At 44.6% G+C, this 57,671-nt stretch carries 60 protein-coding genes (1 of these 60 running past the window's edge); 36 read left to right on the plus strand and 24 right to left on the minus strand.

The window, feature by feature from the left end; translation table 11 throughout:
- On the minus strand, positions 1-213 hold a 213-nt coding region (locus MHN81_RS23695; protein WP_239426923.1), incomplete at its 3' end, for a hypothetical protein.
- A complete protein-coding gene (locus MHN81_RS23700; protein ID WP_239426924.1) occupies positions 200-361 on the minus strand; it encodes a hypothetical protein in 162 nt (53 codons plus the stop codon). The genes MHN81_RS23695 and MHN81_RS23700, both read right to left, overlap by 14 nt.
- Before the next feature lie 118 nt (positions 362-479).
- Here MHN81_RS23700 and MHN81_RS23705 point away from each other — a divergent pair, with 118 nt between their 5' ends.
- From MHN81_RS23705 to MHN81_RS23750, 10 genes are all read left to right on the plus strand, one after another.
- Positions 480-1,112, plus strand: coding sequence for a glycoside hydrolase family 19 protein (locus MHN81_RS23705; RefSeq protein WP_239426925.1), 633 nt, complete (start codon positions 480-482; stop codon positions 1,110-1,112).
- A 10-nt stretch (positions 1,113-1,122) separates the two neighbouring features.
- The gene (locus MHN81_RS23710; RefSeq protein ID WP_239426926.1) at positions 1,123-1,947 is read left to right on the plus strand and encodes a lamin tail domain-containing protein; all 825 of its coding nucleotides are present in this window, start codon (positions 1,123-1,125) and stop codon (positions 1,945-1,947) included.
- 30 nt (positions 1,948-1,977) lie between these two features.
- A complete protein-coding gene (locus tag MHN81_RS23715) occupies positions 1,978-3,081 on the plus strand; it encodes a hypothetical protein (RefSeq protein WP_239426927.1) in 1,104 nt (367 codons plus the stop codon).
- A 123-nt stretch (positions 3,082-3,204) separates the two neighbouring features.
- A complete protein-coding gene (locus tag MHN81_RS23720) occupies positions 3,205-4,188 on the plus strand; it encodes a hypothetical protein (RefSeq protein ID WP_023401197.1) in 984 nt (327 codons plus the stop codon).
- A gap of 1 nt (position 4,189) precedes the next feature.
- A complete protein-coding gene (locus MHN81_RS23725; protein WP_023401198.1) occupies positions 4,190-4,630 on the plus strand; it encodes a hypothetical protein in 441 nt (146 codons plus the stop codon).
- Between the two features lie 10 nt (positions 4,631-4,640).
- Entirely contained in the window at positions 4,641-4,955 is a 315-nt protein-coding gene (locus MHN81_RS23730) for a hypothetical protein (protein ID WP_023401199.1), read from the plus strand.
- Between the two features lie 134 nt (positions 4,956-5,089).
- Positions 5,090-6,394, plus strand: coding sequence for a hypothetical protein (locus MHN81_RS23735; RefSeq protein WP_239426928.1), 1,305 nt, complete (start codon positions 5,090-5,092; stop codon positions 6,392-6,394).
- A gap of 71 nt (positions 6,395-6,465) precedes the next feature.
- Complete coding sequence (locus tag MHN81_RS23740) at positions 6,466-7,176, plus strand: hypothetical protein (RefSeq protein WP_023401201.1); 711 nt, start codon at positions 6,466-6,468, stop codon at positions 7,174-7,176.
- An 80-nt stretch (positions 7,177-7,256) separates the two neighbouring features.
- On the plus strand, positions 7,257-8,447 hold the full coding sequence (locus tag MHN81_RS23745) for a hypothetical protein (RefSeq protein WP_239426929.1): 1,191 nt from the start codon (positions 7,257-7,259) through the stop codon (positions 8,445-8,447).
- Positions 8,448-8,566: 119 nt separating this feature from the next.
- The gene (locus tag MHN81_RS23750; RefSeq protein ID WP_023401204.1) at positions 8,567-9,142 is read left to right on the plus strand and encodes a GNAT family N-acetyltransferase; all 576 of its coding nucleotides are present in this window, start codon (positions 8,567-8,569) and stop codon (positions 9,140-9,142) included.
- 10 nt (positions 9,143-9,152) lie between these two features.
- On the opposite strand, the gene MHN81_RS23755 is transcribed toward MHN81_RS23750, so the two are convergent.
- Positions 9,153-9,806 carry a S24 family peptidase gene (locus MHN81_RS23755; RefSeq protein ID WP_023401205.1) on the minus strand — a complete coding sequence of 218 codons (654 nt, stop codon included), beginning with the start codon at positions 9,804-9,806 and terminating at the stop codon, positions 9,153-9,155.
- A gap of 186 nt (positions 9,807-9,992) precedes the next feature.
- Positions 9,993-10,139 carry a hypothetical protein gene (locus tag MHN81_RS23760; RefSeq protein ID WP_023401206.1) on the minus strand — a complete coding sequence of 49 codons (147 nt, stop codon included), beginning with the start codon at positions 10,137-10,139 and terminating at the stop codon, positions 9,993-9,995.
- Positions 10,140-10,387: 248 nt separating this feature from the next.
- Here MHN81_RS23760 and MHN81_RS23765 point away from each other — a divergent pair, with 248 nt between their 5' ends.
- Together MHN81_RS23765 and MHN81_RS23770 are read left to right on the plus strand one after the other, a co-directional pair.
- A complete protein-coding gene (locus tag MHN81_RS23765) occupies positions 10,388-11,320 on the plus strand; it encodes a class I SAM-dependent methyltransferase (protein ID WP_239426930.1) in 933 nt (310 codons plus the stop codon).
- Positions 11,321-11,406: 86 nt separating this feature from the next.
- Positions 11,407-12,207, plus strand: a complete 801-nt coding sequence (locus tag MHN81_RS23770) for a transporter substrate-binding domain-containing protein (protein WP_239426931.1) — start codon at positions 11,407-11,409, stop codon at positions 12,205-12,207.
- Positions 12,208-12,231: 24 nt separating this feature from the next.
- On the opposite strand, the gene MHN81_RS23775 is transcribed toward MHN81_RS23770, so the two are convergent.
- Positions 12,232-12,699 (minus strand): hypothetical protein, encoded by a 468-nt coding sequence (locus MHN81_RS23775; protein WP_239426932.1) that lies wholly within the window; start codon positions 12,697-12,699, stop codon positions 12,232-12,234.
- 261 nt (positions 12,700-12,960) lie between these two features.
- On the opposite strand from MHN81_RS23775, the gene MHN81_RS23780 reads away from it, so the two are divergent.
- Positions 12,961-13,272, plus strand: a complete 312-nt coding sequence (locus MHN81_RS23780; RefSeq protein WP_239426933.1) for a hypothetical protein — start codon at positions 12,961-12,963, stop codon at positions 13,270-13,272.
- 289 nt (positions 13,273-13,561) lie between these two features.
- Positions 13,562-15,181 (plus strand): glycosyl hydrolase family 18 protein, encoded by a 1,620-nt coding sequence (locus tag MHN81_RS23785; protein ID WP_239426934.1) that lies wholly within the window; start codon positions 13,562-13,564, stop codon positions 15,179-15,181.
- A gap of 66 nt (positions 15,182-15,247) precedes the next feature.
- Here the strand turns inward: MHN81_RS23785 and MHN81_RS23790 are convergent, their stop codons facing one another.
- Positions 15,248-16,564 (minus strand): trypsin-like serine protease, encoded by a 1,317-nt coding sequence (locus MHN81_RS23790; protein WP_239426935.1) that lies wholly within the window; start codon positions 16,562-16,564, stop codon positions 15,248-15,250.
- Positions 16,565-16,988: 424 nt separating this feature from the next.
- Between MHN81_RS23790 and MHN81_RS23795 the strand changes: the two genes are divergently transcribed.
- Entirely contained in the window at positions 16,989-17,954 is a 966-nt protein-coding gene (locus MHN81_RS23795; protein ID WP_239426936.1) for a GlxA family transcriptional regulator, read from the plus strand.
- Positions 17,954-18,925: a DJ-1/PfpI family protein gene (locus MHN81_RS23800; protein WP_239426937.1), complete on the plus strand. Its 972-nt coding sequence runs from the start codon at positions 17,954-17,956 to the stop codon at positions 18,923-18,925. Before MHN81_RS23795 ends, MHN81_RS23800 begins: the two co-directional genes overlap by 1 nt.
- Here MHN81_RS23800 and MHN81_RS23805 read toward each other — a convergent pair.
- Positions 18,922-21,300, minus strand: a complete 2,379-nt coding sequence (locus MHN81_RS23805) for a family 20 glycosylhydrolase (protein ID WP_239426938.1) — start codon at positions 21,298-21,300, stop codon at positions 18,922-18,924. The genes MHN81_RS23800 and MHN81_RS23805 overlap by 4 nt on opposite strands.
- 210 nt (positions 21,301-21,510) lie before the next feature.
- On the opposite strand from MHN81_RS23805, the gene MHN81_RS23810 reads away from it, so the two are divergent.
- Positions 21,511-22,647, plus strand: coding sequence for a hypothetical protein (locus tag MHN81_RS23810; protein ID WP_155250804.1), 1,137 nt, complete (start codon positions 21,511-21,513; stop codon positions 22,645-22,647).
- A 9-nt stretch (positions 22,648-22,656) separates the two neighbouring features.
- On the opposite strand, the gene MHN81_RS23815 is transcribed toward MHN81_RS23810, so the two are convergent.
- Entirely contained in the window at positions 22,657-23,463 is an 807-nt protein-coding gene (locus tag MHN81_RS23815; protein WP_036977090.1) for a helix-turn-helix transcriptional regulator, read from the minus strand.
- A 74-nt stretch (positions 23,464-23,537) separates the two neighbouring features.
- On the opposite strand from MHN81_RS23815, the gene MHN81_RS23820 reads away from it, so the two are divergent.
- Entirely contained in the window at positions 23,538-24,716 is a 1,179-nt protein-coding gene (locus MHN81_RS23820; RefSeq protein ID WP_239426939.1) for an MFS transporter, read from the plus strand.
- A gap of 87 nt (positions 24,717-24,803) precedes the next feature.
- Entirely contained in the window at positions 24,804-25,241 is a 438-nt protein-coding gene (locus MHN81_RS23825; RefSeq protein ID WP_023401219.1) for a hypothetical protein, read from the plus strand.
- Here the strand turns inward: MHN81_RS23825 and MHN81_RS23830 are convergent.
- The 12 genes from MHN81_RS23830 to MHN81_RS23885 form a co-directional block, all read right to left on the minus strand.
- Complete coding sequence (locus MHN81_RS23830) at positions 25,221-25,493, minus strand: RebB family R body protein (protein ID WP_023401220.1); 273 nt, start codon at positions 25,491-25,493, stop codon at positions 25,221-25,223. The genes MHN81_RS23825 and MHN81_RS23830 overlap by 21 nt on opposite strands.
- Positions 25,494-25,499: 6 nt before the next feature.
- Positions 25,500-25,679 carry a RebB family R body protein gene (locus MHN81_RS23835; RefSeq protein ID WP_023401221.1) on the minus strand — a complete coding sequence of 60 codons (180 nt, stop codon included), beginning with the start codon at positions 25,677-25,679 and terminating at the stop codon, positions 25,500-25,502.
- A gap of 92 nt (positions 25,680-25,771) precedes the next feature.
- Positions 25,772-26,056, minus strand: coding sequence for a RebB family R body protein (locus MHN81_RS23840; protein ID WP_023401222.1), 285 nt, complete (start codon positions 26,054-26,056; stop codon positions 25,772-25,774).
- Between the two features lie 38 nt (positions 26,057-26,094).
- Entirely contained in the window at positions 26,095-26,337 is a 243-nt protein-coding gene (locus MHN81_RS23845) for a hypothetical protein (protein ID WP_023401223.1), read from the minus strand.
- A 5-nt stretch (positions 26,338-26,342) separates the two neighbouring features.
- Positions 26,343-26,723 (minus strand): RebB family R body protein, encoded by a 381-nt coding sequence (locus tag MHN81_RS23850; protein WP_239426940.1) that lies wholly within the window; start codon positions 26,721-26,723, stop codon positions 26,343-26,345.
- Between the two features lie 154 nt (positions 26,724-26,877).
- On the minus strand, positions 26,878-27,171 hold the full coding sequence (locus MHN81_RS23855; protein WP_023401225.1) for a hypothetical protein: 294 nt from the start codon (positions 27,169-27,171) through the stop codon (positions 26,878-26,880).
- 103 nt (positions 27,172-27,274) lie between these two features.
- On the minus strand, positions 27,275-27,544 hold the full coding sequence (locus tag MHN81_RS23860; RefSeq protein WP_023401226.1) for a RebB family R body protein: 270 nt from the start codon (positions 27,542-27,544) through the stop codon (positions 27,275-27,277).
- Positions 27,545-27,597: 53 nt separating this feature from the next.
- The gene (locus tag MHN81_RS23865; protein WP_023401227.1) at positions 27,598-27,864 is read right to left on the minus strand and encodes a RebB family R body protein; all 267 of its coding nucleotides are present in this window, start codon (positions 27,862-27,864) and stop codon (positions 27,598-27,600) included.
- 38 nt (positions 27,865-27,902) lie between these two features.
- Positions 27,903-28,187, minus strand: a complete 285-nt coding sequence (locus MHN81_RS23870) for a RebB family R body protein (protein ID WP_023401228.1) — start codon at positions 28,185-28,187, stop codon at positions 27,903-27,905.
- 74 nt (positions 28,188-28,261) lie between these two features.
- On the minus strand, positions 28,262-28,519 hold the full coding sequence (locus tag MHN81_RS23875) for a RebB family R body protein (RefSeq protein WP_023401229.1): 258 nt from the start codon (positions 28,517-28,519) through the stop codon (positions 28,262-28,264).
- Between the two features lie 55 nt (positions 28,520-28,574).
- Positions 28,575-30,062, minus strand: a complete 1,488-nt coding sequence (locus MHN81_RS23880) for an AraC family transcriptional regulator (RefSeq protein WP_023401230.1) — start codon at positions 30,060-30,062, stop codon at positions 28,575-28,577.
- Positions 30,063-30,379: 317 nt separating this feature from the next.
- Entirely contained in the window at positions 30,380-32,440 is a 2,061-nt protein-coding gene (locus MHN81_RS23885; RefSeq protein ID WP_239426941.1) for a glycoside hydrolase family 97 protein, read from the minus strand.
- A 164-nt stretch (positions 32,441-32,604) separates the two neighbouring features.
- Between MHN81_RS23885 and MHN81_RS23890 the strand changes: the two genes are divergently transcribed.
- On the plus strand, positions 32,605-33,297 hold the full coding sequence (locus MHN81_RS23890; RefSeq protein WP_023401232.1) for a hypothetical protein: 693 nt from the start codon (positions 32,605-32,607) through the stop codon (positions 33,295-33,297).
- Positions 33,290-34,549, plus strand: a complete 1,260-nt coding sequence (locus MHN81_RS23895; protein WP_239426942.1) for a hypothetical protein — start codon at positions 33,290-33,292, stop codon at positions 34,547-34,549. The genes MHN81_RS23890 and MHN81_RS23895 overlap by 8 nt, the downstream gene beginning before the upstream one ends.
- A gap of 37 nt (positions 34,550-34,586) precedes the next feature.
- Here the strand turns inward: MHN81_RS23895 and sthA are convergent, their stop codons facing one another.
- Positions 34,587-36,023 (minus strand): Si-specific NAD(P)(+) transhydrogenase, encoded by a 1,437-nt coding sequence (gene sthA, locus MHN81_RS23900; protein WP_023401234.1) that lies wholly within the window; start codon positions 36,021-36,023, stop codon positions 34,587-34,589.
- A gap of 42 nt (positions 36,024-36,065) precedes the next feature.
- On the minus strand, positions 36,066-37,199 hold the full coding sequence (locus MHN81_RS23905; RefSeq protein ID WP_023401235.1) for a fatty acid desaturase: 1,134 nt from the start codon (positions 37,197-37,199) through the stop codon (positions 36,066-36,068).
- Between the two features lie 110 nt (positions 37,200-37,309).
- Between MHN81_RS23905 and fabR the strand changes: the two genes are divergently transcribed.
- From fabR to MHN81_RS23970, 13 genes are all read left to right on the plus strand, one after another.
- Positions 37,310-37,921, plus strand: coding sequence for an HTH-type transcriptional repressor FabR (gene fabR / locus MHN81_RS23910; protein ID WP_023401236.1), 612 nt, complete (start codon positions 37,310-37,312; stop codon positions 37,919-37,921).
- Between the two features lie 456 nt (positions 37,922-38,377).
- Positions 38,378-41,704, plus strand: a complete 3,327-nt coding sequence (locus MHN81_RS23915) for a M4 family metallopeptidase (protein ID WP_023401237.1) — start codon at positions 38,378-38,380, stop codon at positions 41,702-41,704.
- 85 nt (positions 41,705-41,789) lie between these two features.
- Positions 41,790-43,814, plus strand: a complete 2,025-nt coding sequence (locus MHN81_RS23920; protein WP_023401238.1) for a Hint domain-containing protein — start codon at positions 41,790-41,792, stop codon at positions 43,812-43,814.
- A gap of 51 nt (positions 43,815-43,865) precedes the next feature.
- Positions 43,866-45,113 carry a hypothetical protein gene (locus MHN81_RS23925; RefSeq protein ID WP_023401239.1) on the plus strand — a complete coding sequence of 416 codons (1,248 nt, stop codon included), beginning with the start codon at positions 43,866-43,868 and terminating at the stop codon, positions 45,111-45,113.
- 10 nt (positions 45,114-45,123) lie between these two features.
- The gene (locus MHN81_RS23930) at positions 45,124-45,996 is read left to right on the plus strand and encodes a GEVED domain-containing protein (protein ID WP_239426943.1); all 873 of its coding nucleotides are present in this window, start codon (positions 45,124-45,126) and stop codon (positions 45,994-45,996) included.
- Between the two features lie 11 nt (positions 45,997-46,007).
- The gene (locus tag MHN81_RS23935; RefSeq protein WP_239426944.1) at positions 46,008-47,486 is read left to right on the plus strand and encodes an internalin; all 1,479 of its coding nucleotides are present in this window, start codon (positions 46,008-46,010) and stop codon (positions 47,484-47,486) included.
- Positions 47,487-47,543: 57 nt separating this feature from the next.
- Positions 47,544-48,611, plus strand: a complete 1,068-nt coding sequence (locus MHN81_RS23940; RefSeq protein WP_023401242.1) for a hypothetical protein — start codon at positions 47,544-47,546, stop codon at positions 48,609-48,611.
- A 273-nt stretch (positions 48,612-48,884) separates the two neighbouring features.
- A complete protein-coding gene (locus MHN81_RS23945) occupies positions 48,885-49,595 on the plus strand; it encodes a PKD domain-containing protein (protein ID WP_239426945.1) in 711 nt (236 codons plus the stop codon).
- Between the two features lie 402 nt (positions 49,596-49,997).
- Entirely contained in the window at positions 49,998-51,545 is a 1,548-nt protein-coding gene (gene leuA, locus MHN81_RS23950; RefSeq protein ID WP_023401244.1) for a 2-isopropylmalate synthase, read from the plus strand.
- Positions 51,542-52,618: a 3-isopropylmalate dehydrogenase gene (leuB, locus tag MHN81_RS23955; protein WP_023401245.1), complete on the plus strand. Its 1,077-nt coding sequence runs from the start codon at positions 51,542-51,544 to the stop codon at positions 52,616-52,618. Before leuA ends, leuB begins: the two co-directional genes overlap by 4 nt.
- A 30-nt stretch (positions 52,619-52,648) precedes the next feature.
- A complete protein-coding gene (gene leuC, locus MHN81_RS23960) occupies positions 52,649-54,052 on the plus strand; it encodes a 3-isopropylmalate dehydratase large subunit (protein ID WP_023401246.1) in 1,404 nt (467 codons plus the stop codon).
- Positions 54,049-54,648, plus strand: a complete 600-nt coding sequence (leuD, locus tag MHN81_RS23965; protein ID WP_023401247.1) for a 3-isopropylmalate dehydratase small subunit — start codon at positions 54,049-54,051, stop codon at positions 54,646-54,648. Before leuC ends, leuD begins: the two co-directional genes overlap by 4 nt.
- A gap of 91 nt (positions 54,649-54,739) precedes the next feature.
- Positions 54,740-55,342 (plus strand): hypothetical protein, encoded by a 603-nt coding sequence (locus MHN81_RS23970; RefSeq protein WP_239426946.1) that lies wholly within the window; start codon positions 54,740-54,742, stop codon positions 55,340-55,342.
- Between the two features lie 49 nt (positions 55,343-55,391).
- On the opposite strand, the gene MHN81_RS23975 is transcribed toward MHN81_RS23970, so the two are convergent.
- On the minus strand, positions 55,392-55,733 hold the full coding sequence (locus MHN81_RS23975; protein ID WP_023401249.1) for a hypothetical protein: 342 nt from the start codon (positions 55,731-55,733) through the stop codon (positions 55,392-55,394).
- A 101-nt stretch (positions 55,734-55,834) separates the two neighbouring features.
- Here MHN81_RS23975 and MHN81_RS23980 point away from each other — a divergent pair, with 101 nt between their 5' ends.
- Complete coding sequence (locus MHN81_RS23980; RefSeq protein WP_023401250.1) at positions 55,835-56,293, plus strand: TerB family tellurite resistance protein; 459 nt, start codon at positions 55,835-55,837, stop codon at positions 56,291-56,293.
- On the opposite strand, the gene MHN81_RS23985 is transcribed toward MHN81_RS23980, so the two are convergent.
- Positions 56,290-56,811 (minus strand): sigma-70 family RNA polymerase sigma factor, encoded by a 522-nt coding sequence (locus MHN81_RS23985; RefSeq protein ID WP_023401251.1) that lies wholly within the window; start codon positions 56,809-56,811, stop codon positions 56,290-56,292. The genes MHN81_RS23980 and MHN81_RS23985 overlap by 4 nt on opposite strands.
- Positions 56,812-57,093: 282 nt before the next feature.
- Between MHN81_RS23985 and MHN81_RS23990 the strand changes: the two genes are divergently transcribed.
- Positions 57,094-57,671, plus strand: the start of a protein-coding gene (locus MHN81_RS23990) for a penicillin acylase family protein (RefSeq protein ID WP_239426947.1). 1,855 nt of this gene lie beyond the right edge of the window; only the first 578 of its 2,433 coding nucleotides appear in the window; it begins with the start codon at positions 57,094-57,096; its stop codon lies beyond the right edge, outside the window.

Raw genomic sequence — 57,671 nt, forward strand, 5'->3', positions numbered from 1 at the left:
GTCAAAGTGGCTCACTTCACCTTGCGCAAGGTAAACGTATTCGCTTCGCTCATTGTCATTAATACTTTGCACGATATTCACCTTGCGCAAAAGAAGCGTGCTCACTGCGTTTGCTGTCGTTAGTCTTTTGCACTTTAGACCCTGAACTCGTTTCAGGATCCATGGTTTTTGATGTAGCTTGGTTTTAGAGGTGATAGCCTTAGCAATGGTCAAAATGGCTCATTTCACCTTGCGCAAAAGAACCGTGCTCACTGCGTTCACTGTCGGTAGCCTTTTGCACGATGTCATCCTGAACTCGTTTCAGGATCCATGGTTTTTGATGTAGTTTGGTTTTAGAGGTGATTGCCTTAGCAATGGTCAAAATGGCTCATTTCACCTTGCGCAAAGTAAACGTATTCGCTTCGCTCATTGTCATTAATACTTTGCACGATATTCACCTTGCGTGATATTGCTACTTCATATAACAAAGAGCAAAACACATGGCATTCTCAATTACCCATGATCAACTTGTCGGTATTGTACCTAGCGCGAAGGCTGAGGATATTGAAAAATATATTGATGCATTGAATGAAGTACTGCCGCAATTTGAAGTTAATACACCCCTACGTGCAGCGCATTTTATTGCCCAAATAGCCCATGAAAGTGGCTGTTTTCGTTATGAAAGCGAAAACCTTAACTATAGCGATAAGGCGTTAAAAGCAATATTTGGCAAGTACTTTCCCACTGAAGAGGAAGCGCAAGCCTACGCGCGTAAACCAGAAAAAATAGCTAATCGTGTTTATGCCAATCGCATGGGCAATGGTGATGAAACATCGGGGGATGGCTGGAAGTATCGCGGTCGAGGACTGATCCAGCTTACAGGTAAGGACAATTATCATCGCTGTGGTGATGCACTTGCAATAGATTTGGTCAACGATCCCGAGCTCGTGGTTGCAGATCCAACGCTGACAGTGAAAACAGCTTGTTATTACTGGGATAGTCGAAAACTCAACCAATACGCTGATCAAGATGACTTATTGACCATTACTAAGCGCATCAACGGCGGGACCCATGGTCTTGACGACAGGGCTGCATTTTTAAATCGCGCGAAACAGTTTTTAAATATTGCTTAAGGAAAAGAGAATGGACGCAATTAGTAAAATGTCACTTATAGAACTCAGTAGCCACTTTAGCGCCCTTAAAGGTGAGGAAGTATGTTGGCCACGGATTGAAAAGATGGTGAGTGACACTGCAAAGAGTTGGAAGCAAAGTGGTAAGGCACCTCACGAATTATCTGTTATGCATATTTGGTGGCACACATGCTACGAGTTGCTAGCGCCACATCAAATACAAATAAGTGCGCTGAACTACCGCGATGAATATATAGAAATTAAAAACATTGGGCCCGCGATCATTGATTTAAGTGGGTGGAGCTTAAATGCTGGAGACAAAGGTCAAGATTTCACATTCGCTAAAGATACCTTGATATACCCAAAAGAGATACTTCGAATTGAAACTCATCCAGGCAGTGCACTCAGTTTTGAAAGCAAAGCACCTATTTGGAATAACCAAGGGGACAAGGCCGAATTAAAAGACAAAGATGGCGCGGTGATTTCTACCTGGTTATATGGCGATGCAGCGCATGAGGATGTGCAAATAAGCCAAGTCAATTTTGATGGTCTAGAGGCAAAAAAAGAAGGGGATGAATTTGTAGAAATTGCCAATAATGGCGGTGCAACTATCGATTTAACCGGGTGGCAGCTGACCGGAGAAAAAGGGCAGCTATTTGCTTTTCACGACGGTGCCCTACTCAAACCCGCAGGTATTATTCGCATATATACAAATCAATATCATCCAAGCACGGGCGGTCATAATTTTGAAAGCGGTAAAGCATTATGGTCCAACCAAGGTGGCCACGCTGCGATAAATGACTATCGCCAGCAGTGCGTCAGTGAATATCACTGGTGAAATAAAGGGGGCACGGCCCCCCAAATAATCATGCTAAATAAAAAACAAACGAACACGATTGAAGTTTCGTCGGACATTGCTCAAGTGATTCAAGATGGTCAGCAATTGGTTGCTTATATGGCCAAAGATGGTCAGGTCAGCCTAGACCCTGATTTAGCGCAAGTAATGATAGATGCAAAATACAAACTGCAAAAAAAGCAGTGGAACGCACAAGATGAAGCTCACTTTTTACACAGTTATGATCAATTGGCCAAAGCGGTAGCGCCTGTATCAATGGAAAGCATTCGAGCTATCTCTCGCAGTGACAATGACAAACCGAGTCAGGCTGAGAAAGCAGTTGCTTGGTATCGTCGCTATACATTGGTGGCGTTAATTTGCTTGCTGTTTGTCCAGGTTTATTACCTATTTGGTCATGCTCTAGCACATGACTTAAAAGACTTGTACGAATCTCGTAATGAATGGCATCTCAAGTTAGATAGCGAAGAGCCAAACAGCAAAGAGTTTAAGCAAATACAAAGTAAATACGAAGAAGTCGGGCAGCGCCTTGATGCAAATTATAACTTATTGAAAGTATGGAACCGTATCTGGTTGATGGGATTCAGCTTTGGCAGTGAGATTCCGCCATACAGTCAGGAAAAGCTCAATGTAGAGCTACGTAGATTGGAGCGTGCGCAGGCTGATGCGAATGCGTTAGACAATTTAAATTTGGCACAAACTCGTCTAACAGCACGGTTGCAGTTATTTGAGAATATGCTGTTTGCACAATCTGTTTTGGAAGTATTACAAGGGTATGTTCTGCCTTTGTTGTATGGATTGTTAGGGGCTTTTATTTTTGTCCTACGAGATTTACTGCGCGAGATCCGAGCCATCACATTTACTGCTGATAGTGAGATCCGCTACCGTTTACGGCTTACATTAGGCGCGCTAGGTGGAATGATCATCGGTTGGTTCTTAAACCCTCAAGAGCTCTCTGGGTTAGCCTCTTTGTCGCCAATGGCAATGGCATTTTTAATGGGCTACAACGTTGATGTGCTATTTGCGATCATGGACCAAATTATCGACAAGTTACGCGGTGCAATGGCTGCCAATGACGGCTCAAAAGGTAAATCAACTCAGGGCAGTGGCAATGGCTAACTACTCGAACATGGAAGAGTGTAAGAAAACTTCGTGCTTTCGTCACTGTTTGTCATGACTTAACCCGATTATCGCTGATGTGCTTTGTGTACTGTTTGGTGGACTTAGATACAGGAGAAAAAAATGGAATCGGAGTTTCAAGAACATCCGCAAGTACAGGTGAGCAAGCATGGGTTTAGCACTGTGCTTTCACAGTGTCAGGCAATGGCAGAATTTTCTTTTCACAAAGGTATTAAGGTACCAGAGTCCATTATGGTTAAGTTGGAGCAGATGCATGCTCAGGATGAAAGTAAGATAGAAGCCAAAGTGTTAACTCAGGTACATAATCGCCTTACAGACTTAGTTGCCCCCGCTAAACCAGAAACCATTTGGTTAATGTCTGAAGAAACTAAAAAAGGAAGTTGGTTGTTATTTTTAGGCCGAGTGCCGCTGATCAGAAAAATGATGCTAGTAGCGATCATATCTTTGGTCGCTTTAATCGCACTGAGTTTGTCTAGTTATATTAACAATGAAAATATGGTCGCTAGCATGTTTGATATGGAGGGCACTCGGTTATTGTATGTGCAAGCGATTCTGTTGGCGTCAGCCGCGATAGGGGCGTCATTTGCAGCCTTATTTAAGGCGAATAGTTACGTAACCGCTGGGGTTTATGATCCCAAGTTTGAAAGCTCATATTGGGTCAGGTTTGTGGTCGGCTTAATCGCTGGGATTATTTTAACTCAGCTGATCCCGGTCAATTTGGATGCCGTTGCAAATGCGGCATCGAGTGAAACTGGTGGTGCGCCTGTTAGCCATGCTGCGCTTAGGATAACCATGGCCTTGGTCGGTGGGTTTTCCGCTAACTTAGTCTATAAAATTCTCGATCGCATTGTTGAAACCGTACAGTCTTTTATTTCACCTACGGTGCCAGATGACCCACAAGTGCTTAAGCAAAATTTAGAAAATCAATTTAGAAAGCAAGAGCTGGAGCAACTGACGTTGTGGAGCCAAGGCATAGTTGCCATTCAAAGCCGGCTGGCATTGGAGCCAAATATGCCCAACAGCAAGGTGCAGCAATTGTTGGCTGATTACCTAAATGAAATTATGAATGCGCATGAGGAGAGGTGAGATGCTTAAAGCCACCATCAAGATGATTAGCGCCATTGCAGTGATACTGGCCCTTAGTTTGGCTTCGGGCTGCTCATTGAACTTGGTATCTGATTACGATCGCGCTTCTCAACAGCAAATGATGAAACTCATGCAAAAAATAGATGGGTTTTATCTACATATGCAACATGTTGATGTGCCAAAGAGGCAGTATTCACACTATGCAAGTAGCTATCTCAATATTGAAGTAGAAGTGAATGCATTGCTTCAGCGTCAAAAGGTACGAGCACTTAACGAACTGACCACAAAGCAAGTGGAAATCCTGCTGCAACTGTGGCAGCAAGGGCGCAAAGCGCATCAAGATCAAAACAGTATTTCAGATTTTATTATCAAGCGTCGTCGCTCTGAATACCAGCGGGTATTGCTGGCAATGATCCGCGGCGAAAAAAGTAAGGCACCATAGGAGAATTTAAATGGGACTCAATATAGCATCAACGTTACAGAGTGCAGTTAGTCAGGCAACTGGTGAGTTAGGAGAGTCAGGCGGAGAGATTGCTGATGGCCTCGCAAAAATTGTCGCGCAAAAGCAGGAGAGCCTAACACAGTTGAGCAATGCGTTATTGCAAGGGGAGATCAGTGAAACAGAGTTTGCCGAAGAAATGAAAAGGGAAAGCTTGGTTATTGAGGCTGAATTAATCAGTATTGAAATAGCCGGTAAAGCTGCTATTCAAAAAGCGGTCAACGGCTTTGTAAATACACTGATTGGTACCGTCACCAAGGCTGTATAAGCTTTTTCTTAAGCTTGGGTGCAAGGATGCACCCGTGATCAATATGGTTGTTATGACTGACAGAATACGAGAAGAGACCGATTAGCGACAGCACAATACCTTTAAGCTCATACTATTTAAAATGGAGATAGGTGATGAGTAAAGGTAAAAAACGTATACGTTGGCGCCGTGTCCGAGTATTTAAGCCCTACAATTATTACTACCCCTTAACGGTAAAAGCACCGCATGCAGAGCCCCAAGCAATACAAAAGCAAGTATCGAATGAGGTTGTTGAAGGCGGGGCTACCGAATCGGCAACAACGGAGCCTATAGCGCATTTAGGAGCAGAGCTAGATAAAGTGAATAGCGACTCTCGCGAGTCATCTTCTTTGCAAGTTGATGAGCAACATAATGAAATATTAGATGAAGCGCCCTTGGCGCTATTTGAACCTGGACAAAACCCCTATATTTTTTACTTACAGCAAGTGCCTGTGATGCTGCAAGGTTTACCCGACGAAGTGGCGATAATGACCCCTGTTGAATCGTCACCTGAGTTGCTTGAGGAACCTGCGCAAGCTCAAGTGGCGCAAATTCCGCACAAGCAGGGTGAGAAAAAGAGTGGGCTAGGGCAAGATTCTATAATTGCGTGTTCTGTACCAGTTGAGCAAGATATGACTGCTAAACTAGGTCAATTCAACGACGCATATTGTGATGAAAGTTATTTTTTAAATCAGCCGCAACTTAATACATTTGATCCGCCTAAAACACGCCAAGGAGTCAAAGCGCCACAATTGACAGATTTGCCAGCCCGTTTTGGTGGTCATCAAACAAATCGTTACACGACACGGTCACACATAGCTGAGCTGATCTCTGGGCACTTGCAAGTGCTAGGTTTAACGTTAAATGAGTTTGCGAGTTGGTATCAGAGCCCTGTAGCTCTTGCGCAGTGGGTTGCAGGCTTACCCCTGAATAGATTGGCTGAGATATGCAAACCTTACCAGCAAATGCCTGTTCAAAAAATCACCATAAGGCAATTCATATCCAGCTGTACGCAGTTGCAACATGGTGATATCAGTCTGGCAAAACTGATGAAGCGTCTTCTTCCCATATTGGCAGTGTCTTATCATCAGTATCTAAGTGGATCTCTAGCGGAAATTACTCAGATACATCGCGACCATGCGCAAAGTTCAAATGCGCCTTTATGGCTACTGCAATATCAAAATAATGCTGTTCACCTCTACGAATCGGACCTGGGGAATGGGAAAAATCGCACCTACCCAGTTTGTAGAGATGGTCACATAGATTGGCAACAATCTAGCCAAGTGGTGCTGTTTTCGTTGCCAAATGCTTTTCAACACAAGTTGGAATTAGAATATTTGGCCGCTCAGCAGGCTTGGCACCCTTTGTTAGAAGCCTCGTTATTGGAGTTCATACATTCGCAGCAGTGTTTACCTGATTAGCCCAATTTTTCGTTTGATGAGGCCAGTAGGATAGGCCTAACAACATAACCAAAACTATGGAGCAGAATGGTATGACCAACCTCGTATTTCGTTCGTGCGTTGCAAGTGATGGACGTAAAATTGCGCTGTTATCAGATCAACTTGATGTAGAAGAAAAATTCGATAATGGCTACAAGATTGCGTACAAAGATAAAGATGGCAAAGATACGCCTGAGTTATTAGCAAAATGGAAAGAAGCATACACAGTGCATTCTAGAGCATTTAGTATGTTACCGGAAGGCGATGAGATCCCACCGTCAGTACAACAGGGTTTCAACACCATGGTATCGAGTTTGCTCAAAGGGGTCGATATTCTATTTTGTGATTACAACCTTGGGGTTGAAGGTGATTTACCCATGTGCAATGACGTCATGGATAAACATCGCTCGACAGATTTCGTTTTATTTTCATGTGATTCATTGGTCGGCGGAGACCCAAAAGTCCAGCCGCACACAGTCGCTTATAGTGCGCCTCGATATGAGCAGGGTGAGCAAATCGCCCAGCAGCATCGCATTTATTGTAAAACAGAAGCTTCAGCTTTTTGCCAAGCTATCAATGCCATTGTGACACAGCGCTCTAAAGACAATTTGATCGGTGGTCATATTAGAGATGACATTGATGCTTATATTGGTGAGCCAGCAATCGATCAAGAAGCTGCTGATCAGATACTCAACCGTTTTGTCGAGACATTGCATAGCCTCGGTAATCAAACACACGCACTAACCCACCAAGATACAGAGTAATCGCTTAAATAAATACGCACTTTTGATCAAGCTTATTGATTGGTCGAAAGGGCGTTGTTTGATCAAAGGAGTGCCTTTTTATGGACCCGACCTTTCACTATTACGGCACCTTTTTAGCTGCCTTGACCATGGGGTTACCTGCTCAACAAGCGCAATCATTGGCATATTTTACGCATGCGGCATCACGCCAGACACGGCAAGAGATATCTGCTCCCCTTTATTATCAAGGTTACCGATTCACTCCCGTTCTGACAGCCGATGATGAGAGTCGATTGGGAAGGTATTGTTGCAATTTAGCCTTCCAATCATTGCCAGCCTTACTAGAAACGACAGAGGATGCTGATAAGAGGGATATCGCTACGCAACCTCAGTATCATAATACGGATTTAATGGTGCTGAAAAAGCCCAAATTGGTGTGCCAGAATGGCTTGATCACACGTTGTTATTACAATCCGCTGACCGATATTGATTGGCAGCAAGGAGGCGAGTTTAAAAGGCATTTTAGTCAGCGCTTGGCCAAAAAAGCCAATTTATATGCCCCTCAGGTTGCTGCACACCCGGATCCGCAAGCGCAACAAGATCAAGAAACACCCAATGAGCACAGCGGTGACAAGTGGAATGTGCCAACTAGACTCAATTCGGCGGTAGATAGTGCATTGGCTCGGAAAATGCTCAATGATGTGATTTATAAAAGTCATTACGACAGCCAAATAAAGGGGTTTTTACTGCCGCTGTTTGGTTGTCGATTACATGTCTATCAAAATACTTGGCAAGGTAGCCGTGATCGAAGCCTCGCCTACATCGCTGCCTTTCGTGCCAGTTGTTACGCAATACACTGTTGGTATAAACGAATTCCGCTTAAGCACATTGGTAATTGGCATGACAGCCACCTGCCTGCTTATGTCGTACGGGCAATTCGTCAGGTCGCGATGCTTTTGCAAAAGCCCAAACTGCACTCAGGTAATATTGATATAGAGCAGAGCTGGGCTCGATTAGTTGCTCAAAATATTCCTGAAGATGAATTGCATAGTGTGTTCCTACACGGAATTTCATTGCGCGAAACCCACCTTTTGGATCTGGCGCTGGCAGCAGGTGCTGTGAGCGAACGAGGCTGGATCCATGATATCACCGGGTTTAAACAATCAGAGTGGTTTAAGTTTAACAAGGCGGCGGCCTATCATTGCGATTGGTTATCAAGGCAGTTGTGTCAGCATGAGTTAAGTGCATTCAATACTGGCCAGTCTATAGGTAATCACGATATGTGGCGTTAACGCCAGAGATAATTTAGAGGGAATAATACAATGCGTTTACTCGATTTGATGGTGATTGTGTGGTTGATTCTATTGACCCTATACGCTCTTTCTCCCAGCTTTCGCGCATTGGTTGATTTATGGTTGTAGCGATGTCTCCGCTGGCTTTGCATAGTGGGTTTGGTTTACATACATCTGCCTGTGACGTTGAGCTACAACAGAGTTGGCCTTTTTGTTTGACTCCCATTTACAGTGAGGATGCTGAGGCCGCTTTATGCAAAGTATCGGAACAAACTTGCCATAATTTAGGAATTGATGCGTTGGGTGATATTCGCTGTGCTCGACGTTTCGTATTGGGTTGCGGCAGTCAGCATCAATGCCGTTATGCGATACGCCACAAGGCTGCTGGGTTGATTGGTGGGCTCGCTTTTGGCCGACTCAGTTACATCGGTTCAGCAGATATTGCCGAGCTCAGTTACTGGCTAACGGAGTCTTTCCGAGGGAGAGGCGTGATGACTTGGGCGCTTAAGCAGTTATTCATGGAGATGGCGCAACAAGGGATCAATAAAGTCGTTGCCAATGTGTACGTAGAGAATGTGAAATCTCAAACGTTACTATGTCGCTTAGGTTTTCATCAGGCGCACAGTGTCGATACGGCAATACGTAGCTATCATCTCGCGCTCAATGAGAGGCTAGGCAGCAAAGGTGCTGCCTAAGGGTCATTGCCTATAAGCTGCGTCCGCACCACACAATTCTGCCTGCAACACCGTGTTGCTCCGCGTTTTGTGAATTTATTTGCCAGCTGGGATAGTCTTGGTTGTCACTGATCACAGCGATATGATCTGATTTTTGCTGTAATCTTTTTGCCATCAATCCGTCTTGAGTTTGAATAATATAGACGCCAGCCTTGCTGGGCTGCTGTTGGCTTAAATCAACCAGCACCATGTCACCATGCTCTAAGGTCGGCTGCATACTGTCACCACGCACAGACACAAAAGCCAAGCGCTCACTGTGCACACCTAATTGTGACTGTAGCCAACGCTTGTTGAGTGCAAATTGTTCGGTGATATCTTCTTGACCATTAACAGCACCGAATCCTGCACTGGCTTCAACATCAAGTTTAGGCACTACTAGCAAGTCGTCTTGACTATGTTGAGCAGGTGCATCAGCGGCTTGTACGCCTGTAAGTAACCAGTTTAAGTCTACTGAAAATAAGCTATATAGATGCTCAAGATACGTCATCGAAGGACGGCCAAGCCCTTGGCAAATTCGGTAAATATGGGATGGTGACTTGCCAGTTAGTTCGGCAAACTGGCGCTTGTTACCGCCTGCAAATTGCTCAACAAGGGTCACAAAGCGACGGGAAAATGCTGTACTCATGGACTTGCTCTCAGCTTCAAAAAATGATGAAAGCGCAAGGGTACGCGTGCCACCTCTTGGTGTACAGCAAAAATAAGTGGAAGAGTTGGTTTTTCAGCTTTTGGTGTGAAAAGACGAGCGTGGCGGTTTAGAAAGTATATACATTAACAAAAGGCGAATATTGTCGCCTTTTGTTCAGATACGCTGTTATTCGAACTTATCTTGGCAAGGTTTAGAACCTGCACAGGTCCAAGTACCTAAATTTCCACCTGCAATATGTGGAGTTTGTTTTGCATCGATTGGACGTTGTACTGAAAGAGATTTAACAGACTTTTTCGATAGTTTGAGTTGCATGATTAAAATTCCTGTTTTTTATTTTTGATTCTCAATTTAGCTCAGTGAGTATTTTTAATTTTATAAACTAAATGAGGTGTAATTATTTCGTGCTTCATTGCACAAAGAGTAATCTATAATAACTTATCCATATTGTAAATAGATGTTAATTATGTGGTTTCTATTTTAGCGTGGGGTCATTTCTGATTGGCAATCGAGCTCAGTCGAGTACAATTACACTTTGTTGTTTTAATTTATCGATGTTGGCTATGCATTTTGATTTTTCACCTGTACAACAGGTTTTCTCACACTTAACTGTGCCGCCCAGTGAAGTTACTCGTCTTTTTCATGGCCGAGGACGTTGTTACCCATCACTAGAACAATTGACCATTGATTGGCTGTCAGGTCAGATCATGTGTACCGTATTTAAAGAACACGATGAAGCATGGATGGCAGCATTGCGCGGTTGTCTGCACGCGTTTATGCAAACGCCTTTGGCGCAGCAGGCTGTGACATGCATTTTTATTCAACATAGATATCGCACCGATAACTCAGTAGAAGTGCTATATGGCACGCTTTCAGAGCAACTGGAAGTGATGGAGAATGGACTGAAGTTTGAGCTGTCGCTTGGTAAAAAGCAAAATAGCGGTTTGTTTTTTGATATGTGCAATGGCCGGGCGTGGGTTAAAGCGCACAGTGACAACAAAAAAGTATTAAACCTGTTTGCCTATACCTGTGGATTTTCCGTCGCTGCGATCGCAGGTGGTGCAAAGCAAGTCGTCAATCTTGATATGGCCAAAGCTGCGTTAAAACAAGGCCGGCGCAATCATCAGTTAAACGGTCATAGCCTGGAGAATATCTCCTTTTTAGGTCATGACTTATTTAAATCGTGGGGAAAGCTTCGCAAAATGGGTCCCTACGATTTGGTCATCATAGATCCCCCCACGTTTCAAAAAGGCAGTTTTGCACTAACCAAAGATTACCAGCGTATTTTGCGCCGCCTACCAGAACTGCTTAACTCAGGTGCAACGGTTTTAGCATGTGTGAATGACCCGGCTGTACAGAGCCAGTTTTTAATTGACGAAATGCATCGTGAAGCACCGAGCATGACGTTTGTTGAGCGCCTTGAAAACCCAATTGAGTTTAACGATATTGATCCACAAGGTGGGTTGAAGTGTTTGGTGTTTAACAAACAAAGTTAAGCTGTTTTATTGCTAAGTTGCGAGAATAAGTAAGGTGTGAATTAGCGGCTACACTTAATACATGTTTATGTGGAATGCAGGTTGCTGTGCATATATTTGGTGTTGCTCTTTTTGGTATGTTGGTGAGCAGTGGGCAGGTGGTTGCTTCAAAACCTACTGCGCCCGTAACATCTTCATTATGCTCGGCAGAGGCAAAAGTCGGTGTGGTTGCTGGGTGGCCACCATTGACCAGCGTTTCAGAGGCTGGCGTCGCCGAAGGGCTAGATATTGAAATAGCCAAAATGGTGTTCAAGCAAGCTGGGATCTGCATTGAGTTTGTTCGTCTTCCTTCCGCAGCTCGCAGTTTTGCGCAGCTCACTAAAGGGGTCGTCGACGTGGTGTTGATGGTCAGTTACACCTTTAAGCGCAAACAGTGGGGGCTGTTTACGCTGCCGTATCGCACCGAGCGGATGCGACTGTTTTCTTTAAAACCCCCTGATTCTGTATACTCTTTGAGGGCTTTGCTCAGCGCTGAGACCACCATTGGCTTGAGCATTGGCTCTTATTATGGTGAAGAGATCAAATCGCTTGCCAACAATGAACGTTTTGGCAATCAATTTATCGGTATTTCAACTATCCAAAGGCGTATAGAACTGCTGGCAAAAGAGCGTGTCGACTTTATTATTGAAGATGAGATTGTCGGTAACTACCTCACTCAAAAATACAGCAATAAGCCCATTTATATTTGGGCCTATCCTGTACATGACAACGAAGTACACTTTCTATTGCGCAAAGATAAATTCACGCCAGCTCAAAGGCGATACATAGATCAAGCCATTGTTGCTCTTCGACCTTCAATTCAAAATCTTGTAGAACAATATAGGAAGCAACAGTCCTCGCCTGATTAAATGCTGTCGCCGAAATTCTGGATTTTACTTTGGTCGGCGAATGACAATAACTGGATCGCACATAAATACCTCACCAGTTTGTGTGTCATAGACCCACACCTCGAAATAGGTCAGCGGTGCGACCTCTCCATCATCTAACGCCACCGTTATTTTGTCACTTTGTTTATCAACTAGGCTAACATGTTGCGGTTGGTCTGCTGTGATCCAGCGAAATTCATAGCGTTCATCTAGCTCGGCAGCAAATTCAAAGACGATTTCACGTTGAGTTTGTTGTGGATCGAAGTTATGTGATTCAGGGTTATAGCGATAACGATAGCCCTCACCCACTTCAACAGGCTTGGCATCGATGGGGGCAATTTCGTCTGGCGAAAATACAGATAATGAAAATACCTTGATATTGCCTGATTGGTTATTGGCGAGTGTGCCGTGCGTGACCAATAAGATTGACAGGCTCCATAGCAACAACAGCGGTTTAATAAGTGATTTATTCATATTGATTTCTCCTTGTTCAATATTGGGTAACCGTTCGTTATAGTGCGCTAATTTGGTATGAAATCGCTCATTTTGCAATCATTTGGCAATCGTAAAAGTACGCAGATTCACCGATTTTCTCTGTGTATTACCCGATTTTAGGAGCGAGTAGCAGCGTACACTAGTAAAGATTTTTAATGCTGAACACGAAGCGTTGTTTAATTGTTTATCGCTATGACCATTGGAATTCAGCAAGGAGTTTGATGTAAGGAGCAACACATAATGCAAAGCCGGTTTCTCTCTCTGTTATATGACTTTGCGCTTGAGTCACTACACAACCACAAGCGTATTCGCAATGCCAAGGTGAACGCGAAAATAACACACCTCGAAAAGGCCAAATCTACTCCTGCAGTAGATTGGTTGCACATTGTTTTACTGATGCCTTGCATCTTGCTGTTTATTCCATTTGCAGCGGAGTACATTGTGCAAGGGTTTGCATTGCTAGCACACCTACCGCAATGGTACCGCTGGTTGATAGGTTTAATGGTGTTGGCAAACTTTGGCTTGAAATTAGCTGAAAAATATCGCATTTGATTGAGCGCAAATGTCGAAGCAAAAATCAATGCCAAATTAGCACTAAACCGATGAGTATGAAATGTAAATTGAAGGCAATTGATGGCCACAAGGTGCGAGAAAGTACACTGACTGTGTCCTGATCTGCTTTGAAAGAAAGTAAACATTACAATCTTTCAAGTTTATAGAGTGATATGTTGTGGGTGATTTTTGTACAGTTTGTTAGTCTGGGCATGGGCGGGTTTACAATTGGATAACAGCCAGCCAAAGCTCGCCGTCACACGCTGGCTAACAACATGGAAATAAAGGTATGAAAACAACAAGATTAGCAGTCATGGCTGCACTGGGTATGCTCAGTGCACCGACTTTGGCATTGGACTGTACGCAATTAAATGACTGGCAGCCAAACCAAGTGTATACAGGAGGGATGGAAGTTCAGCATTTAACCGCAAAGTATACTGCAAAATGGTGGACACAAAATCAGGATCCAGCTCTGTACTCTGAACCAGAAAATGTGTGGCGTAAAGAAGGGAGCTGCGACCCAATTGGCACGCCTTTGCCGATTGTTGCACTCGACGCGCCGTTGGACCAAAGTCGTCATATTATTGCATCTCCAGTAACCATAAAAGCAACGGCTTCTCACCCGATGGACGTCCCGATCAAGTATGTTGATTTTCGTGTGGACGGAGCCGTGATAGCGACAGATGATGTTGCACCATATGAGGTAACTTGGACGGCGAGTGGGCTCGGGGAGCACACGGTTTCAGCTGAAGTCGTTGATGAGGTCGGTGGGCGTGCGAGTTCTGGTAACCGCACCATCACCGTGGTGGCAGATGATGTGATTGTGCCGCCAAGTGGGTTTAAAATCGTGGGCTACTTCCCCAGCTGGCAAGGGCAGGTAGCGGACATTCAATTTGATAAGCTCACCCATATCAATTATTCATTTTTATTACCCAATGCAGACGGTTCGTTACAGCCGTTAGAAAACCTCGCCAAAATGCAGCAATTGGTGAGTGCAGCGCATGCGTCGGGTGTTAAAGTGGGTATTGCCGTTGGTGGCTGGAATGGTGGTGATGACAGCGCATTTGAAACCTTTGCGAGCACAGCTCAAGGCCGCGCGACATTTATTCGCAACCTGATGGCGTTTGTTGAACTCCATCAGCTAGACGGGGTGGACATGGACTGGGAATATCCTGATCCAGGCAGTTCAGCAACGAACTTTGCACTGTTAATGAAAGAACTCAATGTTGAGCTCAAGGCAAAAGGTAAGTTTTTAACTGCGGCTGTTGTTGCGCTTGGGTACACTGGCGGTGGGGTATTGGAGTCTGTATTCCAAGATGTCGATTTTCTCAATTTGATGGCATATGACGCAAACAATGCCGATCATGCCAGTTTTCAATATGCGCTCGACTCAATTGCATATTGGCAAGGTAGAGGGCTGAGTAAAGAAAAAACCGTCTTGGGTGTGCCCTTTTACTCTCGTCCAACTTGGCAGGCTTACCGCACTTTGGTTGCACAAGACTCCGCCAATGCCTGTCGTGATAGCGATGGGACATCTTATTACAACGGCATTCCGACCATACGAGCAAAAACCCAGTTGGCGCTCGATCAGGCTGGTGGCATTATGAATTGGGAACTCTCCCATGACAGTCAAGGAGCCACATCTTTATTGACGGCAAAGTGGGAAGTTGCCCAAGGACTGGCGCCGAGTTATCAGTGTGATGGTACGGGTGGTCCAGACAAGCCAACACAATGTGCTGATATTCAAGTAGATCCAAGCCAATATGTTGCGCACCCCAATTGGCCTAATGGTGATCACGCAGCAGCTGATCAGCGAGTTCGATATCAACAAGCTGTCTATCAGGCAAATTGGTGGACGCGTTCGGTACCAGGCAGTGATGGCAGTTGGCAATTTGTTTGCCAGTTTTAGATTTTAAGATGTGAAAAAAGCCGTGCACCCAGATGCACGGCTTTGTTTGTCATGATGTTTAATTGTTTACTTTACACATGTTGGATCGTTGCCAATCAACTTCCAAGGGCCATACAGACCTGACTCACTTGGAATATCACCACGAGTCCAATAGCGAGCTTCATATTCAGAACCTCGATAGGTCACGCGGTTGGGTCTGACATACACAGTACCCGCATCCCAAGTACCTTCACACACATTTGAACCGTCGGTCGCCGTTGCAAAAACACGTGCAACATAAGTTGTTGTACTGCCATCTACTTTAAAAGTCAGTGTGGTCTGCGCAAGCCCAGGCTTGGCGGCACTGAATTCAACACTGACTTTACAGTTTTGATTTTGTGTTAGTGTACTAGCCGAGCAGTTATCCACAGTAGTTACTAAGTTACTGGCCACACCAAGCGCAGCTACGTTGAGCTGATTAAAGGTGAAGGTTGGGCTGCCTGTATTAGTGATTGTAAATGTATGACGGACAGTATCGCCAACAACAAAATCAGCCAGTGTAGTTTGCTCTTGGTAGCCAACTTGAACCGGTGCTGTGCCTGATTTCACAGACTCTATCCACTGATCAAATACGGCTACATCTGCATATACACCATAATTGTCTGGACGCGCACAGCCGACACCCCAGCTCACAATACCAAGCTGAACGGTCTGACCACCTGATTGAATGACGATAGGACCGCCACTGTCACCGCTACATGAATCCTTTTGGCCTTGCGGGTAACCTGCACAAAATTCAGTTGCACCGACATTGCTATAGTGTCCACCTGTTTGACGACAAACAGCATCAGACACCAGAGGCACATCTACTTCATAGAGGTTGGTAGGGCGAGTGCCACCTTCTTGCAAACGACCTAACCCTGCAACTGAAAGTAAATCGCCTTCACGCGCATAATAGTCAATTGATGATTGAGCGAGCGTAACGCTAGCGCCTTGTGTTGGCACTCGGGTGAGTTTTAAAACTGCAATATCGTTATGCAAGGTTTGGTTATTGTAGTTTGGGTGCATATGGATCTGCTCAACGGCGATGCGGTCACCGTCATTGCCGCCAAGAATAAACCCTGCGACTTTAACGTTTAACTCGCTTGCTGTACGGTTGCGAACACAGTGCGCCGCAGTCAATACATAGCCGTCACCAATATAACTACCACCACAAAATGCAGTGGTGCCATTTGATCTCAGAATTTGAGTATAAAATGGCCAGTCTGCCGTATTTGCAGGCATGCCGCCGACAATATTAGGTGTGACATCGTCCAAAGCCAGTGCTGGTAAGCTGGCCACGACCGTTGCGGCCAGCAAGGTGTGTCGCACTGCGCGTTTGATTGAGTGTGTTGTTCCTTTCATGTTGTACCTATGTTGTTCACTTGTTAGACAAAATTTAAGATACAACTAAATGTTGCAAAATGTATAAAAAATGTGATTGAAATGATTTCAATAAGTTGGCTGTTATTTTTTATAGTCTATTGAAATATAGCGTCTTTTGTTGAGGGGTGGCTAATTGGAACCAATAATCATGTAAAGCTCTGTTTACTTTTTGGGCGCTGTTTTTATGTGAAAATGTAACAAATTGCCAGACAATTAGCGCGATTTGGCAATCAAGATCAACTGCTTTGTTAGCTGTAATAGTGTGTTTAAACACCAAGATGATATACACCGCCGATACGCGGCAACTGGATCTGAACAAGTAAATACTTGTCCTTTTTAGATATCTCAAAGTCCTTAAGGACATCTAAGCAATAAGCTATGCTCATGGCTTAGGAGGTATTTTATGTCACAAGTAGTTGGTTTTTTCATTTATGACGAATTTCAAACAGTAGATTTGGCTGGGCCACTCGATGCGTTTGCGACGGTGAATGAGCTGCTCGCGCCCCGTGAAGCTTACAAATTGATGACACTGTCTGCTGATGCCTTGCCTGTGCGCTCCGAAAGTGGTTTGCAGACATTAGCCGATGACACGATAGCGCAGTGTGATGCACTCGACATGTTGGTTATTATTGGTGGCCGAGGCTGTCAAAAAGTCATACATAACCCAAGTGTAATGGCGCATCTGCAACGAGTTGCAGCAAGCAGCAAACGTATTGTGAGCATCTGCACCGGGGCTTTTATTGTTGCGGCGCTGTTTCCTGAGCGTACATTGACTTTGTCTACCCACTGGAATTTTACGGAACAATTGGCGACCCAATTTCCGCATGTCACCGTAGAGTCAGAGAAGTTATTTGTGCAAAGTGAAGAAGTGTATTCTTCTGGAGGACTAACGGCTGGTATTGATTTATCACTTAGTATCATTGCGCAAGATCACGGCGCCGCGATGGCGCAACAAGTGGCGCAATATATGGTGATGTATATAAGGCGCAGTGGCGATCAGCGTCAGTATTCCAGTTTACTCAGCGCACAACAAACCTTGTCTCAGCGTTTTCAAGGTGCCATCGATTTTATTCAAGACAACATAGATAAACCGCTCTCGGTAGAGCTCTTGGCGGAGCAAGCGTCCCTGAGCCCTCGGCATTTTCGCCGTATATTCACCGACAAAATGGGGCTTTCTCCAATGCGCTTTGTACAGCAAGTTCGACTGGAAAAAGCGAAAAACTTGCTGTGCACAACAAACTTATCGGTTGCGCAGATCAGTGTTATGACGGGGTTTGGATCGCCCCCGCTATTGTCGCGAAAGTTTACCCAAGCATATAGCGTCAACCCGACGCAATTTAGAGAAAATTTTACCTTAGAGGCTAAGTAATGAAAAAAAGAATAATGATGTGGTTGATGTGTTTGTGTTGTATGAAGGTAAACGCGCATTCTACGGATCCCGATGCGTTTCATGTCGGTATTTTATTGTTTGATGGGGCTCAAGCCATCGACTTTGTAGGTCCTGTTGAAGTGTTTGGTCAGGCAGGTTTTCGCCTGACCACGGTAAGTAAAGACGGCGCCGAGATCACGACTGCCATGGGCTTAAAAGTGACGCCGGATCAGCGCCTCGAGCCTGCGATGAAGTTTGACGCTGTTTTGATCCCAGGAGGCAGTATTAATGGCCGTTTAATCGAAGATCCCGTGATTCAAAACTGGATTATGGCGCAAAGTCAGTCCGCGCATTATGTTATGTCAGTGTGTAATGGCGCGTTTATTCTCGCCAATACCGGTCTGCTCGATGGGTTGTATGCGACGACCATAGAAAAAGCATTTGATAGTTTTGCAAGGCAATATCCAGCGGTGAAACTAGCAAGGGATAAAAAGTTTACCGACAATGGTAAAGTACTGACGACAGCTGGGCTATCTTCGGGTATTGACGGTGCGTTATCCTTAGTTGCGAAAGTCAATGGGATGCGCTCTGCGCGCACTGTGGCGGCAAAAATTGAATACGATTGGGTGCCAAGTGGCGGTTATATCAGAGGTAAAATGGCAGATCGCGTTCTTCCTGAGTTCGATACGCTTCCTACTGGAGTGACCTTAATGGCAAAAACGTTTCACTATGGCGATGAGCAAAACTGGTTTCAAGGTCATGTTTTTGATGTCGGTGTAAAGCAGCCATCTCGCTTATCGAGCTGGCTTGACCAACAAATGAAAAACGCCGGCTGGCAAGCTGTGAGCAGTGATAATACGTTAGCTTGGTCAAAGCAGTTGGGTGAGCAGCAATGGCTGTTGCATGTCAGCGTATCCCATCTGCAGGGCACACAATTTTCCACTCAGCTCACTCTTAATCGCCAGATCTAACCCACATTCTTACTCTGTTTTGGCTGCTCATCTTGTGTGATGCAGCCATCCAAAATTGCTTCGGTCAAGTGATTGACAGCTAAGATCAATTCTCCATGACGCAGAGTGTGCTGCCAGATCTGCGCTCGGAGGGCATGTAGATCGACTATTTGCGTTGCACCCGTACAGTATTGAATGACTCGGATCCCGAGTTCAAGACTACTTTGATGCTGGCTGAGCAAGGCATGTTGCTCGGCAAGTTTACTCGATTGTGAAAAAGTGCTTTTGAGCTTAGGAATGTCGTTTAGCCAAAGTTGATACTGCGCCATTAACTTTGCATAAAGTGCAGTTTTATCTTGCGACGCTAGACGAATGTGCCATTGGCGCAAGTAGCTGCTTTCAGCTGGTAAAAAATCGACTAGTGCATCCAGCGGTGCTTGCTGGTGGTATTGTCCATTTTGATACTTAACATGATGTCGAGTGTAATATTGTGCTTGTTCGATCAACTGGCTAAAACGTTTGAGTGCGTCAATATCGCCTTGGCCACTAAGTGTGGCAAGTCCATGTAAGTGCTGAGATTGGTGTTTTAGTCCAAGGCGGTGAGTGGCAAATTTGTCTAACTTTGCCAAACGCTGATACATACTGGTTTCGCTTTGCTGATTAACAGGGGACCATAGGCGTTCGGCGATGGCAAACAGTCTCGGCCAGAGCCGCAAATCGAGATTGTACGGCATAACGAGCTCGCCCCAAATGGTTGCCTCAGCGCCTAAAACTCGCGTTTTTGCGCTGTCCATAGGCGCACTGGCAAAGTTGGAGGGAGCTAGCTTGGGCACTTGAGATAAGGGGCGTATTTGGTGTGTATACGGGGTATTGCCCACTAATAATTGGCTTTGTGAAGGCTGGTTTTTTGTTAGGCTGATACGCAGCGGGCCCATCCAGGTGTCGATATTAAATCGTATCATCTGTGTAGACTCTTCAAGGCCTTCAATCTCAATGACTTTTCTACCATCTATTACAATGTAGCCGAGGTATTTTGCACGTTTATCAGGTGATAAGACAAAATGTCCCGTGACAGGGCTGCCCTTTAGTCGAGTAATTGAAAACTGCCAAGCTTGCCCCTGTTGCATTGAGGCTGTGTGCTCAAGTGTGATGCGCTTTTGAGGCAGCGGGTCGTTGCGATAATGGTAGCTGGTATACTGGGGTTGATCGACGTAAAAGCCTGCCGATAAAACGCCCATATGGCCGGCATTGGTGAGTTGGGTGAGTGAGTCGAATCCGCGCCAAGATTGGATCACTACAGACTTGTTGAGCTCGGGTTGAAATATTTCATCCCACCCCATCAGCACTTTATTGTGCACGCTGAGTAAGGATTGCACTTTAAGGTTAAAATGATTGTGTAGCTGCGCCGGTGAGGAGAGTGTGTGCAGTTGCATATATTCCTGCACAGCTTGACTGTCGCGCCAATGATCCGGTTTTACTTCGTCCCCACCAATGTGCACATAGGGATCGGGAAAAGTGGCAGCCAGTTCAGAAATGATGTGTTTTATGAAGGTGTATACCTCAGGGTTGCTCGGGTCGAGTAAAGGCTTAAATACACCCCAACCTCTTTCCATTTTGTACGGGCCGGGATGTGCCATCAATTCTGGGTAGGCAACCGCGAGTGCAGACGCATGACCAGGTAAGTCTATTTCGGGGACTACGCGGATCCCTCGCTGCGCCGCATATGCCACGATATCAGCCATGTCTTTGTGGGTATAATATTGACCATCAGCAGCATGTTGCTGCAATTTGGGGTAGTGTTGACTGGCAAAGCGCCAGCCCTGATCGTCTGTCAGGTGCCAGTGTAAAACATTGAGCTTGGCGGACACCATACCATCCAATTGACGTTTGATGGCGTTGATAGGAATAAAGTGACGTGCGCTGTCTATCATCAGGCCTCGCCAAGCAAATCGAGGTTGATCGTCTATGTGCAAGGAGGGTAGTTGGTTTGGATATTGATATGCCAGCTGTCTTAAAGTTTGTAGCCCATAATTCAGTCCCCAATAGTTTGCTGCCTTGATTCTGATCTGAGAGGGTGAGATGTTTAATTGATAGCTTTCATCTTGATGTAGGCTGGGATGTATTGGTGTAGAGTCCGTGACATCAAAAATAATATTTGCCCTTAAAATTGATTCACTAAAGCGAACATTTTCAAACGTATTTCGTAACTGTTGTTTGAGGTAGTGGGATTGCGATGGCGCAAGATTTGGCAAATACACACGCAGTGGGGAAGTGGTATCTAAGGAGCCTGAACCGAATTGAATGCTGCTTGGATAGGGCATGAGGTTGACGTTAGGCTGGGCAGCCCAGACGGGTAAGCAGCATAATCCAATTAACAGCATTACTAAGCGTATCATTTCCATTCCTTGTTTACTTTGGCGTAGATGTGGTGAAATTTTATACGTTTACCTTATCAAAGTCCGTCATAAAAACATACACCTAGGTGAGATTCATTAATCTTGTATCCGGCGTTTACCATGGTATTGCGTTACTTTGGCTCAGTATCAGGTGACAGCCACTGTTAGTTTGTAACCACAAAATAGAGGCTAACAATATGGGTGATTAAAGTGACGATAGTAGGCAGCAAACTGGGGATCGTGTTGGTTGTGTTTAGCATGGTTTGGCATACCGCACATGCGCAGCAACGCCAAGTCGAATTTGAAGGCTCTGCGTTGCTGAGCGAACAGGTACTGCCCACTCAGAAGTTTGTTTCTGAGGGCAGTGAAAACATTGACGTCGACAGTGAAACTCTGTACTCAATCGATTTGGAAACAACCATACATCAGGACCAACACAGTGTCTTTTTATGGCTGGAACACAATCGAAACCAACCTGCTGATGGGGTATCTGCATGGCTTGAGAATACCAATGAAGACGCGGGGACGACGTTAGATAGTGATGAAACCAGTAGGACCCAATTGTCATCTTTGTACTGGCGGTATCGTTTTGCTGAACAGCACCGCGAGGTGATGGTCGGGCTGGCCGAAGTAAGCATGTTGTTGGATACCAATGAGATAGCCAACGATGAGGTTGGTCAATTTCTCGCTGCTGGATTTGTCAACAATCCCTCTATCGACTTTCCGGATTATGCGCCTGCGATACGTTATCAAGGCACCATCCCCAAGGGTGACTGGCAGTGGCGTGCCCTGCTGTCAAACGCTAAGGGGTTGGCTGATAATCAGGGTAACTATGCCGACACATTCGCTCAAATTGATGGCTCAGAAGGCGTATTCATAGCATTGGAAGGGCAAAAGAAGCTGGCCAATGGCATCTTGCTTACCTTAGGCAGTTGGCACAATAGTGATACTAAAAGATACGGTACCTATGGTGCTTGGTACACGCAACGAGGTGCGTTTAAACTGCACGGGCGCCTGAGCCAAAGTATCAGCTACGAGCATACCGAAGACAACTTCGAAAGTGACAAAAGCCTCTTCGCCAGCGCGGTTGCACAGTATCAATATCATGACTTTGTTTTTGCATCCGGGCTGAGCTACCTATCAAACCAATCGCGAGACAATGTCTCAAGGATAACACGTATGGCAGAGTGTTATGTTCAGTATCATTGGTCGGAAAACTTACACACAACGCTTTCTCACCAATGGCACGATGGTGTCGTGAATACTGAATCTCCCCTTGAGGCAGCGCCGCAGTTAGTGGCTAATTGGCAGGAAGTGGTAACGCTGCGTATGGTGGTGCACTGGTAACCAAATTGGTTACGCTTTGGTGTATTGTTTGGGAGGGACCCCAAACACTTTTTTAAATGCAGTGTTAAACGCGCTGCTCGATTCAAACCCCAATTGCTGGGCAATCATTTGTTGAGATTGTCCAGCGTTGAGCATTTCTACGGCGCGCAATGCCCGAAGCTTTTGCTTCCACTGACTAAAGCTCATCGCAAAGTTTTTATGAAATAAACGGTTGAGCGTACGGCTGGATGCGCCGACGCGCTTTCCCCACTGCTCTAATGTGACTGGACTCCCGGGGTTGGCATAAAGCTCAGCAACAATAGGGTGAAGGCGTGTATCTTGTGCCCGTGGAATAAAAAAGTCACTGGTGGGCGCTTGCTCCAAGCGATCGATAAAAACATCGATAAAACGTTGGGTTTTGTCATCGAGGATATAGTCGTCAGGCCATGTGCATATTTCCAAGATTAAGGCTTTTAATAAATCGCTGACTACCAGTGATTTGGCCTGATCACCAAGCAGGTTTTGGTATTTTTGGTCAATGTAAACACTGCGAAAGTGCCCCCCGTACCGGCAATAGAGTTCATGGCCAACATGAGGGGGGATCCAAAGGGCTTGCTGAGGCGGGATCACAAAGCTGCCTTGGGGTGTAAAAATGGTCATGACACCATCACTAATATACGTCAACTGTCCCCAGGGATGACTATGTTCTTCAACATGTTCCCACTGTGGCATAGTCGTGGCACGCGGAAATACGGGCTTGCCCAGTTGGCTACGCTTAAAGCGAGATTTCACACTCACCCAAGAATTATTTGTCTGTTTAGATAAGTTTTCTGTCATATTTTTGGATTTAGGCCAGTAAAAATTGAGCATATACTAGCCAGGCGTTTCACTCAATGTGCTTAGGAAAGTAAATGGAAAAACAATCATTCTTGCGGTTTACACCTTCTCCGATGAGCTTTTTAGTCTTAGCAACCTGTGTAATGGCGATGACATTTGCCGGCTGGACTGCAATGCTGAATAATTTTGCTGTTGAGGCAGCAGACTTTACTGGCGCCAATATGGGGATATTGCAATCACTACGAGAAATCCCCGGCTTTTTAGCTTTCACCGCGGTATTTATATTACTGGTATTAAAAGAGCAGACCTTTGCGGTTGTAAGCTTGTGTCTGCTGTCTATTGGTGTTGCCATCACAGGGTTTTTTCCAACGATTTATGGCCTGTACGCTACGACAGTGTTGATGTCGATAGGATTTCACTATTTCGAAACCTTAAATCAATCCCTCAGTTTGCAGTGGTTTAAAAAAGATGAAGCAGCAGAAAAGTTAGGCAAATTGTTGTCGATTAAGTCTATGGCTTCACTGGCGACATTTGCAATTATCTGGGTGGGATTTAGCTGGCTGCAAACCGACTATATGTGGATGTATTTATTGATAGGTGGTATGGGGTTAATTGTGACGATATTTATGGCCTCGACCCACCCTCAGTTTATTGCTGCGGCAGGACAAAATAAAAAGCTGATTCTGCGCAAAGAATACAGTTTGTATTATTTACTGGTGTTTTTCTCTGGCGCTCGTCGGCAAATATTCATGGTATTTGCAGGCTTTTTAATGGTTGAAAAGTTTGGCTATGATGTCGCACAAATTACCGCGTTGTACATGCTTAATCACGTGATCAACATTTTCTTGGCTCCCAAGATAGGTAGCTGGATTGGACGTATTGGTGAGCAAAAAGCACTGACCGTTGAATACACTGGGTTAATTGTGGTCTTTATCGGATATGCTTTGGTTGAGTCGGCACAGGTCGCGGCCGTGCTGTATGTGGTTGATCATATTTTCTTTGCCATGGCGATAGCTTTGAAAACGTATTTTCAAAAAATTGCACGGCCAGAAGACATTGCAGCCACTGCGGGCGTAAGCTTCACCATCAATCATATTGCGGCTGTGGTGATCCCGGCGAGTTTTGGTGTGGTTTGGCTGTATGATCAGTCTTTGGTATTTTATTTTGGCGCAGCACTTGCGGCTTGCTCTTTATTGTTGAGTCAGTTTATTTCACCACACTTGCGCAAACTAAACGCCTCGCAAAGCTCGTAAATTCGCAGCCAATCAGCGTTTAAGTTACCGAGCATTTAACACGGCATATTCATAGTCTAACGAGATAGTAAACTATGAGTATGCATTATGACATCTGAGCCTTTGACCTTTTCTGTTTATGCTTGTATCCGTCGCAGTCAAGCAACAGACCAATTAGGATTGCCAGTTAGACATCCCTTATACCACCGCCACGCCAGTTTAGTGTTTAAAAACAATTGTGATCAGTCTAGTTATGCCTATGGGTTTGGCTTCAATGGATTTAATCGAGAGCCATTGCCAAAGCCACAGAAGTTGCTTGCCAAAGAGTGGCTTTATCGCAAGTTATCGAGCCAAGGAGTTGAGCGCCTATTTATAAAACTCAATGATATTGATGCGGCCAGTTACAACATTGCGACTTACAATTGCGTGGACCATCTCGTGGTTTGCTTGCAAGTGCTAGGAAGGCAATCGCGATTATTCAATCGCTACCGATATCTCAATAGGCGCTGGTATGGCGGATATACATTAAGGAGAAAAGTCCTTTAAAATTTTAGCTGCTTTGGTACCAACCTCAGAGAAGTTCTCAGTGCCTTTGGTCATGGCTTTTTGTGCCTCTTCTATGACTTTAACGTATTTAGGATCACCGGTAGCAAGCAATTGCGACAATGCCACACCTATGGCTGTTGTGGTGATAGTGCTCAAGTTACGCAGGTTGTCAGTTGCATCCTGTACAGCCATCGAGGTTGACTGTGCAACCGCTTGTTGTGCCTTAACCAAAGCTGCTGGTTTGTCAGCCATGTCAGTTTATCCACCTTGCGCTAGGATGAGAGCGCAAGCAGATGAGACTGACGCTGAGGTGTAAGTTTGCGCACTTTGTTGCGCTGTGATTGCATTTTGCATCATCAACCCGACGGTATCTGCTAAAGCAGAATCACTCAGTTGGGAAATGATTTCGTCAACACTGGGGCCATTTTTGTCTGACATAATTATCGACCTCTTAAAGTTAAGGCGAGTAGCCTAATAAGTGGACTGTATTTGTCTGCAGAGGCAGTGACTGCCTCTGTGTTGAGGCTGTGTTACTGCCCATCATCTTTTTCTGTAATGGCGGCAGCTGCACGTCCGAGTACAGCACTACCTACGGCACCCAAGGCATTTACACCTTGAATTGTTGCCGCTTGAACCGTGATTGCTGCTTGCTGTTGCGCATTGGTCGCATTGTTTCCTGCGTTGGAGAGTGCGGCCCCCATTGAAGCATAGAGGTTACCCATTGCCATTGCTGGGTTATCGGCAAGCACCTTGGTATTGACCTGGGTGATTGAATCAGTGATTTGTTTATTGACTGTAGGGTCTTTAGTCGCCATTGCGGTTTCCTTCTTAGGTTTAATAATGGATCTGGTTGTTAGCCAAGGAGTTGGCTATTTATTTCACTTAGCGCGTCGCTGATTTGTTCTTCGACGGCCTCCAATTGCTTGGATACTTCTTGATTGACCGAGTCGGCTTGGGCAAATGGTGCAAGCGCATCGAGACGCTGGTCATTTTCGGCAAGCAGATCAGCCACTTCTTGCTCTTGTTTTTCTGAGAGTGCTTGTATTTGTGCCATATGCTCTTCATAGAGCGCACTGTATTTGGCAAGTGACGTCATGGTATTTACTCCGTCTCTGTTGAGTCATCGGTTTTTGGTGGGGGATCAGCTGCTTGTGTTTTTTTATTTTTTCCAAAACGGAAAAGGTTAAAACGGGGCTTTTTCTCCTTTTTACTCGGCTCAGCCTCTGCTGGTTCGGCAATCATCACTTCATCACCTTCCTCATCAGCTGGTGTTTTGTTATTGCCGGGAGCGGGGGGCGTACCTGGTGTCTTGAGTAGTCTGGCACATGCATTTGTAATGGACGCCGCGGTGGTCATTTGGGCATGCTGCTGACTGGTTACGGCGTTGTGCATGGATAGCCCGAGCGTTTCAGCTAACGTGGTTTCAGTCATGCTGGTCGCTTGTTGCGAAAAGGGCACACTGTCTTTGTCTTGCTCACTCATGATTATCTCCTCGTGAATTCAAACTGGTTAGTTGCTCAACAACTGAGCAATTAATGCAACCTAGAATACGAGGTATGGCCGTTTTAAAATCGGGTAAAGTGAGATTTGATCCGGGCTTTTTTAGGATTTTGGGGGCACGCCCCCAAGGCTGCTGTTATTCTTGATTTTCATGTAGAACGGTGGCAATTTTTTCTCCAACTGCACTGAAGTTATCAGCTCCTCGACTGACGATTGACTGTGCATCTTCAATTATCTTGGAAAATTTTTCATCTCCAGTTTCAATATATTGAGACAGGGCTACACCGATAGCTGTGGTGCTCAATGTATTGAGATTTCTAAGGTTGTCGGTCGCATCCGACAAGGCTAATGCAGTGGACTGTGCGATGGACTGCTGTGCGCTCTGCACAGCGGACTCCGCCGCGTCAGGTGCACTGTTGAGGTTTTCCATAGTTAGCTCCAAACAATAAAAAAGCTCTTAGCGCTGAATTCATCACTAAGAGCTTGGTTGGGATAGTGGATCAGTATCCTGTGTTCAAGTCGTCTGAATTCAATTAAGCGTCAGGCTCAATGATTTCTTCTGCACTGCGGCCGATCACTGAACTACCGATAGACATAAGTGAGTTAACACCTTGTACTGTTGCAGCTTGCATAGTGATAGCAGCTTGTTGTTGTGCTGCTGTTGCGTTGTGTGCTGCATTGCCTAACGCTTGGCTGGTAGACATGAGTAGGTTGCCCATTGCCATAGCTGGTGTTTCACCAACCACCTTGGTATTTACCTGAGTAACCGAGTCGGTTACTTGTGCATTAACTGCATCTGCCATGATTGACTCCTGTTAATATTTTAAATTAGAAATAAAGGTTAAGATTAGGGGGATTAGCCTTTCTCGATGATACCTTCAGCGCTACGACCAACCACTGAGCTGCCGATAGACATAAGTGAGTTAACGCCCTGCACAGTTGCAGCTTGCATTGTGATTTGTGCTTGTTGTTGTGCTGAAGTTGCGTTGTGAGCAGCATTACTTAAAGCTTGGCTGGTGGACATTAACAGGTTGCCCATTGCCATTGCTGGTGTTTCACCAACTACTTTAGTATTTACTTGAGTTACTGAATCTGTGATTGCTGCGTTTACTGTATCTGCCATGATTTTTTCCTCATTGGATAGTTAATTAATCGGCTGGATTAGCCTTTGCTAAGAATTTCTGCTGTACCACGTCCAACAACCGCTGTACCAGTTGACATCAAAGAGTTGATGCCCTGTACAGTAGCTGCTTGCATTGTGATCCCTGCTTGCTGATTACCTGTCGTTGCGTTAAGCGCTGCGGTGCCCAATGCGTGACTTGTTGACAGAAGTAGGTTGCCTGTACCTGATGCAGGCGTAGAGCCTGTGACACTGGTGTTAACCTGAGTGACAGAATCTGTCACTTGGGCGTTTACACCACCTGCTGCACTTGGTGCTGCTGCCATAGTGTTTTCCTTCTATTGGTTAGTTGTTCGCCTTATATAAGGCGGTGTGTTTTATCCAGATTGACTGGTAAAAACTATTTCGACGCTTTGGGACCCATGCTCAGCAACATTTCACTGGCCAATGCAGTATTTGTCTTGATAATGGCATTGTGCTGGTGCTGTGCGAGCGTGGCATTATGTGCGGCATTACCCAATGATTGAGCGGTGGCCTGCAATAACATATCCCTAGATATTCCCGGGGCTTGCTGTGCTACCAACTCATTCAATTGTTCTAGTGCTGCAATGTCTGCCATGGTGTTACCCGTCGTTTTCAATACAGCCAGTTTAGGCATTAACAAGCCTGATTAATCGGCTCAAAAGATTGAAAATTAGGGGTAAATTGGGCTCTTACGGTTGATACTTTTTTTTGTATTCGCGCGGTGACATGTTGGTATAACGGCGAAAGATTTTTTCAAAGTGGCTTAAATCACCAAAGCCTACTTCCATGCATAGATCGGTGATCCTGAGGTTGGGGTTGTGCTCAATGAGTTCACATGCTTTTCGGATCCGCAGCTCGGCAAGGATTTGTTTAAAGCTGCGCTGAAGCGCACGTTTGAATAAATAAGATAAATGAGAAGGGCTTACAAACGCATTGGCCGATAACTCCTTTAGAGAAATATCACGTTGCCAGTTTTGCATGATAAAAGAGAGTGCCTTTTGTAAGCTGGGGTGATATTTCTGAAAAGGGGTTAAATTGCCCACCAATAGATGGTCAACACACTGTTTATTTGAAAGGCTATAGTCAGTGGCCGCAGCCAATTGAGGGTAAATCGTGGCCAGCGTTTGCTCACCTATGTTGTTTTCTTGGGCCAAAGTAAATGCGCGTAGCAATACTTTTTCGAGCTCCGCAACATTGTTGGGCCAGCGGTAGTTTTTTAACATCAATTTTGCTTGTTCTGTGAGGTGCTGCTCAGGGCTGAGTTGATAGAGTTCAGATAGCTGTTCAACCATTTCTTGAATATCTTCAGGTCGCTCGCGCAGCGGTGGGATATTGAGGTTAAAAAAGTTGAGTTTATGCCACAGGCTGGGTAAAAACTGTTCATTGTCCACCATTGCTTGGATGTCTTGCTCACTTGCGCTGATCACGCGCACGCGCTGTAAATCAATTTTGCTGGTATAGCTGGTGGCGTTATTGCTCTGTGTGGTCAGTTGCTCTAATAAGTACTTTTGCTGGGAAACCGAGAGGGCATCAATGTGGCTGAAGAATATGCAGCCTTGATTCATCGAAGAGTTGATGTGGTGCAGTTTTTTTGCAAAGTCTTCTTCATCGCAACTTGCACAGTCAATTTCATAAAATGGGTGGTGTTTGGCGTAGCTGCTAAAGTGAATTGAGCAGGCAACGTCAATGACCTCAGAGCCAGACTCTGCTTGTATGAATACGGGGCATAATTTAGCAGCTATACGCTCAATAGTTTTTTCCAAATTCAAAATTTGATCACTGTAACCCTGCAACGAGGCACTTTTACCCAAATATTGATGTGACAAGGTTTGAATAGCATTGCGTTTTACGAGTATACCTATCTGATCAGATAAATTCGTTAATTCGGATGGTGATGTACCTGGCAGATCTGCGTGCTTTAACAAATTGAGTGCACCGATACGCTTTCTTTGGTAAACAATCGGGTAGCTTCGCGCACTGGTTGGTCGATGGTGCTCTTGGTCGAAAAATATATGTGTTTTAACTTGTTGAGATGAGTCTTCCACTTCTAATGAAAGCTGTTTTAGCACACTTTCAGAGCACCGTGTATTTAAGTAGCGTGTCAGTGACTGAGTTAGTGGTAACTGTTTTTTTATCGCATCTGTGGGCGACATTATGGGTGTTGTTGATTCATTCATCGTTGACTCCAAAGCAATATAACTTTTGTCTAGCGAATATCCTTTCTAAGCGAAACAACCATATTTGGTGTTTTGCATATTGGAAATTTACAAACAAGGTGAATTAAGGCCGTGGATACAACTTAAGGAATTTTATTAGTTTTCAATCGGGGTATATTACGAACTATTAATTACATATTATTACGTGAAGGTTAATTCTAGGTGTAATTATGGTGTTATTTTTGACTTTAATGCAGCAAGTTAGCTTAGTTATAGATCTGATCTGGACACTTGTAAAGAAAGGCAAGAGAGTAGGTATCTCCTACTCTCTTGGTATGTTACAGGGCTTTAAATCGTATTGCCGTGCCTCCACTGGTAGCCAGTTGTAATGACAGGGTATCTTCGGCTGTGACGATCTGTTTTTGGATGTCTAATGCGTAAGGGTTCTGCTGCCAGTTGGCATTTTTACCATCTTGGTAGATTTGTGCTTCGTAGCGCTGATCTGCTGCTAAAAAGTCTAATTTGACTTTGATATCTCGCGCATGCTCATCAGTGATGGCGCCTAAATACCAGTCTTTACCAGTGTACTTTCCACGCGCGCGCTCTTGCCTTGCAAAGACCACATAGTCGCCAACCTCACCTGCCAAAGCGATACTGTTTTCCCAATCGGTTGGGACGTCTTTGATAAACTGAAAGGCATCAGGTTTTGCAAGGTAGTTTTCAGGTAGATCCGCCGCCATTTGTACCGGACTATACAACACAACATAGAGTGCCAGTTGCTTTGCTAGCGTCGTCTGTGGACGATTTGTTTTGTCGCCTAGACCATTAAAACTCATGTCAAATATACCTGGCGTAAAATCCATAGGTCCAGACAGCATGCGGGTAAACGCTAACATCGTAGTGTGTTCTGGTGGATTTGGAGGGGTACCCCAGGCATTAAACTCTTGGCCTCGAGCCCCTTCGCGGGTTAGCCAATTGGGGTACGTACGGCGAAGGCCTGTATCCTTAATCGGTTCATGAGTATTGATACTGAGTTTGTATTTTGCTGCGAGCTTCACGTTATCGAGATATTCATTGACCATAAACTGACCATCGTGCCATTCAAACCGGGCGTGTCCACGTTCATCAATGCGTTTGATATTGCCGCCATCTGCGACATATCCGGTTTTAATTTGGCTGACCCCATTTTGCGCATACAAATTAAATGCTGCATCCATTTGGTTGCGATAGTTGCTGACGTTGCCGGATGTTTCATGATGGCCGATAAGGCGCGCACCGACTTTTTCGGCATGTGCTTTAATGGCATTAAAATCAAAGTCAGGGTATGGCTCGGTAAAGCTAAATACATCGCCATTAAAGAACCAGTCGCCATCCCAACCTGTATTCCAACCTTCGACTAAGACCCCGTCAAAGCCATGCTCAGCGGCAAAGCTCAAATACTCTTTAGTACGTTCGGTGGTTGCGCCGTGTTTTTCGCCGCTCCCCCAAGTGTGTTTCCCTATGTGCATGCCCCACCAGATACCGGTATATTTTCCCGGTTCTACCCAAGAAACATCGCCCAGCTTATTTGGCTCATTGAGGTTCAGAATAAGGTGGGAGTTGAGTAAGTCGGTAGCGTGCTCTCCCACTTGAATTGTTCGCCATGGGGACTTGAATCGGCCGTTGGTTTTGACCGCAATACCATCTGACCATGGTGTGAGATCACTGATAAATGTGCCTGGCCTGCGTTGATTTAGCGTCATGCCTGCGTAGTCAACCAAAGCGGCTTCATGGATGCTCAGATGCACACCACGTTTATTTTTAAATGTAAACGGTGTATGGACATGTGCTGCATCGTGCAGTGGTGTGGTGTTATAAGTATACTCATAGCGATTCCAGCCCCTCGCAGGGATCCACCAAGCTTGGCTTTCACTGCTGTCGGCGACACTAAACTCCGTAAGTTCCCGGGTGATATACCTCGCTTCCTCTTTGTCAACTTCGTAGCGAAAACCTAGCCCATCATTAAAAGTACGGATCCGAACTCGGTATTGTGTGTTTTTTTCACGTTTATCGGCAAAAGTGACCAACAGCTCATTGTGGTGATCAACAATCGTGCGGGCTTCACCCCAAGGTTGTTGCCAAGTGTCATTGTGTGATTGGCGCTCAACAGCACTGATATACAAGCTGTCTCGCATTGATGGTGCTCTGGCAAAGTCAAATCCAAGCGTGGATGGGTTGATCACCGTGTGTCCTTTGAAAGCGACTTGGTACTTTGGCTGAGAACCGTCGTCACTAATGGTCACGGTGAGTTGTTGATCTGGTGAAGAGACTTTAAAGCTGGCTGCGTGCACAGTGGATGTCAATGACAGTAAGCTGGCAACGAAACCTATGGTAGAGCAAAGTGAACTTGAATAGCGCATGTTTTTTTCCCATATAGGCAACTGGTTATGGTTAGCTTACGGACTAATTTTGCCTCTCTGAATGGTTTGCATACGTATTCAAATTTAAAATGCGATGAATGCATAATTTGCGTCGTCCGGTCTATACTCAAATGAAAAATAAGGCCAGATAAGGATTGTGCTCAATGCAATTTCAGCAGCAAGTAAATAAAGCAATAACAAAGCGTGCTAGGTGGCGATACGGAGTGGCCCTAAGTGCTTGTTTGATGTCTTCAATGGGGGTGGCAAAGCCATTGACGCTAAACATTACAGGCACGGATGGGAAGCCAGTGAAAGAAGCTGTGGTGTGGTTCGAGAGTAAACAACTTACTTTGAACCAAAACACGCTCAAGCAGAGCTATAAAATGGGGCAAAAAGATCGGGCATTCACACCGCATATCTTAGTTGTGCCAAAAGGTGCAGAGGTCTCCTTTCCAAACTACGACTCGATTTTGCATCATGTCTATTCTTTTTCAGCCGCACAACCGTTTGAGTTTAAGTTATACCGCGATAATCCACAGTCTTTAACCTTTGGCAATACCGGTGTGGTCGAACTAGGGTGCAACATCCATGATTGGATGCTGGGCTACATTCTGGTGGTGGATTCGACCTATTTTGCGGTGACGGATGAGCAAGGTAAAGCTGTCATAGATATGCCAGAACAGTTGCAATCAGGTTTGGCCATTAACGTGTGGCATGAAGGGTTCGCCAATTTGGATCAGCCAGAGCGCAAGCAACTAAAATCGCTGCCAAATACATATACCTTAAGCTATCAGCTCAATCAGTCACTGTTTGAACTGAAAGAAGATTTTTCAGATGAGTTTGATGATTATGAATAACAGCACAAAAAATATCTTTGTCATTCCGTCTCTGTGCGCACTGGTAGCTGGCCTTGCTGGTGTTTCTTGTCAAAGTTATGCTGCGCAACATAAAGGGGTCGTTCAAGCAAGCTGGCAATCTGCGAGTGACTACCCGTCTTGGTATTCCAGAGGCGCATCGGTGAACCGTTTTGGCCAAGGTGAGGATGGGGTCAAAATTAGCAGAGCCTTGGTGCAGTCCCGCTTTGAAATAGGATCTAGTTGGTCGGCGCACAGTAGCTTACAGTACGTACCAGACCCTGATGAAAAAGTGGGTTTTACTGAGCTTTTTGCCGAGTATAAACCCGTGACAAGAGGGGCTTATCAGCCACAATTACGTGTTGGTGGTTTTTATCCAAAGATGTCATTGGAAAACCCCGATATTGGATGGTCGTCACCCTATAATTATAGTTATTCCGCGTTAAATGCTTGGCTTGGTGAAGAACTTAGAGCGTTTGGCTTAGAGGCCAGTGTGAAACGCAACGGGAAACGATTAGACAAACCGAGTGCGCACAATTGGCAGTGGTTGGCGGGCGTTTATAAAGGCAATGATCCATTGGGAGCGGTGTTGGCATGGCGTGGCTTTGCGCCACACGATAGACAGTCCGTATTCAATGAAGCTTTGGCCTTAAGACCAACGGCAGGGTTTAGAGCGCCTCAGCTACGCAAACAGGCATGGCAAATAGAGCCTTTTACCGAAATTGATGGGCGCTTTGGCTATTATGTTGGTGCGCATTGGAGCTATCAAAACCGTCACGATTTACGTGCCTATTGGTACGATAATAATGGTGATCCTGGGGTGGTTAATTACCATACCGGACAATATGCATGGGATACAAAGTTTTGGAGCCTTGCCTATAAATATAAGATCACAAAACGCACTCATGTTATAGCGCAAGCCATGTCTGGCAATACGGCGATGGGGTTTTCTCGGGGTGTAGACAATGATTTTGACAGTCAATTTCTCTTATTGACACACCGCTGGCAAGCGCTTCGAGTGAGCGGTCGCATCGAACAGTTTAAAGTCAAAGATATGGATCATTGGGTCTTCGATCCCAATGACAGTGATGGCGGCGCTATCACAGCAACGGTTAAATGGCGATTCTCAGAGAGCTGGCGAATTGGCGCTGAATTTCAGTATTTAGAAACCAAAGTGGCTAATCGTGCCGACGATAACTTGCCAACTCGCCAAATTGAACAACTATGGCGGGTGAGCGGGGAGTATCGCTTTTAATTTGCGGCTGATTGATTTCAGCCGCAACACACGTTAGCTAGTCACAGAGTCTGTTAAGACCGTTTAGCGCTGCAACTCGGTAGGCTTCTGCCATGGTAGGGTAGTTGAAGGTGGTATTGACGAAATACTCGACGTTATTGCCTTCTCCTTTTTGCTCCATAATGGCTTGGCCAATGTGGACAATCTCGGAAGCACGCTCACCAAAGCAATGAATACCCAATATTTCTTTGGTTTTTGTGTGAAACAAGATTTTTAAACTGCCCACTTCTGTGCTGGCAATTTGTGCCCGCGCAAGGTGTTTAAACTGAGCTCTGCCAACTTCATAAGGTATTTTGGCGGCTGTGAGCTCTTGTTCCGTCTTGCCGACTGAACTCATTTCTGGAATGGTATAAATTCCAGTTGGGATGTCGGTGATTAAGCGCTCATCACACTGTCCATTGGCAATTGCATTGGCTGCAATTCGACCTTGATCGAATGCCGCACTGGCAAGACTTGGGTAGCCAATTACATCGCCCACCGCGTAGATGTTTTCAACTTGTGTTTGGTAGTATTCATTGACTCGTAATTGACCGCGCCCATCGGCTTTAAGGCCTACAGCCTCGAGGTTTAAACTATCGGTATTACCTGTTCTACCATTGGCCCATAGGATACAATCGGCTTTCACTTTTTTACCTGACTGAAGGTGAAGAATGACGCCTTTGTCACTGGTTTCTACTTTGGCAAACTCTTCATTGTGACGGATCACAATACCGCTGTTCCAAAAGTGATAGCTCAGTGCATCTGATATTTCATCATCCATAAAGGAAAGAAGTCGATCTCGTGTATTGATCAAGTCTACTTTAGCTCCTAAACCTTTAAAGATAGACGCATATTCACAGCCAATTACACCCGCGCCGTATACGATCACCCGTTGTGGGTTGTGTTCCAGACGTAAAATTGTATCGCTGTCATACACCCTCGGATGATCAAAGTTAATCTCAGGTGGACGGTATGGTCTAGAGCCTGTGGCAATCACAATGGTCTTTGCAGTAAGCACATCTTGCGAGCCATCCAGATGAGTCACTCGGACCGTATTAGCATCGATAAAACTGGCTTCACCTTGGAAAAGGTGAATGCGATTTCTGTCGTAAAAGCTGGATCGCAGTGAAGATTGTTTGCCAATAACGTCACTGGCATGATTTAAAATATCCTGAAAGGTTAATCGCTTAGGACGTTCAGTAAATCGATATAGGGGATTAGCCTTGTACTCAATTAAACGGCTAACGGAATGTCTAAGTGCTTTTGAAGGAATAGTGCCCCAGTGAACACATCCGCCACCAACCGCGGTTTGCTTTTCTATCACGGCAACTTTGCGCTGACTCTTTGATAAGTTCATCGCAGCCCCTTCGCCACCGGGGCCAGTTCCTATGATGATGGCGTCATACTGAAATGATTGCGGTGGTTGCTCACTGGGTTGTTGTTTGGATTTAGTCACGGCCTCGCCTTACTTGCTCAATTGGGAGGCCGTTTAGGTGCGTTAGCTTGTCGCGCCTTTTAACAGCCTCGAGTTTAATGCCAACCATGCCTGCTTTTGTGTATGCCAAGCCTGCTCTAACTCAGAATATTGTTTGTGCAGTGCTGATTGTTCACACTGTTCTAAAACGGCATGTTTTTTAGCTTCGAGTAATTGCTTTTGAATTGCACAAAAATTCTGTAACTTTTTCAAAAGCAAATCATATTCTTGCTGTAACAATGTAAGCTTATCTTGTGCTAAAGGCAATTTTGCAAGCGTAACTTTCGTTTTATTCAACAAGGTTTCTGCTTTGGCTTTTTCAATGCGCTCTACTGGTGTACGTTTTAACTTACTGGCAAGGCCTAGGTAAGATAAAACACCAATCATCCACTTGGTTGGATCGTAGTGGTACCAGCGGATCCCATTGCGGTAGTCACTGGCGAAAATATGGTGGAAGTTATGATAGCCCTCACCATATGTGAGCAAAGCTAAGAAACCATTATCTCGGGCGGTATTTTTTTCGGTATAAGGGCGGCTGCCCCAAATGTGTGCCAGCGAGTTAATGAAAAAAGTAAAGTGTTGTGACAAAACTAAACGCAATACACCGGCAAGCAACAACATGCCAAAAATATCACCGAGTGCTAAGCCAAGTAGTAGTGGAATACCAATGTTGGTGAGTAGAACCAATTTGAGGTAGTGCTTGTGTTGCCACATAACGATCTTATTACGCTGGAGGTCTCGTGCATTGCTGTAGTCGCCATAGTTGTCACCTTGGTAATCACGCAGCATCCAACCTATATGGCTATACCAAAAGCCGCGTGTTGCGGCATACGGGTCTTTTACTGGATCATCGACTTGACCGTGATGTACACGATGATCACTGCTCCAGTGCAAGATGCTATTTTGCAGCGCAAATGCACCACCAAGTGCAAAAATAACCTGGATCACGGGATGTGTTTCATAGGCTTTATGTGCCCAAAGGCGGTGATAACCAGCGGTGATCGACATGCCTGCGTAAAACATACATGCGATAAATGCGACCCAATGGGTGAGCGTATAACCGTATTCATAGCCGTACCAAGGTACTAGCGTGACGGCGGCTAAAAAAGACAGACTAAAGAATATTAAATTAGTCCAAATAATAGGCGGTTTTTTCATTTTTAAAATCTCAGCGTACACTTGTACGCTAAAATAGTATTTCATTCTTGTGCCGTCAAGTATTAGACTGCCCAAATAGCGTATTGAGGTAAATAAAGTAGGGGGCATTGATGTCAGGTGTGCGTGCACAACAAAAACAAAAAACTCGACAAGCACTGATTGAGGCTGCATTCAATCAGCTCAGTGCCGAGCATAGCTTTTCTAACTTGAGCTTACGTGAAGTGGCACGAGAAGCGGGGATTGCGCCTACGTCTTTCTATCGTCATTTTAAGGATATGAATGAGTTAGGGCTGACTCTAGTCGATGAAGCGGGACTAACACTAAGACAGCTAATGCGCCAAGCACGAAGACGCATTGCCAGTGGTGGTAGTGTTATTGATACGTCTGTGCAGACTTTTATGGAGTTTATCGAAACGTCTAGCAACCAATTTAGACTGTTGCTCAGAGAACGGTCTGGCACATCTCCTGCATTTCGTGCTGCTGTAGCTAGGGAGATCAAGCATTTTATATTGGAGTTAGCTCACTATTTAGAATCTGAAACTAAAGTCGATGCGCACCACGCTTATATGCAGGCAGAAGCTATGGTGACTTTGGTATTCAGCTCAGGTGCAGAGGCGCTTGATCAGGATCAGCAGCAACGGGCAGAGCTAACTGCCAGATTGATCTGGCAGCTGCGCTATATTGCTAAAGGTGCAGCGGGTTATCAAAAGAGCCACTCTTAATTTAGTTAACTCGTGACTGGGTAGCCTCTAGGGCAGTGAAAAAACCTAGCAGGCTTATATCCATGCAAATGCTTATTTGCAATCAAGGCATATTCAGTAAGCAGTCTGTTATCTCTGGATAACAGTGTCATTTTGCGTACAATCCCCTGTAAATGCAGCACTTTCTCCCAGTTGTTAATTTAAATAATAGCAATATTGTTATTTTCTGATATCTTCATATTCGTCCCCATATTTAAAACTCGATTCTATTGCTCTTTTTGCGTTTCTTTCGGTGTTTTTGTTTGTTTTTTGTTAATTTGTAGTTTATTAAAAATTAAATATATGATGTTTTTTGCTCATTTTGATGTAATTACTCTATACATCCAAAGAGTGCTGTAGTATAAAATATGATCAAAACAACTTGAATAATGTTACATTGTTAACATTCTGCTCACTACAATTAAAAGGATAAATTGTATGAAACGTGTAGATGTTTTGCTTGGTCTATCATTGAGTATACTCATTGTTTCTAATGCTTTTGCCTCAGTAGAATCAACGCCTCTCTACAACAAGCAATATCTATGGCATGAGATCGAGCGCGCCGTTGCAATAAAGCCACAAATAGAGGCTACGGTTGATAGCCCTCACCTAGGTGACAACATCCAATATCGGTTGATGAAATCAGTTGGAACGACTTCAGTTTACCAACACTATCAAGCTTTTTATGGGGATTTTCCTATCCTAGATAGTAACTTAGTTATTGCACGTAATGCTGATGGTTCTATTCGTCAAACAATGGGGAAATGGATACGTGGCGTGGTTGCGAAGCTCCCATCTCAGTATTACAGCATGACAAATTCGGCTTTGCATCAAGTGGTGCAGCAAATGGAGATTGTCCGAAATGCACAAAGAATTGAGACGCGCAAAGCGTACGTTTTGCAAGATAAACAGCTATTACCTGTTATTCAAATAGAGGCTTGGTTTAAAGACCATCATGAGACGCTAACATTGAGCGCAATTGATCTGAAAGTGATTTCTCAACATGACAATACGCAATATGCTTTCACGTCTAGCCCTTTATCAAACAGTGGCTATCAAGTTGGCGGTGGCATTGGGGGAAGTTTCAAATTGGGCGCAGTGTGTTATTCGCCGAGCCCCAATAGTATGCAAAATTGTACGCGCTACCAATTTGACAATACATCGCCAGTAGGCAAAGAGTTATTGTTTGAAGATTTAGATGCCAATGCCATTTTTGCAGAGTTTAATGGCTACCCCTATGTAATTAAGAAATCTCAACAACGTTGTATTCTAGAAAACCCTTATGTTACGACATTTGATGCAAAAATCTCAGAAACTGAGCCAGTTTCATATCTATGTCAGAGCAATAACGAAAATTACAATAAAGATGAAATAGACTCTACTTACGGCACTTATTATAGTTACAGTGCCGCCAACGAAGCGCATTTTAACGCTGGGTTGGTGATGCAGTTTTTCCATAAAAATCTGAGAAAGATTTTTCCCGAACAAGCGCAAGATTGCTCGGATACAGGCTACTGCATTAAACCGTTACTCCAGAAAGTAAACAAACACACTATCTTAGGCTCAAACTATGCATCGTGGGATGGCACTTACGCCAATTATGGTCCAGGTAATGGGGGCTATGAGTTTTATTCTTTGACTGGGCTAGGGATTGTTGCCCACGAGGCAGCACACGCTATTACACAATGGAATTCATCATTGGGCAATGGCGATATTGACCGCGCGATCAATGAAGGTATGTCGGACATCGCAGCCATTGCTGCGCTTGATTATTATCAGCATGCATCGAGCGGTTCATATACGCAATCCCAACCATTTTTGGATTTATTTTTTGAGCAACCTGGACAGTACACTAACAATCGCAAGTGGTGGTATGGCTGGGATGTTATGGCCGCTGATCTACCTGCACGATATTTTGAACTACCGTCTTGGGATGGCAGGAGTATTGATCATTGGAAAGATTTCACCAGCACTAAAACGGGTCATGACAATGGCGGAGTATTAAGAAAAGCATTTTACGAGCTTGTTAAGACCCATGGGTGGAGTATCCAAGAAGCTTACAGTCTGTTTTTGCGGGCGAATGCGACGCAATGTTTGTTTTCAGGTATCTCAATCAATGAATTTGGCTATTGCCTATTAGACCAGACAGAGCATATGACAGTTGCAGATAAACCCGCTTCAGTCATTGCTGCAAACGTCTCCGACAGTTTAGCTGGCGTTGGGATCTCAACCGGAATTGGTTTATCAACGTTAGATGCAGATACGTGGTTAAACTACAATACTGTGAACTATGACTTAAGCCGACTTGATAGTGATTTGATTTCGCAAATCGACATCGTTTGGGGTGACGGGCAAGTTGAAAAATGGCGCCGCAGTGACAATACGGCAATCTACCCATTTTTAAAACGGAAAAAAGTGGTCACTGAAGATAAATTAATGCGCTTTTCTATTGATGTCACAACTACAGATGGCACCTCTCGCAGCGCGTTTAATCACTTCTTTAGCCGTAAAGCACAAACTTGCGCGCCATACACGAATAGCGACCTTAGACACAGTACGTCGCTCTCTTTTGGTGGTCATCAAATAAATGATTTACCAGCTGGATATACAGGACAATTTGCAGCTCCACGTGCGCTGGCAAAAAATCGTGATTACGTACTTAACTTTTCGCAGGATTTAACAGGCAAGCTGGTATCCGTGTTCTTCGACTACAATAAAAATGGGTTGATTGAAAGTGAAGACGAAATACTGCGCAACCAGAAAATTACTGGTGACTCTGTATCATTCAAAGTTAACCAAAAAGCCACATCAGGCTTAGGGGTGTTGCGTATCGCCTTAACGACCAATGAATATGACTATTATATTTGGGATGGCTGTGGTGTGGTCGACAATGGCCAAGTGTTGGATGTGATGTTAGATATTGATTCTAAAAACTTGCCAATTATTTCAGACTTTGAAATTCAACCTCTTGATAATAATCGCGTAAAATTTATCAATACCTCGCAGCTCAATGTCGATAAATCAGCTCAGTATCTGTGGCGTTTCGGTTTTGATAATAAAATCAGTACAGAAAAAGATCCTAGTATCGTTAGCTATCCTTCAGCAGGTGGCACATTTAATGTGTCGCTAGAAGTTCGGTATTCGGACAACAGCGAGTCGGATACCAAGTTTGACCAAATTACCTTGTCCAAAGTGGATGAGTGTCCAGCAAAAATAAGTAACAGTGCCAATGCTGGGGTATTTTTTATCGATGAGATTAAGTTGTTCAGATACTCTACTGAACTGGCGACATTGACCAATGCGCAAGGACACAACCCTCAAGGCTATAGCAAATTTATTGCGCCAAACTTTGAAGCGGAGCAAAGGTCCAATTTAAGTGTAGAAATTGCCACTAACCTGATCCCGCGTTCAACAGCTGAGCGGCTACTTGAGAATGCTAATCGTGGCGTGAGATTCACAATTTGGTTGGATAAAGATGGCGATGGCAAGTTTGTGGAGTCAGAGTCGAGCTTTGACAATGATCCAAACTATAGCTATTGGCTAGACAACAGTGAGTGTCGCTCTATTTCAGGTAGTGAGCATTGCCGGATCAAAGCCACCAAGTCCATTTCATTACCACGAGTATCTTGGCTCGAATGGTCAAAAGACTTTTATATCCGTGCAAAACTAGAAGAGTACCCCGCGGAAAATACCTATAAAAAGGACTCATGTAGTTTGTTCGATTACGGCGAAATACATGATTTTCGTATCAAAGTTAAATACTAATCAATAATTAACCGCTCGCAGTCATGTAGGCAAAGGTCCCTTTGCCTACGAGCTACCTTGTATCACTAATCTAAAAGGAAACTTTATGAAACTTGTTAGCCTAGCAGTGATTGCTGCTTTGGGAGGAGCTTCGTTTGTTGCTGTAGCGAACCCCATCTCCGTCGAAAACCTAACTCTGCAGACAATTGTGCAACCAGACGCATCGCTCAGTACGTATGAGCAGGTTTCTCAGCGCTTGGCGCAACATGGCATCAATGAAAAAAACCGTCCGCATTTGTTTCATGTGTTAAAGACCACAGAAATTAACCAAGCGAGTCAATCAGAGATGGGCATTGCCAGTGTATCCGGTTTGGCAAATCCGGCAAACACGGAATGCGATAACGAAAAAGTCTGCTCTTTTTTTACTGACATGGGCTTTAGAACAGCCACTGACTCCAACGGTAATGATTACGTTATTATCTCAGCGATCAACAGTGAAACAGCCCCGACGACTTATACTTTTTTAGACTTGTCACTGGTTAATGAGCATGGCGAGCCAATTACGATCCCGCGCTTTATTGAGTATTGGGGCGAAGGCGTTACCAAGAAGCGCATGGATATTACATCTGTTGGTAGGCTTAGCGATATTTTACCTAAGTTGATGGCAGCGGAACAAATTTTTGCCAATGCTTGGGTTACCGTTACGTATATCAATGCTAGCGGCGTTGAAGTGGCTGAAACGAAGCAAATGTCCATGGAGTATTCAAAAGATACATTGCTAGCTGATCTTGGCTACGTAAGAAACTCTCCAGAAGGTCAAGGCTTGGAAGTATTCGACCCAACAGCGGAGATGACAATCCAGCCTGCAAGCAGTTACACACAGATTGGTGCAAATTTACTTGAGAAAGGGGTGACAGCGCCAGTTGATAGAAAAGAAATTGACAATGCTGACCCAACGAATAACCGCATCAAAGTTTGTTTAAACCGCCGATATGATGACTGTGATATTGACGCCTATTACGATCCCGGCACACCTAATGACCAAATTAAAGCGGTTGTACCATTTACTGGATTTAGGGATGTAATGGGCCGTGTGACTAAGATCTATCGCCCTGATTGGTCAACTAAAAATGTAACCTTTGACGATAATGGCAACCCAACTTATACCATTAACCCAAAAGGGGAAAGACCGGTAGAGCTATACCACGGCACTGAGATCTTTATCCAAACTAAAGAGCTTGGTGGTGCAACTGCACTTGGTGGTGGTTATCAGGGATCAAATCATCTGTTTTCTGATCACATTAACCTGAAATATTTTACTAAAAAAGTTGGCTCGATGACTTTTGATATGACGCGTATTTCGTGGAACATTCCTAGATCGAAAGGGATCTTTGGCGATGCACGACTATATGGTCGTTATGAAGATGCACACTGGATCATGAACTTGTCAATTGAAAGTGAAGAGACCAGAGGGCCGCGCAAAATGACCAGAAGATATTCGTACGTTGTTGGCAGTGCGGATATGCCTGATGATCAGTCTTGGAAAGATATTGAGCACCCACCACTACAAATGGTATTTAGCTGTTTGGCAAAAGGTTCCATGATTAAGCTTGCCAACGGCAAAGAGCTAGCGATAGAGCAGCTAAGCGTTGGTGAAACGGTATTGGGAGCGAGCCAGTTTGCGCCAAACGTTCATATACCACTTGAAATTAAAGATATTTCCATCGGCTCTGAAAGTCAGCCAATGATCAAGCTGACGACTGAATCTGGCAAAGAGCTGTTACTCACTGAATCTCATCCAGTTGTTACACTATCGGGTGTATCTTCATGGGCCAATAAAGTACAAGTTGGTGATCGTATTCGCACGGCGTCAGGGCTGGAGCTGATCACTGAGGTTAAAGAAGAGAAATACAATGAGCACGTCTATAACTTGAAACTAGCCAGAACTGCAGATGATCCAAATCACAGTCCGGGTGAAACATTCTCAATGTTTGCAAATGGCCTACAGGTCGGTGATTTAGCAATGCAAACAGACAATGAGTTTGAAGAGCTTGTTGAAACAGAGCAAGACGTCCTCAAGCGCATTCCAGAAGCATGGCACAAAGACTACCTTAATAGCCTCAACAAGTAGGACACAAACTAGCTGAGGCCTTACTCAGGCCTCTTCACGGAGTGAAAACAAATGAAAAAATACAATTTCATTAGCCTTGCGCTGGCTTTGTCAGCAGTTCCAGCCATTGCTCAAATATCTGAAACCCCAAAGACGTTAAGTGAATTAAAGGCGTTGTCTGGCGAGGCCAAGAGCATAGATCTAGTGCCGCTTGGGACGGCTTATCAAAGTAAAGGGGATGTTTTACTAGGTCTTCAGTCAGTTCAAGGGACTGCTGTTGAACATCTTGGTAATACCAATATCGATTTTAGAGTGGGTGTTGATCTGAGTTATGAACAGGCACTTAAGCTGATCGACGGCAAAGTGGATGCGGGTTTTAAATTCCCTGCGGTTCGCGTTGATGCTGGCGCAAATTACGCGAAAGATATCAGTGCGGATAGATATACGGGTACTTACAGTGTCTATTCATCCGTTAAGCCTAAGTCTCGTATTTTGATGCCGACAGGCGATGCTGGTTATCAACCGACGCAAGCAGCCAAAGAATTGGCCCAGGCTTATCCTGGCAACAAAGCGGCCAACTTGGGTGATGGCTTTGTGCAAGGTTTTGCATATGGGTCGAATGTTGTTATCAACATGAAGATAGAATACCGCAATGAGCAAGATAAGCGAAAAATTGGCGGTTACTTGAGTGTTGATTGGATCGGCAAAGTTAAGGTAGATGGGCAGCTACAAAAAATTGATGAAGAAAAACGTCAATCGGTCAAAATCTCTATCAGTGGTTACCAAAGTGGCGGAGATCCTAACCGACTACTTAACATCATTCCAAATGGCATCATGCGCTGTACGCTGCTCAACCCTGAGCCGTGTTTCAACCTATTTGAAGCGGCGGTCAATTACTTAAAAACAGACTACATTAATCAGTTCGATTCTTTAGATGATTACAACATCACCGAAAGCTATATCACTAAGTATTTAGATTCTGGTGCCGCACTGCAGCAGTTGATCCCCGATGCGGGTTATACGCCAGTAAATTACCTAACTAAGTTGGTAATAAAAGAATTGACGGCACGTTGGATAGAAGAGCGTTTGACCTATCGCAGAGCGAAAAATCTACAGCGTTATTATGCAGCACAATTCTCGCCAGAGCAGTTAAATCAACTACAGCAAATCGAGAGCTCAAGCCGCGCAAACGCAAACTTGTTTGCTGATATGGTTGACTATTGTGAGCGTAATCCCGAAGGCAATTATTGCATCGACTATGAATCTGGCAACCTCGCTTACTATAGAGATTATAGTGCGATCAGCGATGTATTAAAGTAAGGACACCATTATGAAAAAGCTAACTAAGAGCAATTATGTTTCTTTAATCGCGCTTGCCTCATCGTTGCTCGCAGCAAGTGTGCAAGCGCAAACCCCCGCGGATGAACTCATTGAAAATGCCAAGTACAGTGAGTTGGGCGATATGCTCACAACCACAGAGGCCCAAGGGCGCTTTGCTTGGATGAAAAAGTGTTATGACGGTCTGCTGGTTGAAATGTGGGAACAAATGTTTGATACCAGAGAGATCATTCCTAAAGAGCAAAAGCTTCAGCAACTGCAACAGCTGTGGCTATCTCAAGCTAAGATTGCCGCAGGCCAAGCGCAGTATGTGACCTTTGCCAATGAAGACTTTACTAACCCCTATGAGTGGACTGCAGGAACCAGCGAAAATCAAGCCTGCACACTGATGCCGCCAGAGTATCAAGCGGTGGCTTTAAAAACGACGGTTTTAAAACACAAGTACTGTGCAAATACCAGCTTTGGTAGCGAATGGGAGTGGATTGAAGGTGTCAAAATTGAAGAGTTTGAGCATATGTCAGGCTCGCACGAACACACTGTGGTGTCAGGGAAAGTTGTGACATTACCAGCAAATCGGGCGGTAAAAGTAACCGTGACACCTGGCAATGTCATTCCTGAATACCCCTCTTATGTTGCAGTACGGCTTTGGGCTGATTGGAACCACAATGGCGAATTCGATAACAATGAGCTAATGCATTCATCTGCGTCTGATGGGGTATTCCAGTTTGTGTTTAATGTGCCAAAGGATGTTCCTGAGGGCGTGACCTTGATGCGCGTCGCGTTGGATGCTGGCGGTGGTTCCGACAATGCTTGTCGACGTATTCAGTATGGCGAAGTTGAAGACTACCTGATCACAGTTCGTTAAGGAAAGATGATATGAAACCTATTTATTTATCAGTTATTGCATTGGCATTAACTGGACAAAGTTTGGCAGCGCAAAGTGAAGCTACCGATGTTTCTAGCTCAAATCTATCGGGGTCGGTTATCTCGGGATTGATCAACGACCATGTTGCAATTGGCACTGCGTACGATAGCCAAAAAAAGCGCTTTTTAAATGTGCAACCTGTAGCTGGTGTGATTGATGAAACGTTTGGTAATACAGAGCTGAAGTTTAAAACTGGCATTGATATGAGCTATGACGACATGCTCAATACCTTAAATGGTAGTGTTGATGTTGATGTGAACTTTCCGGTAGTACGTGTGTCCGCGGGCGCTTCTTTGGCAAAAGAAATGGCCTCTAGTACCTATTCAAGTTCGTATACATTCAGTGCCGCAAGCACGCCCAAAAAACGTCTATTTTTACCAAAAAGCCAAAACCAAGGCTATGTTCTATCACAAGTGGGCCAAGATATTGCCAATAACCATCAAACTAAATTACAAACTTTGGTAGGTGATGAGTTTTTAACGGGTGTTGAATACGGCGCAAATGTGCTAGTAAACCTCAAGATTGATTATGGCAGTAACAAGGACAAATCTGATATTGGCGGTTATTTAGATGTCGATTTATATGGTGGCGTGTTCAATGTTGGTGGTCAGCTGAGATACTTGAAGGATGAAACCAAATCATCGGTAAAAATAACGGTTCGTGCAGTGCAACAAGGGGGCGATCCTAAACAGTTACTGAGCATTATTCCAAATAACATCATTACCTGTTCGCTGGACAACCCAAAGCCTTGTTTTGATATGTTCTATGAAGCGGTCAAGTATGCGAAAACAGGGTTTAATTCGCAGCTAAATAGCTTAAGTGACTACAATGTTGTTCGCTATTATACGACGCGTTACGAAAACTCTTCGCTGGCGCTACGCAGTTTAGTGCCTGAGTATCAAATTGTGCGCAATGCAACCAAGTGGTTGATCAGTGAGCTTGAAGATGACTTTAAGCAAGCAATCCTTGATGAACAACGCGCTGATAAGTTGCTCAACAGCTATTATGCATACCTTCCGGAGCAGCAGCGCATTGCGGTCGAGCGGATCAAAAACCTTGCCTATGACAATGCTTGGTTCTTCTTTAATGCGGCACAGTTCTGTCGTGATAACCCATTTGGTTATGCGTGTGAAAACAAAGTGCAAGAGATGAAAAGTGCGTGTGTAGAGCGTGGTAAAGCGTGCCCGGCAAGCTATAACGTCACGGATCTTCAATTGCCTAGCACTGACAAACAAGACTGGAAGCAATGCGAGTTAGCCAGACAAGAAGCTGTCAGAGCGGGTGTGGTCACAGAAGAGGAAAGTGCGCGATTCCGTAACTTAAGATGGGCACCAACTTTTATTGATGTTACAGCACCTGCGCGTGGCATTTTAAATTGGCGCTTATGTGAAGGCGCATTGAGCACTTATGGCAACGCCTTTGCTCAATAACCTGAGTTTGGCCGCATAGTACTCTCAGGTCGATGCGGCCTATTTCAAGGAGCGGATATGAAAATTTACTTGGCAGCCTTTGCCACGTTGTTGTCTTGTGTTGCTCATGGCAAGGTGTATTACAGTGAAAAAGCAAAAACAGCGGACTTAGGTAAGGCCTTTAATTTAAATACACACACAATTGAACAACCTTGTTTACAAGGAGATGTTCAATACCATTCCAGCCTCTCAGGCAGTCTAAATTACTTTCAAAGAGTGGATGAAACCTTAATTCGTCGCCGTACCTTTGGTGAAGTGCATGGTGGGATCAACTTATTCATTGTTGCTGGTAGTGTATCGACTTCCATGACACACCGTAATGCGACGGATAGTTTGTCTTTGACTTCACAGCTGCATTTGAAATTTAACGAAGGATACAGCACGCTCGAAGAGCGAGCGCTGATCGATGGTGTGGATATTGCCAGTTGCGGGCACAGCTTTATTTATCAAGTGAATTATGGCCGAGATTTATTCGTAAATACTCGCCTGCACTTTAAAACAGTAGAAGATTACAAACGTTTTGTGATCAAGATAAAAATCCGTTTGCTGTTTTTCAAAAAGACCATCACTAAGGTAAAAGAAATCGAAAAGTATGCCGAAAGTGCAGTATTTAGTGTTGATGTTAACTCTAATGGACCGTTACCTGAAAAGCTACAAAAGCAGTTAAATGAACGTCCAACCTATTGCCGGGGGAGCAATATAGGCCCTTGCCTAGAAACTCTACATGAATTGGTTGCGTATAGTTTTGATAGCAATGGGTTGGTGAAAGATTTGGCTGCACTGGATAAAGTGCCTCGCAGTTTTGTCGTGAAAGGGTTTCGAGATTCTGGTCATTATGGTGCGCAGGATTGGGTGGCGACAAACAATAGTGGATATGACCCCATTTGGCGCAGAGCTGACAGTCACTATGGTCAGGCTGTACGCGATTTGGAGCGCGCTAAGGCATTTTTACAAGTAGCAACGGAATCTGAATATGAACTGGCAAAGCTTCGCTATGAACAGGCGCAGGCAAAGCTTGCTGATGCCGAGTTACTTAAATCTCGCTGTTTTTCGAAACCTTGGCTAGTAGAATGCAGCAGCCTTTAAATGTAGCACTTTAAGATTGGCCTTAAGGCTGATCTTTTTGTCTCTTCAATTAGATTGGATAACATGTTGAGGATCCACTGAAGGGACGTCTTTTTCTATATACGTACTAACTTTTGGAGTGTTAAGACAAAAAAATGATTATAAAGGATATTTTAGTTTCTTATGTGCTTTTCTCGTAATGTTTTGTTAACTTTTGCGTAGGAGCTAAGATACACTCAACTTATCAACTGCGATCAATTGCACCGCTAAACATACATATATCAAGGAACTGATATGAATAAGCTGTTACCCATTTTACTGTTCATGTTCGCCGCCCATTTAAGTGCTGCACAGCTTGATTACTTTTGGGACTTTGGTGATGGCACGATCTCTAATCTTGCAGAACCGGAACACCAGTATAAGGCTGCCGGAATTTATACCGTCAAGAGAGAAGTCTATCAAAATGGCATTTTGGTGATGAAAAGCGAGCAAGTTGTCGATCTGGTAACGCCGAAGATAGTAGCGCTGGAAATAGCCTTGCCATCGCAAATAATTGCCAAACAAGGCACCGAGATATCCGCACTGTTAACAACCAGCGAGCCTATAGAGATGCTCAAATATCAATGGTTTTTAGATGAGGAATCACTCGGTGATGCCGTACAAGAAGCTGCCCTAGAATATGTATTTGAGAGATCAGGTAAGCATATGTTGAAGCTCCATGCACTTTGGGGCGCGACTATTGTAAAGTCGACAGAGATTGAGCTAGAGGTAGTTCAAGAAAGCGACAATATAGAACCGGGCGATGGTACTGACCCAGATGATGGAAATAAAGGGACAGATCCTGATGATGGTAACAGCGTCACACCACCAGATAATGGCAATAAAGTACCTGACAACAGTGACAAGTCACCAAATCATGGGGAAGGAGACAGTGGTGGAGGTGGGAGTTTAGGTATTGTGAGCTTATTTTGGCTGCTGTGTTTAATCCGTCGAAGACGTAAGTAAAAACAAAAAAACCGCCCTAATTGGCGGTTTTTTTACGTACAAAATTTAATTCAGATGTGACGTGATTTTGTAGTAAAGGACAGGTCCAAATGGTTATTGCTTGCATTATTTAATCATGTTTGTGGTTTTATTTGGTGATTTTGTTTTTTGTTTTAGGTGTTTTACTTGGTTTGTTGAAATTTTTATGCTTGATCTGAGCTTTTTAGGCATGTTAAAACATATTTAATACATCAACAGGTACGATTGCTCTAAATGAAAAACATCATGTTACTGACAACTTTGCTTAACCTCTTACTGATTATTGTAGGTAAGGGCGGGGCTTAGTTGCGTGTTTTGAGCAACCAAATAGCAAACCCCGCCAACGAGCGGGGTTTTTTATTTTGCGCGAGCGAGGAAATAGGAATGCAGGACAAGGTTTGGATTTTTGATACAACGTTAAGAGATGGAGAGCAGGCTCTAAAGGCAAGCTTGACCGAAGAAGATAAGATTCAGCTGGCTCACACCATAAGTCGACTTAACGTTGATGTGATGGAGGTGGGGTTTCCCGTGTCGAGTCCTGCTGACTTCAGAGCGGTACAGCGCATTGCTCAAGAGGTGAAGGGGCCTATTATTTGTGGTTTGGCCCGTGCTATGCCAAAAGACATAGAGGCCTGTGGACTTGCATTAAAAGGGGCTGAACGAGGGCGTATTCATACGTTTATTGCCACCAGTCCTTTGCATTTAGAGCATAAGTTACGTAAGTCCCTTGATGATGTTATCGAAATGGCTGAACGCTCTATAAAACAAGCATTGCAGTACACCGATGATGTTGAATTTTCATGTGAAGATGCAGGCCGTACACCTTACGCTGATCTGTGCAAAGTTGTAGAGCGTGCAATTTCGGCTGGGGCGACAACAATAAATATCCCTGACACTGTAGGTTACACAACGCCCGATGAGTACGCGGCAATCATTCATCATTTACGCAATACAGTACCAAATATTGATAAAGCAAGATTGAGTGTGCACTGTCATAACGACCTTGGTTTAGCGGTTTCTAACTCTATCGCGGCAGTACAGGCGGGGGCAAGGCAGATCGAGTGCACTATCAATGGCATTGGAGAGCGCGCTGGAAACTGTTCGTTAGAAGAAGTCGCCATGATTATGAAAATGCGTGAAGATCACCTAAAAGTACATACCGACATTCGCACTGAAGAGATTTATCGCGCCTCTCGCCAAGTGGCAACAATTTGCAATATGCCAGTACAACCTAACAAAGCGATTGTTGGTGAAAATGCGTTTGCACATAGCTCAGGCATTCACCAAGACGGTGTTTTAAAAGCGCAAAATACCTATGAAATTATGGCGCCTGAAATGGTTGGCGTGCCTAACAATCAATTGAATATGACGTCACGCTCTGGCCGTCATGTAATTGAACACCGTTTATCGGAACTTGGGTATCAAGCTGAAGATTATGATATGGACCAGCTGTATAGCAGCTTTTTAGAGCTTGCAGACCAAAAAGGCACCGTCTACGACTACGACCTAGAAGCCATGATCTACTTCAATAAAATTGCGGAACAAGATGAGTTTTATCAGCTGCAGTTTGTCAATGCGTCATCCAACTCTCAGTCAATTGCCAGCGCAACTGTGGGCATGAGCTTAGGTGGTGACTTGGTGCAAGAGGCGGCAACCGGTAATGGTCCCGTTGAGGCCGCGTTTCTGGCAATAGAGCGCATCACAGGGCAAGCAGTTGAAATGATTGAGTACAACTTGGAAGCCACTGGCCAAGGTGCAAGCTCCCTTGGTCAAGTAAATATTATCGCGAAATGTGACGGTCGCCAGTATCACGGTGCAGGCCTAGCGGCGGATGTTGTAGAAGCATCAGCTCGAGCAATGATCCGCGTTTACAACTTAATTGATAGGGCACGAAAAGTGTCTGATCTTAAACAACAAAGGAAAGCAGGATGAATCAAAAAAGTTATCAAGTTGCTGTATTGGCAGGAGATGGCATTGGTCCAGAAGTGATGGCGGCTGCGCAGCGCGTGCTTGAACGCGTGAGTGAAGAATTTGCATTTAATTTAGACTTGGTTCATCAGGCGATAGGTGGTGCAGCTATCGACGAATTTGGGCAGGCCCTGCCAGCACATACCCTTGCGGCATGCGAGCAGGCAGACGCTATTTTATTCGGCTCAGTTGGTGGGCCAAAATGGGCAGAATTGCCACCAGAGCAGCAGCCTGAGCGTGCATCTTTATTGCCATTGAGAAAGCACTTTGGTTTATTTTGCAACCTTAGACCTGCCCAGTTGCTGCCGGCATTAAGTGCGTCTTCTCCGCTACGTGCAGATATCAGTGCACAGGGTTTTGACATTTTATGTGTACGCGAGCTAACCGGTGGCATCTATTTTGGTGAAAAAGGTCGAGATGGCAGTGGTGAAAGCGAATTTGCGTTCGACACTCAGAAATACAGTCGCAAAGAGATTGAGCGGATCGCCCGCTTTGCATTTGATGCGGCGCGTCTGCGTAACAATCACGTCACATCGGTTGACAAGTCAAATGTATTGGCATCGAGTGTACTTTGGCGTGAGGTGGTAATTGAGGTCAGCCGAGACTATCCAGATGTAACACTGGAGCACATTTATATTGATAACGCAGCGATGCAATTAGTGAAACAGCCAAGTCAATTTGATGTGCTGCTTTGCGACAACTTATTTGGTGATATTTTGTCTGATGAGTGTGCCATGATCACAGGTTCTATGGGCCTTTTACCTTCAGCAAGCCTCAACCAGTCAGGGTTTGGATTATATGAGCCCGCTGGTGGTTCTGCCCCGGATATTGCCGGTAAAGGTATTGCTAACCCTATTGCACAAATCCTCAGCGCAGCACTGATGTTACGCTATTCCCTAGGTGAGGATGAAGCCGCTCGACGCATCGAAAAAGCGGTGGCTGAAGCCGTTGCACAGGGGATTGGGACACCAGATATATACCCGCAAGCAGCTTATACCACGTTAGATGTGGCTCAGGCGATCGTAGATCGCATTTAATAGTTCGTGTTTAAAGGAAGGATGTAGCAAGTGGCACAGACTTTATACGATAAAATTTGGCAATCGCACGTGGTTGCCAAAATTAATGAACAAACAGACTTACTATATATCGACAGACACCTGGTGCATGAGGTCACATCACCGCAGGCGTTTGCTGGATTGCGAGAGAAAAACCGTCAAGTGCGTTGTCCAGAAAAAACCTTTGCAACCATGGATCACAACGTATCTACCAAAAGCCGCTCTATAGATGCGGCCAGCGAAGTGAGTAAAAATCAGCTTCAGGCACTGGCAAATAACTGTGCTGAGTTTGGTGTTCAACTTTATGATCTTGATTCTATCAATCAAGGCATCGTTCATGTAATGGGCCCGGAGCAAGGGATCACTTTACCCGGTACAACGATAGTGTGCGGCGATAGTCACACCTCTACCCATGGCGCTTTTGGGGCATTAGCCCATGGCATCGGTACCTCTGAAGTGGAACATGTGTTGGCGACTCAGACGTTGCAACAGAAAAAAGCTAAGTCTCTTAAGATTCAAATTAATGGCCAACTACGTCCAACGGTTACTGCGAAAGACTTGATTATGGCAGTGATTGGCGAGCTTGGTACCGCTGGTGGTACAGGCTATGTTGCGGAGTTTTGTGGCACTGCCATTGAAGCGTTGTCGATGGAATCACGCATGACGCTGTGTAACATGAGTATCGAAATGGGTGCCAAAGCAGGTTTGATTGCGCCGGATGAAATTACCTATGCCTATCTGAAAGGCAGGCCGTTTGCGCCCAAAGGGGAAGATTTCGAGCAGGCGGTCGACTATTGGAAAACACTGCACTCGGATGATGGCGCTTCGTTTGACCGTGTCGTAGAAATGGCCGCTGAAGACATTCAGCCACAGGTGACTTGGGGAACCAGCCCAGAGCAAGTGATTGGTATTGATGAGCCGATCCCGAACCCAGATGAAGAACAGGACCTAATCAAAGCTGATTCAATGCGTTCTGCATTGAAATATATGGGACTTGAAGCGGGGCAGCGTTTGTCTGATGCCAAGGTCGATACGGTGTTTATCGGTTCTTGTACGAATAGCCGGATCGAAGATTTACGCGCAGCGGCAAAAATAGTCGAGGGTAAAAAAGTAGCGCAAGGCGTTGAAGCGCTTATCGTGCCAGGGTCTGGATTAGTAAAGCAGCAGGCGGAACAAGAGGGTCTTGCGGACATTTTTGTCGCCGCAGGATTTGAATGGCGCGAACCTGGTTGTTCAATGTGTTTGGCCATGAACGATGACAGATTAGGGGCAGGCAAGCGTTGTGCATCCACATCAAACCGCAATTTCGAAGGGCGCCAAGGTCGCGGTGGGCGCACCCATTTAGTTAGTCCAGCGATGGCCGCAGCGGCCGCGATCGCAGGTCGATTTACTGATATCCGAGGAGCGCAGGCATGAGTGTATACCACAGCGGATTAATGGCACCACTAGATAAAAACAATGTGGATACAGATCAAATCATTCCAAAGCAGTTTTTAACGTCGACTAGTCGAGATGGTTTTGATAAAGCGCTGTTCTATGACTGGCGATACCTAGACAGTGGTGCACCTGATCCGAGCTTTGTCTTGAACTACGCACAGTATCAAGGTGCAACCGTCTTACTAACTCGTGATAATTTTGGTTGTGGTTCATCTCGAGAACATGCGCCGTGGGCTTTGAAGCAATATGGCTTTAGCGTGATCTTAGCAGAGAGCTTTGCCGATATCTTTTTCAATAACTGCGGCAATAACCAGATGTTGTGTATTGCACTTAGCGCCGACATACTCGATAGCTTATTTGCAGTGTGCGAGCGCCAGCCACAAGTGAATATTGAAATTGACTTAGCACAGCAAGTTATTCGCAGCGATTATTTTGCAGATATCTCGTTCGATGTACGTTCAGATATCAAAGCGAGATTATTGAGTGGGTTAGATTTTATTGGAGAAACTGAGCAGCTTAATCATCATATTGATGCGTTTGAGCAACAACTTATCGCCAATCGACCCTGGCAATAAACTTTCTGCACACGACGCCAACCGTCGCATTTTTTTGCCATTAAGCCAAAGGCATTCTAGCCTTTGGCTTTTCATATTCAGGAACACAATAATGAACAAGTTTTCTGCTTCTTTACTGGTTGCCGCAACAATGTTTGCGAGCAGTGCAGCTGTCGCACGCCCTGCGCCTTTAGTGTCTATCCCAACTCACGATGCTTTTTTTGACAAGATCAAAGCACATTGTGGAAAAGCATACGAAGGTAAAGTCACGCTAGATAACCAAGGCCCAAGTGCATTTAGTGAAGCGCGTTTGGTTATGCATGTGCGCCGTTGCAATGAGCGCGAATTACAAGTGCCATTTCATGTGGGTAAAGATGCATCACGTACTTGGATCATTACGAAAACGGGAAGTGGTTTAAGCTTGAAACACGACCATCGTCACAAAGATGGCAGTGATGACAAGTCGACAATGTACGGTGGTCACACGATAGACGCTGGATTTAATAATGTGCAATCATTCCCAGCAGATCAGTACTCTAAAGAGCTTTTTATAGCTCATCAGATACCACAGTCCGCTGGTAATACGTGGCAAATGTTTATCTATGAAGATAAGTTCACATACCGTTTAGTACGTGAGGGTCGTGAATTTAGAGTGGATTTTGATCTAACTAAGCCAGTTAAAGCGCCAAAAGCGCCTTGGGGTTACCAAGATTAAGCTCCACACTATGCCAGTATAAAGTGTATTTATACTGGCAAGTTGCACTTTATTGCTGTTCTTTTACACACTTTACTTCTACGCGGAGATCAGGCTGATAAGGGCGAGGAAAAGTTGGTAGACGATCAAAGCTTTGTACGCCTCCATGCAATAATATTTGCGGTTTCACACCTTGGCAGAGAGATTGGCTATGGCGTAATAAAAACACACTTTGTTGCAAAAAATGGGCGTAAGAATCTGCTTTTATCTGTAAATAATAATGGTCATCGCTATACTTTATTTGTTCGTAATGTACTTTATGATCAAAGTCATAGTATTTTTCTGTGACGCCTATTTTATTCGGTGTGAAGCTACATGCACTGAGCAGGCCCAATGAGGCAATTGACAGCATTCTCACTGCTTTTTTTCTCACTATTGAGGTTAGAAACGGCATAACTACATGAAACCAATTATCGGGTATTAATCTCCTAATTGTATCAAAAGGGGCGACAATTGTTAGAACGTATACGATTATTTTTGGCAAGTTTAGACACACAATCACAGGCACAAGCACCGCTGGACTTCGCCACGGCACTGGGCGCACTGATGGTTGAGGTAATGAGAGCGGATAACGACATTGCGCCAGATGAGCTCACAATGATTGCAAAATTATTGCGACAACACTGTGAATTATCAGAGCAAAGCAGTGAACTTATTCGTACTGAAGCTCAACGATTGGTTGATGACGCGATAGATCTGCATCGATTTGTCAAAGTCGTTAATGACAACACCGATGAAGAGGAGCGCATTGAAGTCATTGAGTTACTTTGGATGGTTGCCTTTGCTGACGGTAAGTTAGATCCACAAGAAGATTATACCGTGCGCAAGTTAGCAGGGCTTATGTATGTTGCGCATGGCGACTTTATCGCCGCCAAGCTCAACGTCAAAGCGGTGTTAGGTTTGGCAGATTAGTGCGTCACTGCCCCTGCTTTTAGTTCATTTTGACAAGATTGAATTGCTTCTTTGATCATAAAGTTCACCAAGGTTGGAGAGATGTGGTACATCTTGGCGATCTCTTTTTGTTTTAAGCGGCCATCGCGGTAAAAGCTGACAACATTTTGGTGGCGTTTAGACAGCTTACCAATGGTGTTATTCACTTTATCTGACAGCTGTGCATCGATGTATTTTTCTTCTATATTCGAACTCTCGTCGTCAAACTGCTCTGTTTGAATAGACTCTAAATCGACAAGGGATTCGCGATTTTGTTTACGGATCATATCAATCGCGATATTTCTAGCAACCTGATAGCAGTAGCTTTTCGTGTTTTTCACTTGGCAATCTTGACACTTTGACATACCTGATAAGCGTAGAAAAGTATCCTGTAAAGCGTCCTCAGCCAGATATGGGCAGCGTAGGATATTGTTCAAATAAGCCAATAATTTCGCTTCATTCTCAGCAATCACTTTAGACCACTTGTTGCACAGCTGCACAGTATTTACTCCTATTTGTACTAAAAGTTTATCCGTAATAGATAATGCGAATAATTATCACTATTATGTTATTTTGATCTTCTATTAGCAGTCAAGTGTTTTGTGTGGTTTTACTAATTAAAGGCAAATTAACTACAGCGCAAAGAAGAGTGGGTTCTTGCAACCTTTGTTATCAAAAATGCAATAATTGGGTTTGTTATTTTCTTTGGTTTTTTGCGGTTTAATTCGTCTTGGGTGCGCGGCTTTAAATTTTTAACCGTGATTAAGAACTTAAGGAAAGTTATGAAGTTAAAATCTACATTAATCCCTGTTGTGGCGGGTTTTGCCCTAGCAGGTGGTCATATCTCAGCTCACGAAAGCACTTTAACGATGAGCTTGAGCGAGGATGTTAAAATTACACGCACCCAACATGGTGTGCCACATATTCAAGCTAAGTCACTATTTGGTTTGGGCTATGGTAATGCATACGCACAGGCGCAAGACCATGCATGTATTTTGGCGGATGGTTATGTACGTGTAAAAGGGGAGCGCGCCAAGTACCTTGGGCCTCATAAAAATGGTCAGGACAACTTTTTTGTAAGCTTAGATTTAGGCTATAAAATTATTGACTTACATGGTCGAGTGGCGCGGGAGTATGCCAACCTATCGGCAGATACTCGAGCGTTGGCAGATGGTTTTGCCGCGGGGTATAACCAGTATTTGCAAGATGTGAGCGTAGGTAAAGCTGCATTGGCCCCAGCTTGTAGCGGCCAAGCTTGGGTAAAGCCTATCAGTGGTGTTGATGTGGTTGCATCCGTACTGGCCTCAGCGGTACAAAACAGCATTGGCCGTTTGCTAGTGCAAATCTTACAGGCGAACCC

Source organism: Pseudoalteromonas sp. Of7M-16 (assembly GCF_022347805.1).
Classification (GTDB): domain Bacteria; phylum Pseudomonadota; class Gammaproteobacteria; order Enterobacterales; family Alteromonadaceae; genus Pseudoalteromonas; species Pseudoalteromonas luteoviolacea_F.

What these genes read in the sequence shown, in the direction of transcription:
- MHN81_RS23765 (WP_239426930.1), top strand. Translation starts at nt 10,388, where the DNA reads ATGCATTTTGATTTTTCACCTGTACAACAGGTTTTCTCACACTTAACT.
- MHN81_RS23840 (WP_023401222.1), bottom strand. Translation starts at nt 26,056, where the DNA reads ATGGCGACTAAAGACCCTACAGTCAATAAACAAATCACTGATTCAATC.
- MHN81_RS23800 (WP_239426937.1), top strand. Translation starts at nt 17,954, where the DNA reads ATGAAAAAAAGAATAATGATGTGGTTGATGTGTTTGTGTTGTATGAAG.
- MHN81_RS23805 (WP_239426938.1), bottom strand. Translation starts at nt 21,300, where the DNA reads ATGATACGCTTAGTAATGCTGTTAATTGGATTATGCTGCTTACCCGTC.
- MHN81_RS23925 (WP_023401239.1), top strand. Translation starts at nt 43,866, where the DNA reads ATGAAAAAATACAATTTCATTAGCCTTGCGCTGGCTTTGTCAGCAGTT.
- MHN81_RS23975 (WP_023401249.1), bottom strand. Translation starts at nt 55,733, where the DNA reads ATGCTGTCAATTGCCTCATTGGGCCTGCTCAGTGCATGTAGCTTCACA.
- MHN81_RS23885 (WP_239426941.1), bottom strand. Translation starts at nt 32,440, where the DNA reads ATGCGCTATTCAAGTTCACTTTGCTCTACCATAGGTTTCGTTGCCAGC.
- MHN81_RS23915 (WP_023401237.1), top strand. Translation starts at nt 38,378, where the DNA reads ATGAAACGTGTAGATGTTTTGCTTGGTCTATCATTGAGTATACTCATT.
- MHN81_RS23875 (WP_023401229.1), bottom strand. Translation starts at nt 28,519, where the DNA reads ATGCCTAAACTGGCTGTATTGAAAACGACGGGTAACACCATGGCAGAC.
- MHN81_RS23730 (WP_023401199.1), top strand. Translation starts at nt 4,641, where the DNA reads ATGGGACTCAATATAGCATCAACGTTACAGAGTGCAGTTAGTCAGGCA.
- leuD (WP_023401247.1), top strand. Translation starts at nt 54,049, where the DNA reads ATGAGTGTATACCACAGCGGATTAATGGCACCACTAGATAAAAACAAT.
- MHN81_RS23705 (WP_239426925.1), top strand. Translation starts at nt 480, where the DNA reads ATGGCATTCTCAATTACCCATGATCAACTTGTCGGTATTGTACCTAGC.
- MHN81_RS23865 (WP_023401227.1), bottom strand. Translation starts at nt 27,864, where the DNA reads ATGGCAGATACAGTAAACGCAGCAATCACAGATTCAGTAACTCAAGTA.
- MHN81_RS23780 (WP_239426933.1), top strand. Translation starts at nt 12,961, where the DNA reads ATGCAAAGCCGGTTTCTCTCTCTGTTATATGACTTTGCGCTTGAGTCA.
- fabR (WP_023401236.1), top strand. Translation starts at nt 37,310, where the DNA reads ATGTCAGGTGTGCGTGCACAACAAAAACAAAAAACTCGACAAGCACTG.
- MHN81_RS23745 (WP_239426929.1), top strand. Translation starts at nt 7,257, where the DNA reads ATGGACCCGACCTTTCACTATTACGGCACCTTTTTAGCTGCCTTGACC.
- MHN81_RS23785 (WP_239426934.1), top strand. Translation starts at nt 13,562, where the DNA reads ATGAAAACAACAAGATTAGCAGTCATGGCTGCACTGGGTATGCTCAGT.
- MHN81_RS23945 (WP_239426945.1), top strand. Translation starts at nt 48,885, where the DNA reads ATGAATAAGCTGTTACCCATTTTACTGTTCATGTTCGCCGCCCATTTA.
- MHN81_RS23870 (WP_023401228.1), bottom strand. Translation starts at nt 28,187, where the DNA reads ATGGCAGCAGCACCAAGTGCAGCAGGTGGTGTAAACGCCCAAGTGACA.
- leuA (WP_023401244.1), top strand. Translation starts at nt 49,998, where the DNA reads ATGCAGGACAAGGTTTGGATTTTTGATACAACGTTAAGAGATGGAGAG.
- MHN81_RS23835 (WP_023401221.1), bottom strand. Translation starts at nt 25,679, where the DNA reads ATGTCAGACAAAAATGGCCCCAGTGTTGACGAAATCATTTCCCAACTG.
- MHN81_RS23905 (WP_023401235.1), bottom strand. Translation starts at nt 37,199, where the DNA reads ATGAAAAAACCGCCTATTATTTGGACTAATTTAATATTCTTTAGTCTG.
- MHN81_RS23790 (WP_239426935.1), bottom strand. Translation starts at nt 16,564, where the DNA reads ATGAAAGGAACAACACACTCAATCAAACGCGCAGTGCGACACACCTTG.
- MHN81_RS23755 (WP_023401205.1), bottom strand. Translation starts at nt 9,806, where the DNA reads ATGAGTACAGCATTTTCCCGTCGCTTTGTGACCCTTGTTGAGCAATTT.
- MHN81_RS23880 (WP_023401230.1), bottom strand. Translation starts at nt 30,062, where the DNA reads ATGAATGAATCAACAACACCCATAATGTCGCCCACAGATGCGATAAAA.
- MHN81_RS23815 (WP_036977090.1), bottom strand. Translation starts at nt 23,463, where the DNA reads ATGACAGAAAACTTATCTAAACAGACAAATAATTCTTGGGTGAGTGTG.
- MHN81_RS23940 (WP_023401242.1), top strand. Translation starts at nt 47,544, where the DNA reads ATGAAAATTTACTTGGCAGCCTTTGCCACGTTGTTGTCTTGTGTTGCT.
- MHN81_RS23710 (WP_239426926.1), top strand. Translation starts at nt 1,123, where the DNA reads ATGGACGCAATTAGTAAAATGTCACTTATAGAACTCAGTAGCCACTTT.
- MHN81_RS23970 (WP_239426946.1), top strand. Translation starts at nt 54,740, where the DNA reads ATGAACAAGTTTTCTGCTTCTTTACTGGTTGCCGCAACAATGTTTGCG.
- MHN81_RS23930 (WP_239426943.1), top strand. Translation starts at nt 45,124, where the DNA reads ATGAAAAAGCTAACTAAGAGCAATTATGTTTCTTTAATCGCGCTTGCC.
- MHN81_RS23725 (WP_023401198.1), top strand. Translation starts at nt 4,190, where the DNA reads ATGCTTAAAGCCACCATCAAGATGATTAGCGCCATTGCAGTGATACTG.
- MHN81_RS23740 (WP_023401201.1), top strand. Translation starts at nt 6,466, where the DNA reads ATGACCAACCTCGTATTTCGTTCGTGCGTTGCAAGTGATGGACGTAAA.
- MHN81_RS23735 (WP_239426928.1), top strand. Translation starts at nt 5,090, where the DNA reads ATGAGTAAAGGTAAAAAACGTATACGTTGGCGCCGTGTCCGAGTATTT.
- MHN81_RS23825 (WP_023401219.1), top strand. Translation starts at nt 24,804, where the DNA reads ATGACATCTGAGCCTTTGACCTTTTCTGTTTATGCTTGTATCCGTCGC.
- leuB (WP_023401245.1), top strand. Translation starts at nt 51,542, where the DNA reads ATGAATCAAAAAAGTTATCAAGTTGCTGTATTGGCAGGAGATGGCATT.
- MHN81_RS23855 (WP_023401225.1), bottom strand. Translation starts at nt 27,171, where the DNA reads ATGGAAAACCTCAACAGTGCACCTGACGCGGCGGAGTCCGCTGTGCAG.
- MHN81_RS23895 (WP_239426942.1), top strand. Translation starts at nt 33,290, where the DNA reads ATGAATAACAGCACAAAAAATATCTTTGTCATTCCGTCTCTGTGCGCA.
- MHN81_RS23715 (WP_239426927.1), top strand. Translation starts at nt 1,978, where the DNA reads ATGCTAAATAAAAAACAAACGAACACGATTGAAGTTTCGTCGGACATT.
- MHN81_RS23890 (WP_023401232.1), top strand. Translation starts at nt 32,605, where the DNA reads ATGCAATTTCAGCAGCAAGTAAATAAAGCAATAACAAAGCGTGCTAGG.
- MHN81_RS23775 (WP_239426932.1), bottom strand. Translation starts at nt 12,699, where the DNA reads ATGAATAAATCACTTATTAAACCGCTGTTGTTGCTATGGAGCCTGTCA.
- MHN81_RS23920 (WP_023401238.1), top strand. Translation starts at nt 41,790, where the DNA reads ATGAAACTTGTTAGCCTAGCAGTGATTGCTGCTTTGGGAGGAGCTTCG.
- MHN81_RS23860 (WP_023401226.1), bottom strand. Translation starts at nt 27,544, where the DNA reads ATGGCAGATGCAGTTAATGCACAAGTAACCGACTCGGTTACTCAGGTA.
- MHN81_RS23845 (WP_023401223.1), bottom strand. Translation starts at nt 26,337, where the DNA reads ATGACGTCACTTGCCAAATACAGTGCGCTCTATGAAGAGCATATGGCA.
- MHN81_RS23760 (WP_023401206.1), bottom strand. Translation starts at nt 10,139, where the DNA reads ATGCAACTCAAACTATCGAAAAAGTCTGTTAAATCTCTTTCAGTACAA.
- MHN81_RS23830 (WP_023401220.1), bottom strand. Translation starts at nt 25,493, where the DNA reads ATGGCTGACAAACCAGCAGCTTTGGTTAAGGCACAACAAGCGGTTGCA.
- MHN81_RS23720 (WP_023401197.1), top strand. Translation starts at nt 3,205, where the DNA reads ATGGAATCGGAGTTTCAAGAACATCCGCAAGTACAGGTGAGCAAGCAT.
- MHN81_RS23795 (WP_239426936.1), top strand. Translation starts at nt 16,989, where the DNA reads ATGTCACAAGTAGTTGGTTTTTTCATTTATGACGAATTTCAAACAGTA.
- MHN81_RS23750 (WP_023401204.1), top strand. Translation starts at nt 8,567, where the DNA reads ATGGTTGTAGCGATGTCTCCGCTGGCTTTGCATAGTGGGTTTGGTTTA.
- MHN81_RS23935 (WP_239426944.1), top strand. Translation starts at nt 46,008, where the DNA reads ATGAAACCTATTTATTTATCAGTTATTGCATTGGCATTAACTGGACAA.
- MHN81_RS23820 (WP_239426939.1), top strand. Translation starts at nt 23,538, where the DNA reads ATGGAAAAACAATCATTCTTGCGGTTTACACCTTCTCCGATGAGCTTT.
- MHN81_RS23850 (WP_239426940.1), bottom strand. Translation starts at nt 26,723, where the DNA reads ATGAGTGAGCAAGACAAAGACAGTGTGCCCTTTTCGCAACAAGCGACC.